The sequence below is a fragment of the Clostridium sp. LXY-7 genome, from assembly GCF_056172015.1.
The window spans coordinates 57672-115342 of sequence record NZ_JBLLJL010000007.1; the positions used below are offsets into that span (position 1 = coordinate 57672).

Annotated in this window: 48 protein-coding genes (2 of these 48 cut by a window edge); 9 read left to right on the forward strand and 39 right to left on the reverse strand. The window is 30.9% G+C overall.

What is annotated here, in order from left to right; translation table 11 throughout:
* The 8 genes from ACI48Q_RS19110 to ACI48Q_RS19145 all read right to left on the reverse strand — a co-directional run.
* Positions 1–113, reverse strand: partial view of an ABC transporter permease subunit gene (locus ACI48Q_RS19110; RefSeq protein WP_474920717.1) — the beginning only. It extends 937 nt beyond the left edge of the window; only the first 113 of its 1050 coding nucleotides appear in the window; the start codon lies at positions 111–113; its stop codon lies off the left edge, out of view.
* Positions 114–125: 12 nt separating this feature from the next.
* Positions 126–1715, reverse strand: coding sequence for a sugar ABC transporter ATP-binding protein (locus tag ACI48Q_RS19115; protein WP_474920718.1), 1590 nt, complete (start codon positions 1713–1715; stop codon positions 126–128).
* A gap of 81 nt (positions 1716–1796) precedes the next feature.
* Positions 1797–2948, reverse strand: a complete 1152-nt coding sequence (locus ACI48Q_RS19120; protein WP_474920719.1) for a DUF3798 domain-containing protein — start codon at positions 2946–2948, stop codon at positions 1797–1799.
* Between the two features lie 454 nt (positions 2949–3402).
* A complete protein-coding gene (locus ACI48Q_RS19125) occupies positions 3403–5490 on the reverse strand; it encodes a family 10 glycosylhydrolase (RefSeq protein WP_474920720.1) in 2088 nt (695 codons plus the stop codon).
* A 105-nt stretch (positions 5491–5595) separates the two neighbouring features.
* Positions 5596–7254, reverse strand: a complete 1659-nt coding sequence (locus ACI48Q_RS19130) for a glutamine--tRNA ligase/YqeY domain fusion protein (protein WP_474920721.1) — start codon at positions 7252–7254, stop codon at positions 5596–5598.
* A 125-nt stretch (positions 7255–7379) separates the two neighbouring features.
* A complete protein-coding gene (locus tag ACI48Q_RS19135) occupies positions 7380–8894 on the reverse strand; it encodes an FAD-dependent oxidoreductase (RefSeq protein ID WP_474920722.1) in 1515 nt (504 codons plus the stop codon).
* A gap of 224 nt (positions 8895–9118) precedes the next feature.
* Complete coding sequence (locus tag ACI48Q_RS19140; RefSeq protein ID WP_474920723.1) at positions 9119–9985, reverse strand: tRNA 2-thiocytidine biosynthesis TtcA family protein; 867 nt, start codon at positions 9983–9985, stop codon at positions 9119–9121.
* A gap of 162 nt (positions 9986–10147) precedes the next feature.
* On the reverse strand, positions 10148–11086 hold the full coding sequence (locus tag ACI48Q_RS19145; RefSeq protein ID WP_474920724.1) for an AEC family transporter: 939 nt from the start codon (positions 11084–11086) through the stop codon (positions 10148–10150).
* Positions 11087–11286: 200 nt separating this feature from the next.
* Between ACI48Q_RS19145 and ACI48Q_RS19150 the strand changes: the two genes are divergently transcribed.
* Positions 11287–14838: a S8 family serine peptidase gene (locus ACI48Q_RS19150; RefSeq protein ID WP_474920725.1), complete on the forward strand. Its 3552-nt coding sequence runs from the start codon at positions 11287–11289 to the stop codon at positions 14836–14838.
* A 171-nt stretch (positions 14839–15009) separates the two neighbouring features.
* Here ACI48Q_RS19150 and ACI48Q_RS19155 read toward each other — a convergent pair whose 3' ends face one another.
* Both ACI48Q_RS19155 and ACI48Q_RS19160 read right to left on the reverse strand, forming a co-directional pair.
* Positions 15010–15867: a 4Fe-4S binding protein gene (locus ACI48Q_RS19155; protein WP_474920726.1), complete on the reverse strand. Its 858-nt coding sequence runs from the start codon at positions 15865–15867 to the stop codon at positions 15010–15012.
* A gap of 306 nt (positions 15868–16173) precedes the next feature.
* The gene (locus tag ACI48Q_RS19160) at positions 16174–17124 is read right to left on the reverse strand and encodes a type I phosphomannose isomerase catalytic subunit (protein ID WP_474920727.1); all 951 of its coding nucleotides are present in this window, start codon (positions 17122–17124) and stop codon (positions 16174–16176) included.
* Positions 17125–17426: 302 nt separating this feature from the next.
* Here ACI48Q_RS19160 and ACI48Q_RS19165 point away from each other — a divergent pair, with 302 nt between their 5' ends.
* Complete coding sequence (locus tag ACI48Q_RS19165; protein ID WP_474920728.1) at positions 17427–18731, forward strand: MATE family efflux transporter; 1305 nt, start codon at positions 17427–17429, stop codon at positions 18729–18731.
* A gap of 146 nt (positions 18732–18877) precedes the next feature.
* Here the strand turns inward: ACI48Q_RS19165 and ACI48Q_RS19170 are convergent, their stop codons facing one another.
* The 3 genes from ACI48Q_RS19170 to ACI48Q_RS19180 all read right to left on the reverse strand — a co-directional run bounded on the left by ACI48Q_RS19170 (position 18878) and on the right by ACI48Q_RS19180 (position 21502).
* Positions 18878–19990, reverse strand: a complete 1113-nt coding sequence (locus tag ACI48Q_RS19170; protein WP_474920828.1) for an amidase domain-containing protein — start codon at positions 19988–19990, stop codon at positions 18878–18880.
* A 31-nt stretch (positions 19991–20021) separates the two neighbouring features.
* Positions 20022–20921: a M15 family metallopeptidase gene (locus tag ACI48Q_RS19175; RefSeq protein WP_474920729.1), complete on the reverse strand. Its 900-nt coding sequence runs from the start codon at positions 20919–20921 to the stop codon at positions 20022–20024.
* A gap of 92 nt (positions 20922–21013) precedes the next feature.
* Entirely contained in the window at positions 21014–21502 is a 489-nt protein-coding gene (locus ACI48Q_RS19180; protein ID WP_474920730.1) for a methylated-DNA--[protein]-cysteine S-methyltransferase, read from the reverse strand.
* Positions 21503–21712: 210 nt separating this feature from the next.
* Between ACI48Q_RS19180 and ACI48Q_RS19185 the strand changes: the two genes are divergently transcribed.
* Positions 21713–23107: an alpha/beta hydrolase gene (locus tag ACI48Q_RS19185; RefSeq protein WP_474920731.1), complete on the forward strand. Its 1395-nt coding sequence runs from the start codon at positions 21713–21715 to the stop codon at positions 23105–23107.
* 129 nt (positions 23108–23236) lie between these two features.
* Here ACI48Q_RS19185 and ACI48Q_RS19190 read toward each other — a convergent pair whose 3' ends face one another.
* The 10 genes from ACI48Q_RS19190 to ACI48Q_RS19235 all read right to left on the reverse strand — a co-directional run bounded on the left by ACI48Q_RS19190 (position 23237) and on the right by ACI48Q_RS19235 (position 34821).
* Positions 23237–23599, reverse strand: coding sequence for a DUF1667 domain-containing protein (locus ACI48Q_RS19190; protein ID WP_474920732.1), 363 nt, complete (start codon positions 23597–23599; stop codon positions 23237–23239).
* A gap of 2 nt (positions 23600–23601) precedes the next feature.
* Positions 23602–24852, reverse strand: coding sequence for an NAD(P)/FAD-dependent oxidoreductase (locus ACI48Q_RS19195; protein ID WP_474920829.1), 1251 nt, complete (start codon positions 24850–24852; stop codon positions 23602–23604).
* Positions 24853–24867: 15 nt separating this feature from the next.
* Positions 24868–26295, reverse strand: a complete 1428-nt coding sequence (locus ACI48Q_RS19200; RefSeq protein ID WP_474920733.1) for an FAD-dependent oxidoreductase — start codon at positions 26293–26295, stop codon at positions 24868–24870.
* A gap of 149 nt (positions 26296–26444) precedes the next feature.
* On the reverse strand, positions 26445–27941 hold the full coding sequence (gene glpK / locus ACI48Q_RS19205) for a glycerol kinase GlpK (protein ID WP_474920734.1): 1497 nt from the start codon (positions 27939–27941) through the stop codon (positions 26445–26447).
* 121 nt (positions 27942–28062) lie between these two features.
* Positions 28063–28620: a glycerol-3-phosphate responsive antiterminator gene (locus ACI48Q_RS19210; RefSeq protein ID WP_474920735.1), complete on the reverse strand. Its 558-nt coding sequence runs from the start codon at positions 28618–28620 to the stop codon at positions 28063–28065.
* A 363-nt stretch (positions 28621–28983) separates the two neighbouring features.
* Positions 28984–29925 carry an ATP-binding cassette domain-containing protein gene (locus ACI48Q_RS19215; RefSeq protein WP_474920736.1) on the reverse strand — a complete coding sequence of 314 codons (942 nt, stop codon included), beginning with the start codon at positions 29923–29925 and terminating at the stop codon, positions 28984–28986.
* Position 29926: 1 nt separating this feature from the next.
* The gene (locus ACI48Q_RS19220; protein ID WP_474920737.1) at positions 29927–30964 is read right to left on the reverse strand and encodes an ABC transporter ATP-binding protein; all 1038 of its coding nucleotides are present in this window, start codon (positions 30962–30964) and stop codon (positions 29927–29929) included.
* 11 nt (positions 30965–30975) lie between these two features.
* The gene (locus ACI48Q_RS19225) at positions 30976–31941 is read right to left on the reverse strand and encodes an ABC transporter permease (RefSeq protein WP_474920738.1); all 966 of its coding nucleotides are present in this window, start codon (positions 31939–31941) and stop codon (positions 30976–30978) included.
* On the reverse strand, positions 31941–32882 hold the full coding sequence (locus tag ACI48Q_RS19230; RefSeq protein WP_474920739.1) for an ABC transporter permease: 942 nt from the start codon (positions 32880–32882) through the stop codon (positions 31941–31943). Before ACI48Q_RS19230 ends, ACI48Q_RS19225 begins: the two co-directional genes overlap by 1 nt.
* A 94-nt stretch (positions 32883–32976) precedes the next feature.
* Positions 32977–34821 carry a peptide ABC transporter substrate-binding protein gene (locus tag ACI48Q_RS19235; protein ID WP_474920740.1) on the reverse strand — a complete coding sequence of 615 codons (1845 nt, stop codon included), beginning with the start codon at positions 34819–34821 and terminating at the stop codon, positions 32977–32979.
* A gap of 545 nt (positions 34822–35366) precedes the next feature.
* Between ACI48Q_RS19235 and ACI48Q_RS19240 the strand changes: the two genes are divergently transcribed.
* Positions 35367–36749 carry a peptidase C39 family protein gene (locus ACI48Q_RS19240; protein ID WP_474920741.1) on the forward strand — a complete coding sequence of 461 codons (1383 nt, stop codon included), beginning with the start codon at positions 35367–35369 and terminating at the stop codon, positions 36747–36749.
* A gap of 147 nt (positions 36750–36896) precedes the next feature.
* Here the strand turns inward: ACI48Q_RS19240 and recQ are convergent, their stop codons facing one another.
* On the reverse strand, positions 36897–39083 hold the full coding sequence (recQ, locus tag ACI48Q_RS19245) for a DNA helicase RecQ (RefSeq protein WP_474920742.1): 2187 nt from the start codon (positions 39081–39083) through the stop codon (positions 36897–36899).
* Between the two features lie 255 nt (positions 39084–39338).
* On the opposite strand from recQ, the gene ACI48Q_RS19250 reads away from it, so the two are divergent.
* Positions 39339–40208: a methionyl aminopeptidase gene (locus ACI48Q_RS19250; RefSeq protein WP_474920743.1), complete on the forward strand. Its 870-nt coding sequence runs from the start codon at positions 39339–39341 to the stop codon at positions 40206–40208.
* Positions 40209–40404: 196 nt separating this feature from the next.
* Here the strand turns inward: ACI48Q_RS19250 and ACI48Q_RS19255 are convergent, their stop codons facing one another.
* The 4 genes from ACI48Q_RS19255 to ACI48Q_RS19270 form a co-directional block, all read right to left on the reverse strand.
* Positions 40405–41271 carry a CAP domain-containing protein gene (locus tag ACI48Q_RS19255; protein ID WP_474920744.1) on the reverse strand — a complete coding sequence of 289 codons (867 nt, stop codon included), beginning with the start codon at positions 41269–41271 and terminating at the stop codon, positions 40405–40407.
* A 479-nt stretch (positions 41272–41750) separates the two neighbouring features.
* Positions 41751–43478, reverse strand: a complete 1728-nt coding sequence (locus ACI48Q_RS19260; RefSeq protein WP_474920745.1) for an oleate hydratase — start codon at positions 43476–43478, stop codon at positions 41751–41753.
* 211 nt (positions 43479–43689) lie between these two features.
* Entirely contained in the window at positions 43690–44553 is an 864-nt protein-coding gene (locus tag ACI48Q_RS19265; RefSeq protein ID WP_474920746.1) for a pentapeptide repeat-containing protein, read from the reverse strand.
* 288 nt (positions 44554–44841) lie between these two features.
* Complete coding sequence (locus ACI48Q_RS19270) at positions 44842–45414, reverse strand: TetR/AcrR family transcriptional regulator (protein ID WP_474920747.1); 573 nt, start codon at positions 45412–45414, stop codon at positions 44842–44844.
* 179 nt (positions 45415–45593) lie between these two features.
* On the opposite strand from ACI48Q_RS19270, the gene ACI48Q_RS19275 reads away from it, so the two are divergent.
* Together ACI48Q_RS19275 and ACI48Q_RS19280 are read left to right on the forward strand one after the other, a co-directional pair.
* Positions 45594–46229 (forward strand): flavodoxin family protein, encoded by a 636-nt coding sequence (locus ACI48Q_RS19275; protein ID WP_474920748.1) that lies wholly within the window; start codon positions 45594–45596, stop codon positions 46227–46229.
* Positions 46230–46351: 122 nt separating this feature from the next.
* Positions 46352–47569 carry an MFS transporter gene (locus ACI48Q_RS19280; protein ID WP_474920749.1) on the forward strand — a complete coding sequence of 406 codons (1218 nt, stop codon included), beginning with the start codon at positions 46352–46354 and terminating at the stop codon, positions 47567–47569.
* Between the two features lie 284 nt (positions 47570–47853).
* On the opposite strand, the gene ACI48Q_RS19285 is transcribed toward ACI48Q_RS19280, so the two are convergent.
* The 11 genes from ACI48Q_RS19285 to ACI48Q_RS19335 all read right to left on the reverse strand — a co-directional run bounded on the left by ACI48Q_RS19285 (position 47854) and on the right by ACI48Q_RS19335 (position 56489).
* Positions 47854–48666 (reverse strand): reverse transcriptase domain-containing protein, encoded by an 813-nt coding sequence (locus ACI48Q_RS19285; RefSeq protein WP_474920750.1) that lies wholly within the window; start codon positions 48664–48666, stop codon positions 47854–47856.
* A 420-nt stretch (positions 48667–49086) separates the two neighbouring features.
* Positions 49087–49737, reverse strand: coding sequence for a CatB-related O-acetyltransferase (locus tag ACI48Q_RS19290; protein WP_474920751.1), 651 nt, complete (start codon positions 49735–49737; stop codon positions 49087–49089).
* A gap of 373 nt (positions 49738–50110) precedes the next feature.
* Positions 50111–50590 carry a 23S rRNA (pseudouridine(1915)-N(3))-methyltransferase RlmH gene (rlmH, locus tag ACI48Q_RS19295; protein ID WP_474920752.1) on the reverse strand — a complete coding sequence of 160 codons (480 nt, stop codon included), beginning with the start codon at positions 50588–50590 and terminating at the stop codon, positions 50111–50113.
* A gap of 120 nt (positions 50591–50710) precedes the next feature.
* Complete coding sequence (locus ACI48Q_RS19300) at positions 50711–51340, reverse strand: hypothetical protein (protein WP_474920753.1); 630 nt, start codon at positions 51338–51340, stop codon at positions 50711–50713.
* 2 nt (positions 51341–51342) lie between these two features.
* The gene (locus ACI48Q_RS19305) at positions 51343–51720 is read right to left on the reverse strand and encodes a hypothetical protein (protein WP_474920754.1); all 378 of its coding nucleotides are present in this window, start codon (positions 51718–51720) and stop codon (positions 51343–51345) included.
* A gap of 3 nt (positions 51721–51723) precedes the next feature.
* Entirely contained in the window at positions 51724–52275 is a 552-nt protein-coding gene (locus ACI48Q_RS19310; RefSeq protein WP_474920755.1) for an RNA polymerase sigma factor, read from the reverse strand.
* Positions 52276–52469: 194 nt separating this feature from the next.
* Complete coding sequence (locus ACI48Q_RS19315; protein ID WP_474920756.1) at positions 52470–53111, reverse strand: lactate utilization protein; 642 nt, start codon at positions 53109–53111, stop codon at positions 52470–52472.
* A gap of 111 nt (positions 53112–53222) precedes the next feature.
* Positions 53223–53720: an SEC-C metal-binding domain-containing protein gene (locus tag ACI48Q_RS19320; RefSeq protein ID WP_474920757.1), complete on the reverse strand. Its 498-nt coding sequence runs from the start codon at positions 53718–53720 to the stop codon at positions 53223–53225.
* A gap of 86 nt (positions 53721–53806) precedes the next feature.
* Positions 53807–54394 carry a GerMN domain-containing protein gene (locus ACI48Q_RS19325; protein ID WP_474920758.1) on the reverse strand — a complete coding sequence of 196 codons (588 nt, stop codon included), beginning with the start codon at positions 54392–54394 and terminating at the stop codon, positions 53807–53809.
* A gap of 19 nt (positions 54395–54413) precedes the next feature.
* Positions 54414–55199: an MBL fold metallo-hydrolase gene (locus tag ACI48Q_RS19330; protein WP_474920759.1), complete on the reverse strand. Its 786-nt coding sequence runs from the start codon at positions 55197–55199 to the stop codon at positions 54414–54416.
* Positions 55200–55226: 27 nt separating this feature from the next.
* Complete coding sequence (locus ACI48Q_RS19335) at positions 55227–56489, reverse strand: UDP-N-acetylglucosamine 1-carboxyvinyltransferase (RefSeq protein WP_474920760.1); 1263 nt, start codon at positions 56487–56489, stop codon at positions 55227–55229.
* Between the two features lie 302 nt (positions 56490–56791).
* Here ACI48Q_RS19335 and ACI48Q_RS19340 point away from each other — a divergent pair, with 302 nt between their 5' ends.
* A complete protein-coding gene (locus ACI48Q_RS19340; RefSeq protein WP_474920761.1) occupies positions 56792–57340 on the forward strand; it encodes a hypothetical protein in 549 nt (182 codons plus the stop codon).
* A gap of 31 nt (positions 57341–57371) precedes the next feature.
* Positions 57372–57671, forward strand: the 5' portion of a protein-coding gene (locus ACI48Q_RS19345; protein WP_474920762.1) for a dUTP diphosphatase. The gene runs 195 nt beyond the window's last position; only the first 300 of its 495 coding nucleotides appear in the window; the start codon lies at positions 57372–57374; its stop codon lies off the right edge, out of view.

The following is a 57671-nucleotide window of genomic DNA, read 5'->3' on the forward strand; positions in this document are numbered from 1 at the left end:
GGTAATGATAATTTAAGAGGAATTGCTAGTATACACAATATAATGAAAAATCCACCTATAATTACCCTAGGTAATCCTACTTTATCAATAAAATGTTTTATTTTATCATTCATATCTCATCACTCCTATTCCCCACTAGTATTTATGCCTGACATGAGCAATCCAAAATCAGCATCTTTGCCATCTGGTTTTAATATTCCAGCGATCTTACCCTCTGTTATTATTGCGATTCTATCACATATACTTCTAAGCTCTGCTAGTTCACTTGAAGTTATGATTATGGTCATACCCTTTTCTTTATTTAACTTCACCAATGTATCTAATACTAATTTCTTAGCCCCTATATCTATTCCTCTAGTAGGCTCTGACACAAATAATATCTTAGGGTTTAAGGTTAACGCTCTAGCTATGCATACCTTTTGTTGATTTCCTCCACTAAGCCTTCTTGTTAATTGAGTAGGGCCTGTACATCTTATATCAAGAGCTTTTATCATTGTATTTGCATACTCTCTAATACCCTTAGCATCTTCCATTTTTATAGGGCCAAACTTCTTTAGAAATCCATTGTTGAGTTTCATTTCGGTTACTACAATATTAAGTTCTATAGAATTGTCTAAAAGAAGACCTATTCCTTTTCTATCCTCCGACACAAATGCCAATCCATTCTTTAGAGCCCATTCAACTGAGTTTAGATTAACCTTCTTCTCTTTAATGGTAACATCTCCCATAGCTGAGTATAACCCCATAATACCATTGGCTATTCCAATCTTACCTTGACCAGCTAACCCTCCAATTCCTAAAATTTCACCTTCCATTACATCTAAATTTACACCCTTAACTCTCTCTCCAGGCATGTCAACTACTAAATCTTTTATCTTCATTATCACTTTACTGTTTTCTAATTTGTTGGCCTCTTCAGCTTTTCTTATTATTTCCAGCTTTCTTCCTACCATCAGTTCTGCTAATTCTATAACATTGGTAGAACTTTTTTCTAAGGTTTTAACTAATTCCCCATCTCTCAAAATCGTAATATTATTAGCTACAGTCATAACCTCATCTAACCTATGAGTTATAAATATTATTGCTATTCCGCTATCAGCTATGGTTTTCATTGCAGTCATTAAAGTTTCTGCCTCACTCTCAGTAAGCACAGCGGTAGGTTCGTCAAAAACTAATAGTTTTACATTCTTTTTATCTATTTCTCTAGCTATTTCAACAAACTGCATATATCCTACTGGAAGTGATGATACATAAGAAAGTTCATCTATTCCTATTCCTATAGTTTTTAAAGCTTTTTGGGCATCTGAATTCATTGTTTTATAATCTAGGTTTTTTAAGTTTTTGCCGAATACCTTACTTATTACAGTATCTTTTGTAATTTCTCTATTTATTTTTATATTTTCAGCTACAGTAAATCCTGGTATTAGCATGAATTCTTGATGCACCATTCCGATTCCTAAATCCATAGCATCCTTAGGAGACTTAATTTGAATTTTTTTATCATTAAGACTTACTTCTCCCTCAAAGCCTCCAGTTGAATGTATTACAGGCATACCAAATAAAATATTCATCAATGTAGATTTCCCTGCCCCATTTTCTCCTAATAGAGCGTGTATTTCACCGGGTTTTATTCTTAAATCAACACCTTTTAATACGTAATTTCCAAAATACTCTTTTTGTATTTTTTCCATTTTAAGTACATATTGTTCCCCCATGTTCTTTTACCCCTCCTAATGTCATATATGTTAAAATAAAAGTCTTCAGGGGAATACACCCTCTGAAGACTTATTCTACCTTTAGAAATCTATATAATCTGATAATATTAAGTAGTAATTGTCATAAGTCTTACTAGTTTTTTCGTCTTTATATTGAGTAACAGTCATTTCTGCCTTTGCTACATCTTTCATTATTTTCTCTATAGCTGCTGTATCATTTTTACCATTAGTCTTACCTTCAATTACCTCCATAGCATATTTAGTTCCAGCTTCAACTAAAAGCATATTTATAGGTACTGGCCAAGTTGCAAATTTACCTGTACCACCTTTTTCAGCTATTTTAGCTTTAATTTGCTCCACTACATATGGTACATCGCCCTTCTTGTCATCAGGAATTTGTATTCCTAATGCTCCTGGATAAGCATGATATGGAGATGGACAACATTGTTGTGGCATCATAGCTCCTTCAGTTAAAGCTGCTTTTATAAGTGGCTCTTGCATAGAGCAGTTAGTTGAGAAAAATGCTGTATCTTTTCCAAACTCTTTAACTTTTCTTGGAACATCCTCTAATATAAATTGTTGTGCTCCTGGAACTCCAGCATCTCCTGTTGGGTCTGGTGCTGTTGCATCAACAAATTTTATTCCTTCTTTTTCAGCTGTAGCCTTTAACAAATCTCTTCTCTTAGCTAACATTTCATAAGACATATGTCTTGGGAATGAATAGTGAACAAAAGTTTTTGCACCTTGCTTTTTAGCTTGGTTTATTATGGTTGTACCCATTCCTAATTCATCAGCAGCTAATACTACATCTGCTTTTCCTGCTATCATTGCTGGGTCTTCTCCTGGAACTCCTGCTATGAATAACATATCTGGATTAGTTTCTCTAACCTTATCTATTGCAGCTGATGCTCCTGGAACTGCTTGAACAAATACTATAGCTTTAACATCAGGGTCTGCTGCTAGTGTTAATGTATTTGCTATAGTAGTTTCTGTTTCTTTCATAAAATTATCTGGGTAAGTTTGAAGTATTATCTTGTCGCCAAACTCTTTTTTCATACTTTCTGCTGCTCTGTACTCTTCTTCACCTTGAGATACTGTTCCTGTTATAATTCCTATTTTATAATCTTTTTCTTTTCCGTCTCCGCCCCCTGTTGTTGGGTCTTTCGGACCACATGCAACTAATCCTAAAGCTATAATTCCTGCTAATGTGCTCGCTAATAATTTTTTACCCATTGACTCTCCCCCTTATTCTTTGCTCATTAAAATATATTTATATTAAGTAAATAATATTACTTAATTGAAATATCTCTATTTGAAGTTATGTCTTCTAAATTATTTCAAATAACAATTCTTTTTTACACTATCAAACATATCTTTTTTGAATAATCGACATAATTTTTATTTATTTATTTAAATATTCTGAATATTTATAAGTTATATTTTAATAAAATATAACTTATAAATACAATATTTTTAATTCAAATTTATTTAAATTAAAATAATTACCCATTTTGATAATTGTTTGTTATAATTTTACTCGTTATCTCCATTGTTGTCAATATGTAAATAATATTTGAATAAAGTTTGAATGAATTACATAATTAAATTTCCTTTATTTTATTGAATATATAGACAAAGACCTACCTCAATTAGAAATCTATCTAATTAAAGTAAGTCTTTGCTATGATTATTCTATTGCATTTAGAACTTCTTTGATTATTGCTGGATTTACACCTCCACCAACCTCATATAATTGTTTGCTAGTCTTTAAGTTTAATATACTTCTTTGATTTTCCTTAAGAGATGAATCTAAAAGAATAACTGGAGATTTTAATTTTGCTCCTAATGGTCCTGATGTAAGAGCATCTGCTAATACAATACCTTTAGTTGCAATCATAGTTTCTTGATTTTCATCCTTATAAAAATTCTTTATAACTTCAGCATTTGTTTCATATCTATTTATACCTGCTACTCTATTTCCTAAAACATTAGATTTTGTTACTGAATTTACTTGCTCCATTACACTGTTATAGAGAATTCCGTCACCACCAATAAAATATGCAGTGTCTAAGTCCTTACTTCTAAGCCATTCGAAAGTTTCATTATCTATACTATTTTTTTCTGTAAGTATTATAGGCATCTTTTCTTCTCCCGCTTTTGATGCAATTGATAGAGCATCAGCTTCACCATATCCATAACAAATATAAGCTTTATTTACTGCAACTAACTGCTCTAATTTTTGAGCTATGGCAAGAGATGTTTCATATCTATTTTTCCCTCCATATCTAGATATTTCAATATTGCTATTCATAGCTTTTAATTCATCTTCTATGCTAGTTGATATTACTCCATCTCCACCAATAAAAATCACATTAGATGGATTTAATCTTTGTATTTCACTTTTAGTATGATCATCTAATTTGTTCTTTTCTGTAAGTAATATAGGTGCATCATAAGCTGCTGCTAGAGGAGTAGCTGTAATTCCATCTGAATTAGCATATCCGTTTACTAAAACTACAGTTTTTGCTCCATTTTCCCATCCTGTTTTACTTATCTTTGATGAAGTTTCATATCTGTTAATACCAATTAACTGCTTATGTTCAACCGTACTAGGTACCTCAATGGGTTCTGAGTATAAAGATTTTAAATCCGCATGTAATATGCTATCACTTTGTATATTTTTAGCTGAATAGTACATACTTCCTTTAATTTCCTTGTACTGTCTATTCAGATTAACTTGAGTGGTTATTTGTCTAGCTACCTTCTGATTAGATACACCTTGTCCAATATATAGCTTTACATTGGTTCCACTAACTTGTTTTGACCACCAATCTACTAGAGTTGCGTAATCTGCTAGAGGATGTCCAATTTCCCAGTATACTTGGGGTGCTATATAATCTATCCATCCATTTTTCACCCAAGCTACCGAATCTGCATAATCACTATAATAGCTCTCTTTTCCATTTGTGTTTGATCCATTGGAGTCATTCTTTTTATTTTTCCATATTGCAAAAGGACTGATTCCAAATTCTACATTAGGTTTAATGCTCTTAATATTTTGATAAACTTCTTTAACTAAAATATTTACATTATTTCTTCTCCAATCATCCTTCTTCATTCCATTACCATATAGCTTATAGGAATTATCATCATTAAAACTACCCTTATAAAAATAGTCATCAAAATGAACTCCATCTATATCATAATTTCTAACTACTTCATTTACAGTATCTACTAGATACTTCCTAACTGCTGGATTGCCTGGATCATAATATAGATTTGTTCCATCAGATACAACCCAACTTGGATTTTTTCTCGCTGGATTATCTGGCGACAACTTATTTAAATCCGTACCTTCCTTTCCAGTAGTTAATCTATATGGATTAAACCAAGCATGAAATTCCATCCCTCTTTTATGAGTCTCTTCAATCATAAATTGAAGTGGGTCATAGCCTGGATCTTTTCCCTGAGTTCCTGTAAGGAATTCTGACCAAGGGTTAATATTTGATTTATATAATGCATCAGACTTAGGTCTTACTTGAACTATTACTGAATTCATACCTGCTGATTTAAGTGTGTCAATTAAACTTACAAATTCTTGTTTTTGCTTATTAGGATTATTGGTGGTATTTGGCCAATCAAGATTCCAAACAGTAGCAATCCATGCGGCTCTCATTTCGCCATTAATCCTACTCTGGTTTTGTGCTGAGACTTTCATTGGTACCATAGTAATCATTACTACCATAGCAATTAAAAATGATATTATTTTTTTCATACCTTCCCCCTTAGTTTTTTAATATATTTTATAAGCGTTCACTAAAAAAGTTAAGTCTATCCTGAAATCATTAATTTACTAAATGATTTTAGGATAGACTTTTTATTATAATTTAAATGAACTCTTTAATGAAACTATTCTATTAAAAACAGATTTTTCCTCTGTAGAACATTTTGAATCCACGTTGAAATATCCATGCCTAAAGAATTGAAAAACATTTCCCTTTTTAACATTTTTCATATCTGGTTCAACGAACCCTTGTAAAACCTCTAAAGAATTAGGATTTATACATTCTAAGAAAGTTTTATTCTCATCCTGCTGGTCATCTAGAATAAGAGGTTCATAAAGTCTAAACTCTGCCGGAATAGCAGCTTTTCCATCTACCCAATGTATAGTTCCTTTAACCTTTCTTCCAGTAAATCCAGTTCCACTCTTAGTTTCAGGATCATAGGTGCAATGTATCTCTACAACTTTTCCATTCTCATCTTTTATAAAATCGTTACATTTTATAAAGTATGCTCCCTTAAGCCTTACCTCATTTCCTGGAAATAATCTAAAATATTTCTTAGGAGGCTCTTCCATAAAATCTTCTTCTTCAATATATATCTCCCTTGAGAAAGGTATCATTCTATTTCCCATAGATGGATCATCTGGATTGTTCTCAATCTCTAACATCTCTACCTTATCCTCTGGATAGTTTGTTATAACTACTTTTAATGGTCTTAATACTCCCATAGTTCTTGGAGCCTTTGGATTTAGATTTTCTCTAATAAAGTGCTGCAACATTTGCTCATCTACAGTACTATCATTTTTAGCTACTCCTATTTCCCTACAGAAGTTACGAATAGCCTCAGGTGTATACCCTCTTCTTCTAAGTCCTGCTATAGTTGGCATTCTAGGATCATCCCATCCATCAACTACACCTTCATCCACTAATGCTTTAAGTTTTCTTTTGCTCATTACAGTATTAGTTATGTTAAGTCTTGCAAACTCAATTTGCTGTGGTTTATCTTTCATTTCGCAAGCTTCTATAACCCAGTCATAAAGTGGTCTATGATCTTCAAACTCCAAAGTACATATTGAATGTGTTATACCTTCAATAGCATCCTCTAATGGATGTGCAAAATCGTACATCGGATAAACACACCATTTATCTCCTGTATTATGATGAATAGAATGAGATATACGATAAATTACTGGATCTCTCATATTTATATTTGGAGAAGACATGTCGATTTTTGCTCTTAGTACCTTTTCTCCATCTTTAAATTCGCCATTTTTCATACGACTAAATAAATCTAAATTTTCTTCAGCTGTTCTATTCCTATATGGACTCTCTTTCCCTGGCTCAGTTAATGTACCTCTATGATTTTTTATATCTTCTGCAGATAAGTCACATACAAAAGCTAACCCTTTTTTTATTAAAAGAGTTGCACTATTATACATTTCTTCAAAGTAATCTGAAGCAAAATATAAATCATCCCATTGAAATCCTAACCATGTTATATCTTCTTTTATAGATTCTACATATTCAGTATCTTCCTTCGTTGGATTAGTATCATCAAATCTTAAATTAGTTTTTCCTTTAAACTCATCTGCTAGTTCAAAATTTAAAACTATAGACTTTGCATGACCTATATGTAAATACCCATTTGGCTCTGGTGGGAAACGAGTAATTATATCTTTATGTTTGCCACTCTGCAAATCATCTACTACTATTCTTTTTATGAAATTAGAAGATGAGTTATTTAAAATCTCTCCCATAATATTCACTTCCTTTAAAACTATTATAAATAAATATTACTCATATTAAATTTAAATATATCATAAAATTTGATATTTTTCCATTGACAATACATAATTTATTTACTGTTTAGATATCTTATCATTTATAATTGAATAATTTCTATTAATTTTAATGGCTCTTTAGTAGGAGCCTCTATAATTTTCCCATCTATTGTAAATCTAGAACCATGACATGGACAATCCCATGTTTTATCTATTTTATTGAAAGTCAATTCGCAGCCCAAGTGAGGACATACTACATCTACAATATAACATTTTCCATTTTTATCTTTATATACTCCAGCTTTTTCTCCTTTATAACTTATAACATCTCCACTATCTTTTTCTATATCTTCTATAGTTTTATCCGCATTATCAATTCTTGCATCTATAAAATTAGATGAGAATGTAATAACATTTTTAGTTATAGGGTTTATGGAAGATATAGTTTCAAATCTTTGAGCTGAAAATACATCTTTGTATATATTCTCTTTTCCCAATATATCATCACATATTATAGAGGCTCCTATAGTTCCATTAGTAATTCCCCATTTATTAAGTCCTGTAATCACATATATATCTTCAGTGTCCTTTCCATAGTTTCCTATATAAGGTATTCCATCCAAAGTCATTATATCTTCCGTTTCCCATTGATATTTAATACTAATATCATTCCCAAAGCACATTCTCCCAAAATCTGATAGATTATTATATGGATTATATTTTATATTTTCTTCTCCCGTCCTATTTTCTTCTCCTGCAATTAGTAAATATTCCTCAGTTCCTATTTTGGCAGTTCTTATAGATTTTTTTGGTTTTTCTACAGTTATACTCATTTCATTTACAGTATCAATCTTATTTCCTTTAATAGCTATAATATATGAAGTGCTCCCATGTGATTTTACAAAATAAAGTCCATATTTATTGAATATTGGTCCATGGGTTGCTACTACTATCTTTTTACAGTTTATAAAACCTTCATCTGTCATTACCTTATACCCAAGACTTGTTTTTTTCACACCTACAACTCTTGAATTTTCATAAATACATTTATCTCCCGCATTTAAGACGCTTCCCAAACCTAATAGATATTTTCTCGGATTAAACATAGCTTGCCCATTAAATATGATTCCACCTTTTATATCAAACGGCAAAGAGGATTTATCAGTGTACCTTGAAGGTAATGCTATGGATTCAGTTATTTTAACCTCGTCATAGATACTCTCTAAATTTTCATCAAATAGAGTGTATACCAAAGAATCTCTTATCTCTAAATCACATTGTATATTATTATCTCTAACTATATCTTTAATAATCTGTATACCTTTTTCATTTCCCTGGCCATATTTAAATGCGAACTCTTTTCCATATATAGTTTTTATATTTTGATAACATAAGCTATGTAATGAAGTTATCTTTCCAGTGTTTTTACCACTAGTGCCGTATGCAATTTTATTTCCTTCTAGAAGTCTTACGTTTATTCCTTTCTTTTTTAGAAGATAAGCTGTAGTTAGTCCTGAAATTCCTCCTCCTATTACTACTACTTCAGCACTCTCTTCTCCTTCAAGTTTTTCATATTGCGTCCTTTCAGCTTTCTCTATCCATAAACCTTTTTTCATAAAATTCTCTCCTTATTAATATTGAATAAGATGATTTAAATTAATAATATATAAATTTAAATAAATTCTAATATCCTTATATTGTGCACATAATTATTTCATCAACATAAAAACATATATACCTTATTATTATCTAAGGCCTATGGAAAAATTCCTTTCAATGGCTTCTTCTTGAAAATATAGATAAAATAAAAAAGCAACGCTATCATGCATTGCTTTTTTTCTTACTCTTCATCATAAAAGTCAAGGAAAGAATAGTTTACTCCATCCTTCTGCCATCCTAGGATAGCTTCCATATTTACATTATGAGCAGCTCTAAATATAGACTTATCTACATCATTAAACTCAGTTTTTAGATTTTTTATAAGCTCTTTTATTTCATATCTTTTATTTCCTATTTTTTTAGCTGCTACCATACATGCACAGTTTAACGGCCATATTCCACTGCTTTGAGTAAATTTTTGAATATATTGCTCCTCCACATAATATAGTGGACGAATAAGTTCTAGACCTTCAAAGTTCGTAGCTTTTAATTTTGGAAGCATGGTTTTAAAATTTCCTGCATAAAGCACATTTAACATAGTTGTTTCAATTACATCATTAAAATGATGACCTAATGCCATTTTATTACATCCCAACTCCTGTGCCTTTGAATAAAGTGCTCCTCTTCTCATCCTAGCACACATATAACAAGGATAATCCTTTGCTATTCCATCTATAATATCAAATATCTTTGACTCAAAAATATGTATCGGTATATTTAGATAATTACAGTTATCTATTAAAAGTTCCTTAATCTGTGTATGATATCCAGGATCCATAGCTATAAATTCAAGTTCAAAATTCATCTGACCATGCCTTTTAAGCTCCTGAAATAGCTTCGCCATTATAAGACTATCTTTTCCTCCTGAAATAGCTACAGCTATCTTATCCCCTTCTTCAATTAATTTATAATCCTTAATGGCCTTAACAAACTTAGACCATATATTCTTTCTATACTTTTTAATTAAACTTCTCTCTATTTCTTCAAGTGGTTTTCTTTCATTAAATGGAACTAATATTTCACAACCATTACCTGCAACTCCACTCATTATTATCACCTCTTTAAATTACTTCAAAATATTATAACACTTTTTCAAATAAATTGCGAAGCAATTTATTTAAGGAAATGTAACCATAAGTTTCACTTATATAACGAACAAAGTTAGTTTTTCTATTAGCTAGCGAAGCGATTCACTGGCGAAGCCACTTCTCTATTTCATAAAATTAAACATTATCATATACAACGGCATAACAATCAAACTTATCGCCGTTGTTACTACAAAAAATATAGTGGCTTCTTCATAGTCTCCTCCATAGGCCTTTATTACTATAGCTGCTTGAGTCATAACCGGCATGGCTGCTTCTAATATAAATACCTTCTTCATTAGTAATGGCATAGATATTTTACTTATCATCATAAACATGATCATTGGTGCAATTAAAAATCTCCCTAAACATACCAATAATATCTGCTTATTTAATTTTATCTTTTTTAAATCTAAAGAAGTTAATGTTATACCCACAAAGAGTATAGATAATGGTGTAGTTAAGTTTCCAATATATGTACAACTATCTAATATAAATTTAGGTATATTTATATTTAACATAATTGTAGTGATGGTTATAAGAAATGCAACTATAGGAGGTGTTATAATATTTTTTAATCCTTCTAAAGAAAATATCCTATTTATAACTTCACTATCTCTCTTAATGCCATATACACCTATAGTCCAAAAAAATATTGTGTTAGCTATGTAAAATAGAAGCACATATTGTGTACTTTCAGGCCCAAAAATAGCATTGTTCATTGGTAATCCTATGAATATAGAGTTAGATAACCCAAACATAACTCCAAAAATACCTCTTTTATTTTTTTGTAATTTAATTAACTTAGATACTAATATTCCTATACCATAGCATATTATCATTGTCCCAAAAGCCAATATTATAACTATATAAGATTTATAGAAAGTATCTTTAGTAAAATTAGCTGTTAAATTTGACACCATAAATGCAGGCAGAGATATTTTAGTAACTATTCTTGAAAAAAGTTTTCCCGTCTCTTCTGTAAACCACCCTTTAATTGTTAATACATATCCTAGTGCCATAATTAAAAATATTGTCATAACCCCATTCATTGTACTTATCATTTTATACCCCCACATTATATATCTAATTTTATCATATATCCCATATATATCCCATATATACCTTGTGAAAAATTAACTATCACTAAAGCTCATAGATGTCTCGTAGTTATCCTGTAACAATTTTTTCTTGTTTGAATATTATGGTAAAAAACTATGCTTTGAGTTAGAAAATATACTTAAAGGGGTGAGGTAATTATTTTATGGCTGCAAATGAATTTATTAATCTTCTATCTACAATACCTGAATTTCTGCAACAAAGACTAATATCACTATCGGAAAAGTCTCTTATCTCTCCAGGCATTATAGAATTTGTTGTTTTATATGGTGATAATAGGAACCTTGTTGAAGAATCAGCAAAAAATCTTGATGTTCAGTTTACTGATTTAGGATTCGGCTTTGGAATTATATCTCTTAATATTTCAGAAATATCTAAATTAAGCCAAATTCAAGGAATAGATTATCTTGAACTTCCCAAAATAGTCTACACTACAGATATAAGTTCTAATACCTCTAGTTGTGTAACTGAAGCTTGGAATATTTATAATCTAACTGGGAAAGGTGTTTTAGTTGGTTTTATAGACAGCGGTATTGATTATACACATCCAGCTTTCATGGATGAAAACGGAAATACCAGAATTGAATATATTTATGATTTATCCACTGGTGGAACTGTTTATAATAAAGCTCAGATTCAAGAGGCTATTAATAGTACCTCCCCACTTACCATTGTATCTTCTACAGATGTATCTGGACATGGCACTCATGTAGCTGGTATCGCTTGCGGGGGAGGGCAAATTAGCAGACCCTTCTATGGACCTGCCTTCGAAAGTTCTATTGCTATGGTAAAAATCATAGCTGGTGGCTCAGTCAATACGTCTAGAGATACTTTAATAATGAGAGGAATTAGATTTTTACTAGAAAAAAGTGATGAATTAAAACAACCTCTTGTAATAAATATAAGTCTTAGCACTAATGATGGAGCTCATAATGGAACAAGTTTATTTGAGCAATATATAAATGTTATAAATACTGTGGAAAATGTGACCATAGTGATTTCTGCTGGTAATGAAGGAAATGCGGCTCACCATGTTGGCGGTATACTTAATGGAACCTTAACTATTCCATTTAATGTATCTCCAGCAGAAAGAGGTTTAATCATCCAAATTTATAAAGGTTTATTAAGTAATATTGATATTGAAATAAGAAATCCTTCAGGTATGAGTAGCGGTTCAATACCCATTGAACAAGGTTATTTTAGTGGTTCACTAGGTCTAAATAGATATTCTGTTTTTTATTCTGGTCCTACCCCACTGGACATCAATGGAGAAATAATTGTAAGTTTAATTAATGCTAGGACAGACTTTATACAACAAGGTCAGTGGAATTTAGTCATTACTCTTACTAATGATGAAGAAAGTAATTTCGATATGTGGCTACCTATATCAGAGGGAATTAATATAAATACACGCTTTTTGAACCCTACAGTGGAAAATACTCTAGGAATTCCCGCTACTGTTGCAAGTGTAATTTCAGTAGGTAGTTATAATAATCTTACCAATACCATTTCTCCCTTTTCTGGAAGAGGTTCTAGTGATTTCTGCATAAAAAAACCAGATTTAATAGCACCTGGGGAAAACATTCTATCTGCAGCTCCTGGAGGTGGAATTGATTCTAGAAGCGGAACTTCTATGGCAGCCCCTGAAGTAACAGGAATTTGTGCATTACTTTTACAATGGGGAATTGTAAATGGAAATAATATATTTTTGTATGGTGATACACTTAAATATTATCTACTAAGAGGAGCTACACGTGATTTACCTATACGAAGATATCCTAATAATACTTGGGGCTTTGGAAAAGTATGCTTAAGCAATGCATTGAGACTATTGTTAGGAACTCGTAGCATGAATGAAGCAACATTAAATCCTCCCAATTGTCCTAACATAATAGATGCTTTTAATGACCCTACTATTAATGTTTTCGTTATTCGTTATAAGGGTGATTTTGACAGCATCTTTACTAACATTGACTATGCTTGTGGTATACGTATAAATGAAATTTATGGATTAGCATCTCTTGCTATAGCAGATTTACCTAGATTTACAAGAGATACCTCAAATAATGTTGATATCATAACACCTGTTCCATATACCCTTGAGCAAATTTCTCCTGTAGATGCCGGTAATATAACACCCATTCAAAAAAATCCTTATCTAAACCTAACAGGTAGTGGTGTAATAGTGGCATTGATTGATACAGGAATCGATTACTTGAATGAAGAATTTATTTATGAAGATGGAAGAAGTAAAGTAATCGAGATATGGGACCAAACTATACCAAGTACTTCAGTTCCCTCTCAAGTTCCTTTTGGCTCAATATATACTAATACTCAAATAAATGAAGCAATCAGCTTAAAAAGAGCTAATGGGGACCCCTATTCTATAGTTCCTAGTATAGACACTGTAGGTCATGGAACAGAAATGGCCGGAATAATAGGTGCCAGAGGATATAATAATGAAATTACTACTGTAGCACCTGATTGTGATTTTTTAGTTATAAAATTAATCCCCGCCAAATCAGAGTTGCTTTTTAGTGATGCTAATGTACGTGGAGGTGTATATGATGATGCAGTACTTGTTGCAGCATTGTCTTATATTGAAAGGAAATTTTTAGAACTAGGTAAACCTCTAGTGGTTTACTTACCACTAGGAACTAGTCTTGGTGCTCATAATGGGACTAATATAATAGAACGATATATAGACCAGCTTTGTTATAAAAATGGTCTCGCTGTATGCACTGGCACAGGAAATGAAGGATTATCTGAAACTCATTATCTTGGTACTCTTAGCTTCGAAGGAGAAAAAAAAGAGGCCCTACTAGAAATTCCTCCAAATCAAAACCAGCTTATTGTTGAAGTATGGGGAAATTTTGGTGATGAATTGATAGTAAGTGTAACTTCACCTTCTGGTCAAACCATTGTTGCTTACACCTTAGAACCTAGAATTGCACAACAATATAAGTTCATATTTGAAGATACAGATATGACTCTAATATATTACTTGCCTGATACTCTAAGTGGGAATCAACTAACTTTTTTATTATTTCAAAATTTAAAACCAGGGATTTGGAGTATCACTGTACAAGGAAATGTAGTGATTGATGGTAATTTTAATATTTGGTTACCTCAAAAATCACTACTTGTAAATGGCACTAGATTCTTGAATCCAGCTCCTGAAACAACTCTTACAGTACCTTCTACAACTGAATCATCAATAGTAACTTCTTACTATAATCAAAATGACAATTCCATTGTTGCTGAATCGGGAAAAGGCTTTACAGTTACTAATAAAATTGTTCCTCAAATTACCACAGGCGGAATAAATGTGAGAACTATAGGGCTAAATAATAGAGTTGTAACTGTCAGTGGAAGTAGTACTGCCACCGCTGTAATTTCAGGTGTTGCTGCATTATTTCTTCAGTGGGGTATTGTTAATGGTAATCAGAGGTCTATGTATTGCGCTATGATTAGAACTTACCTAATACAAGGAGCAAGACAAATACGAGGGATAGTATATCCAAATATAGAGTGGGGGTATGGTCAACTGGATTTATTAGAAAGCTTTAATAGTCTAGCTGGTAAATCACGCTCTACTACTTACCAATATATAGATGATAGATATGTTGAATTTAAAGATGATGGCATGCTTTATAGGATTCCTAGGAACCTGTATGATTATATTAAACAAGTTTAAAAAAACTTTTAATTCTATTATATTTTTGTACTATATATAGTAATAACGCTATTTTATATTAATTCAACATATTATAAATATATGTTTTAATAAAATATTAAAATAGGACTTTCTATTCTTACTATGAATATAAAGTCCTATTTCAACTTAATTTTAAAGCAGAGCATTTATCTATATCTCTGATAATATTGCTCCTATTACTGTCTCCTCACCTAATCTATCCATAACATGAGATATTCTCTCTAACGGCTGTCCATGTTCCCTATAGTATTTTAATATTACATCTACTGCGTTAAATATCTCATCTTCATTAAATATTCTTCCTATGTTTGTCCCAAATCTATATTCTCTTCCAAATCTTCCACCTATATGGACTTGAGCTCCTTTTTTCTTAACTGTGAATCCACCAGTCTTACATACTCTAACGCAATTTCCACAGTTAACACATTTATCTTGATTAAACACTACCTTTTTATTAATTACCTCTAGTGCCTTTTGTCTACAAGCTTTAATACACATACCACAGCCTACACATTTATCATTATTAAGTTTTGGTACAGTTAATCCTATAATCCCTATATCATTTAGGTTTGCTTTGGAACAGTTATTAGCACATCCAGCTACTGCAATCTTACATTTTGAAGGTGTATCTTGTCCAAATTCTTTTTCTGATAATTTGTTGCATATACCTTGTGTATCTATATTCCCATGTAGACATATACTTCCCTTACATGCAACTAATGGTCTTATCTTCTTTCCAGTTCCTCCATGATTTAAGTTTAAGGCTTTTGCCTCTTCCTTTAAAGCTTCTATATTGTTCCCCTTAATCCATGGTACTTCAACTGATAATCTCGTAGTAAATCCTATGTATCCTCGGCCATATTTTTTGGCAATATGCGCCACTGAATTTATCTCTTCTGAAGTCATATTTCCAGCTTTAGATATAAATCTCACAGAAAAGTATTCCTTATCATTTTGAAGTAAAAAACCTTCACCTTTTAACTCTGCAATTTTATCACTGCTATACATTATTAAACACCCCTTTTTATAATGAAAAATTTAAAATAAAGTGGATTGCACTTTATTTAGTTAACTGCAACCATGTTAAAGATAAATACGCCGAAGGCATAGAGAAGTGCAACTTACAGTTTCAGTGAAGTGCTTTGCTTTGCTCACTAGTGAAGGAGGCTCTTGGCGTACTTCACTGCAGTTAGCTACACTTCTCTATTATCTAACGAAGCGTTTCACTACAGCTTGCTGTAATTCACTAGCAAACAGAATGAACGCTTAGCTACAACCTCCGATTACACTTAACTAAATAAATTGTTTCACAATTTATTTATATGTCTTCATAAGTTTCATATTCCCACTAAGTTTATACCATCCTAAACTTGCAGGTATTAGAATGCTTTCATAAGCTACTATATTTTCTTCTTCTAACATTTTAGTTTCATCATTAATAAAGATTATTTTTCCTTCACCTTCTATACAAGTAAATATAGAAAATTTATCTTTAAAGCTAAATTCCTCATATTGACCACATATATTATATATATCTAAATTAATAGCTTTATCTCTTACGCATTTTTGTATTTCTTCCTTATCTGGAGCTATTATTTTTTTTGGCTTTAAATCAAAATCTATAACATCTAAAGCTTTATCCATATGAATTTCTCTTCCCCTATTGTAATCATACACTCTATAAGTAGTATCACTATTCTGTTGTATCTCTGCTAGTACTATTCCTTTTCCTATTGCATGTACTAACCCAGATTCTATAAAGTACATCTCACCTTTTTTTACCTTTATTTTATTCATATGTTTTTCTACAGTTCCATCTACACAACTTCTTTTAAATTCTTCTTTATCGCACCTCTTAGTTCCTACTATTATTTCAGAATCTTCTTCAGCATCTATAATATACCACGCCTCTACCTTACCATTATCCCCTTCTTTTCCCTGAGCATATTCATCTCCTGGATGCACCTGTACAGAAAGGTTTTCCTTTGAATTAATAATTTTCAACAATAATGGAAAGTCGCTGTGCACAAAATTTTTTTTATAAAATTTTTCTCCAATAATTTCTTTTCCGTTAACTTTTATTAAATCAATTAATGTAAGACCTTTATATTTACCATTTTCAATTATACTCATACCATTTTTATGACAGGCCACATCCCAACTCTCTCCTATGTTTCCATCGGGTAAATTTGTTCTATATTTTTCTAATTCTCTTCCACCCCAAATTTTATCATAGTATAAATTTTCAAATTTTAATGGATACATAAATTCCTCTCCAAACAACATTATTTTTAATCTCTTACTACACTATATTATTATGACTAACTCTTTAAATTTGTAACAATACTTCCTAAAGTTTATATTTATATTAAACCTCAAAAAAGATCTAAATTTCTTGTTTTATTTTGAACGTCTAACAAACATTATACTATAAACTACTTTTCCTAACAATTTTAACTTATCCTTTATTATCTAACAATATACCTCCTAATTATTAAGATATAAAGAAATAATTGACTCTATACAAGGTATAGACCTTAAAATTAGTTTATAGGGGGATTGATATTATGTTTAAGAAGTTTATTAGTTACGCTGTTCCATCTGCAATTGGAATGCTAATTACTTCTTTATATATGGTAGTTGATGGTATATTTGTTGCTCAAGGTGTGGGTGAAATAGGGGTAGCCGCAGTAACAATCGTATTTCCATTAACTACTGCATTCGTATCGGTTAGCTTGATTTTTGGTATAGGTGCAGCTAATTTAATATCTATCAATTTTGGAAAAGGGAACAAAGATAAAGCAAATAGCATTTTTAGACAGTCCATATATTCACTTTTAATAATTGGAGTGCTTTTCTGCTTTTTAGGACTTTTATTTTCTGATAAAATTGTTACCTTTTTAGGTGCATCTTCTGAAATTAAACCAGCTGCTTTGGAATATTTTAATTATTATATCCTATTTTCCATACCATCACTGTTAGCAATGGCTTTGAGTATACTTATAAGAAATGATGGTTCAGCAAATTTATCCATGATTTCTATGGTTCTAGGCGCATTAACTAATATACTTCTTGATTACGTATTTGTATTTCCATTAGGAATGGGTCTTAAAGGCGCAGCTATCGCCACTGGTTTAGGTCAATTAGTATCCGTGTTAGTATGTATGCTTCACTTCTTTAAAAAGAGTTCAAACTTATCTCTCGGTAAAAGTGCTTTCAGTTATATAGACCTCAAGGAAATATTTCATATAGGATTTCCGTCTTTCTTTGTCGAGATATGCTATTCAATTGTTATGTATTTTATGAATCTAGCTATTATAGATAGTCTTGGCGGCTTCGGAGTTACTGCTTATGGAGTTGTAAACTATTTAACTAATTTATCCTACATGGTACTACTTGGAATAGGTCAGGCAATTCAGCCATTAATAAGCTACCATTATGGCACTGAAGAATTTGATAAATGCAAAGGATACTTTAAGATAGCTTTTTTCACATCTTTAGCAGTATCTACATTCTTAGTATTAATCTGTATACCTTTTGGATATTCTTTTATAGCTATATTTACATCTTCTCCAGAGATTGCAAAGCTATCTTATAAAATTTTAATGTATTCAAATTTAGCTTTTGTTGGTGTGGGTCTTAATATAGTGATTATTACTTATTATCAATCTATTTGTATCCCTAAATATGGTAATATACTTTGCCTTTTAAGGGGTATAATATTAATTAAGTTATTTTTAATTATATTACCGCCAATTATGGGTGACACTGGCATTTGGACAGCTATGATATTCTCTGAAGGAATTACTGCTTTAGCATCTATAGCTTTTACTAAAAGAACTGAGGAAAAGCTTCTCTCTAATTTAACTTAAACAAATAGCCTAGAATTTTATTCTAGGCTATTTGTAAATATTCCTTATTTGTAACTCTCTCCTTATATTCAAATTGTTCAATATCTTTATATGTAAAAAGACTTATCACTTAAGCTATGATAAGCCTTTCATTAAATCTTAAATTTCTAAAGATGTACTCTTATTAACCAAAATTTTATATTTTTATCACTCCAACCCAAATCCCAAGGTACATTATTTCTATCTGCATTATGACATGTAACTAAAGAGTATCCTCTACTGTCTGCTCCTGTTACCATGGAAATATGGGTTATATCACCTTTTTTCTCATATGCAACAAAATCTCCTGGAAGCAACTTATATGAAGCCTTATATACTTTTTCATAGGAACCATAAGCTATAACCGATGCTCTTCCACTGTTTAACATATATTGTTTGAACTTATCTGCATTCACCCATGGGCCTGTGGCTTCTCCTTTACTATAATTCCAACCTGAGGTCTTTTTAAACTTACCACCTTCATGTAGTATTTGAGATGCAAAGTTTGCACAGTCACCACCATCCGGATTGAAATTTTTATAAGCTTTATTATATTTATATCCATATTTCTCTTCACTTGCTGCTCCACAATAAGCATTAGCATATTCAATAGCACCTAATCTTCTTTCATTCAGACTTGAAAAGTCTCTTGGTTCGCTAGCGGTTATAAATTTTTTTATGTCGTCTACCTTAAGTTTTTCTAGATTTAAAGAATCTGCAAAAGGGTCCTTATACCATTCTTTAGTTATAAGAAAGTATCCATCTTTATTGGAGAGACTTAGCACATGATATGTTCCTATTCTACTAATATTCTCTATATCAGGTTGATTTTCATATACATACTTATACTCCGTTGAACACATTAAATTTACACTATATCCATTTTCTTTCTTTTTAATACTCCTAATTACTATTTTAGGTACTATCTGCTTAAATTCAACACCTTGCCTTTGCTCCCAATTTTGAATATATTTCATCTTCATCTTTTCATGTTCAAATGCCCATACACCATATTTAGTAGACATGTCATATAGAGAAGATATACATTCCTCTTCTCCTGTAACTAGTGCATTATTTCTCTTAATAAAGATCTGCTGAATAAAATTATTCAGTTGGTCCTTTTCCTCATCTGTAATTGGCTCTGCTAGTACATTTTCATAAAAAAATGTAATTATCAATACCACTAAAATAAAGCAGATGAAAATATTTGTTCGTTTTTTAGCTATTTTAACCACTTTCATCATCAAAGCTTCTCCTTCTAAAGTAATTCTCTTATTTAAATGCATCTTCAATTACCTTTATATAATATTCTACCTTTGTGTCCATAGGCACACCTTCAAACCATTTTTCTTCTGACTCCTGATCTTTTGAAAAATATCTAGCTTTAATTATAATTTCTGGTCTATATTCGAAATGTAGTATATCAAAATGCCCCCATTTTCCTCCCCATATAAAATTATTTTTTTCAAACACATCTACTAATTCCTTAGGATACCAAAGCATCCTTTTTTCTCCTCCTTCTCTTTTAGACCATTTCCAATAATCATTAGGATTGCTCTTTAAATCTATAGCTATTCCATATGCGTGTGGACTTAATCTGCCTGTTCCTGATATAGTTCTATAATTGAAAGTTCCATTTACAGGATTAATTAAAGTAGCTATTTTATCATTATTTTTAGATAAACTCTTCAGTTCCTCCATTACTAGCTTTAAACTATTAGCTGCACAATTATTTTTATTAAATAAATAACTTCTATATGGAGCATTAACTCCTATTAAATTTGAATTTACCTTTCGCTCTGAACCTCCATATACTTCATTTAATAAATCATAAATTCTTGTTCTACCAGGATCCATACTAACTTCCATTAACTTATCTATAGGCTTTAATGGATATATTACCTCCAACATATCCTGTATATCACCGTTAGAATTTTTTTCTTCACTGCCCTTTGATCTCTTATCATCATACAAAATGACCTTTCCTGAAGATGTAACTATGTATACTAATCCATTATCTTTAACTTTAACTCCTGTTATATGCTCAGGATAAGCCATCATCATAGTCAGTAAATCTTGCTTCATTATGGTTTCATAATCCTTAGCTAATACCTCATTACTTATACTAATTAAAATTATACTCAGTATACAAACACAAATTAATTTCTTCATATTTCCCTCCAAAATAATAAAAGCCTAAAGATAAACTTTAGACTTAGTTTGTGTTAATATACTTTCATTTATTACTGTTAAGATATAGAAATTTATTTATATTTATTTTCAATATCTATAAGTATTTTTTGAATATTAGTGTGGTTTCCTGCATATCCCACTAATTTTCCACTATGTCCTATTACTCTATGACAAGGAATGATAATTGGTATTTTATTTGATCTATTCGCTTGTCCTACAGCTCTTACAGCCTTAGGATTTTCTATAGCCCTCGCAATATCTCCATAGGTTTTCACTTCACCATAAGGTATATCTATAAGTGATGACCATACTTTTTTTCTGAAATCTGTCCCTTCTATAGATAGTCTTAAATCAAATTTTTTTCTCTTTCCTTGAAAATATTCTTTAAGTTGCATCGTTGCTTCTTTACATTTTAATTCACTCTTTTCAATATAATTTATGTTCTCATTTTTAAATTTATCCCATGAATGCTCAAATAATTCTACTTTTTTTATTCCTACCTCGTCTAAAATCACATAAATTTTTCCTATAGGTGAATCAATCCAATCATACCAATACATTTTTTCTCTCCATAACATAATTATTTAATAATATTTATATATTATTATAATTAAATTTTATCTTAACTTTTATACTATTTACAATAAATATATATATAATTAAGATATTAACAATTATCCTATTTACATTTTCAATAGCAAAGAATATAATATAAATAATATTTAGCTAATTAGCTAAATATCTATTTATATTTTGAGGGGATGTATACTATGAGAAAAATCAGAAATTTAATAGCTATAGCTCTGGTTTGCACTATGATATTGAGCTTTGCTGCTTGTGGAAATAAAAAAGATGACACAAATAATAGTAATCAATCTTCAATTACCTTAGAATTAAGCGATGATGTAACAGAAAATGCAAAAACCTTTATGGAATTTTTAAAAGATGAAAAGAATGATGAAATCTATGCTATGACCTCTAAAGTCTTTAAAGATAAAGTAGATAGCAAAACTCTTGCAACTCAAAATGAAGCTATCTCTAAACAACTAGGGAAAATAAAAGAATATAATAATTTTAGAGTTAAAGAAAAAGATGGATTTAAATATGTTTTAGCCTATACATTATTTGAAAAAGGAGAATATGATTTAAAAATAGTTTTCAATAATGATAATAAATCTGTAGAAGGGTATTTTTTAGAGGCTCCTGATAAAAGCGATCAAGTCCAAACTCCAGTAGACAATGAGATTTTTAAAAGTGAAGAAATTATCTTTGGCAGTGATCCTTATAAAGCAAAGGGTACCTTATTACTTCCTAAAAATGTTTCTAATCCTCCAGTGGTAGTATTAGTTCAAGGTTCCGGTCCTAGTGATAGAGATGAAACTATAAATGGTGTCAATAAACCTTTCAAAGATATAGCTGAAGGTCTATCTAAGGAAGGAATAGCTGTACTTAGATATGATAAAAGAACCTATGTTTACGGAAAAGATTTAACTGAAGAACAAATTCAACGCGTTACACCTGATTTTGAAACTATTGATGATGCTATATCAGGTGTTAAATACCTAAAAACTAGAAATGATATAGATAAATCAAATATATTTGTCCTTGGCCATAGTTTGGGTGGATATCTTCTTCCGGCTATAAGCAATAGTGGAGAAGCTTTTAAAGGTGCTATTTCCCTAGCTGGTACTATAGATGGTTCCTTCGAGGACCTAATGAAATACCAGTATAATTATTTAGCTAATATAGATGGTACTGTCAATGATGATGAAAAAGCAGCTATCTCACAAATGGAAGCTCAAGTTGCCCTTGTGAAAAAACTTAAAAATGGTGAAACTGTTAATGAAAAGCTTATTCTAGGTATGGGTCAAGAATATTGGAAATACCTAAATAATTATAACCAATTAAAAGAGCTTCACAATATGAATAAACCAACTTTAATACTTCAAGGTGAAAGAGATTATCAAGTGCCTATGAGTCATTTCAGGACCTTTGAAGCTGCTTTAAAGGATAAGAGTAATATCTCATTTAAAAGTTACAGTGATTTAAACCATTTATTTATGAGTGGTACTGGTGCTCCAAATCCTGAAGAATATGCTACACCTTCTAATGTAAATGAAGATGTTATAAAAGATATTGCTACCTTTATAAAGGGCGAAAAATAATATGCTCATATTATAAACTAAAACTCTACAATGAGATAAATCTTCATTGTAGAGTTTTAGTTTTATCATTAAATTTTATAGAGTAATATATTATTATAAATATTCATTCTAGGATTTAAAATATTATAGCTAAAGGTTTAACTTTTTCTCTAAATTTCTCGTAGCTACTACATCTACACCTGTATCCAGTATATTTTCTGCTATAACTTGCCCTATTTTTATAGGAGCCTTTATTTCTATTTTATTTAATATTTCTATACATTTAAAGTTAAGGTGCTTCGGTATGGCTTCTTTAGTCTTTACAGGTAGCACTGATAATTCTCCATTTTGTACCTTAACTGTAGTAGTAATTACTCTAACTGGATTAATTATTTCATTTATTCCATACTCTTCTCCTCTTTTACATGCATTTCCTGTAACACTTTTAGTGTCTATATCCACCTTTAGATGACATCCCATAGGGCAACATATACAAATTAATTCTTTTTCCATTATTATTCACCTTCCTCTAAGGAAATAGTTACTGTATCATTTATTTTCTGAAGCTGAGACTTAGTGAGAATAATTCTTTCCATTTCAGACGGTGCTAAATGTTTTCTTTTAAATCTTCCAATCTCTACTTCCCCACACCTAACAACTAACACCTTGTTGTGGTATATATTATTAACTCTCATGAAAATAGTTAGCTTATCTTCAACATTCTCTATATTTAACTTTTGAGGTACTGTGTAATTAATATTTTTTCCATTGATTATGTCTACATAGGTTCCTCTTTCCACTTTATTTTGTATATATTTAGCTGCTGATCTACCTGCATGCTTAGATTCTTCTGTTACAAAATCTACTAAATCATGTACGTGAACTACATTTCCACAAGCAAAAATCCCTTCTATAGAGGTTTCCATATTTTCATTTACTATAAGTCCATTAGTTCTTAAATCTTGCTTTATCCCAGTTTTAATAGAGAGTTCATTCTCAGGTATTAAACCTACAGATAATAACAAGGTATCACATTTAAACTCTATCTCTGTACCATTAATAGGTTTTCTACTCTCATCAACCTTGGCTATAATAACCTTTTGTAGCCTTCCATGTCCAACTATATCTATTACAGTATGGGATAGATATAATGGTATGTCATAATCTTCTAAACATTGAACTATATTTCTATTTAGTCCATTAGAGTAGGGCATAAGCTCTACTACAGCCTTAACTTTAGCTCCCTCTAAGGTCATTCTTCTTGCCATTATAAGCCCAATATCCCCTGAACCTAAAATAACTACTTCTTTCCCTGGCATATATCCTTCCATGTTTATATACCTTTGAGCTGCTCCTGCTGTAAATACTCCTGATGGTCTATCCCCTGGAATATTTATAGCTCCTCTTGTTCTTTCTCTACATCCCATAGCTAGTATTATAGATTTTGATTCTAAAATAATATATCCCTCATCAGAATTGATTGCATGAACAGTTTTATCTTCACTTATATCTAGTACCATAGTATTAAGCTTTACCTCTACTTTGGTACTATTTATCATATCAACAAATCTTTGAGCATATTCTGGACCTGTAAGCTCCTCTTTAAAGGTATGGAGTCCAAAGCCATTATGAATACACTGATTTAATATTCCTCCAAGTTCTCTATCTCTTTCTATAATTAATATTTTTTCAATTCCAGAGTTATAAGCTTCATATGCAGCAGCTAACCCAGCTGGACCACCACCAATTACTATTAAATCATACATGTTCACAAATTCCTCCTATTTCGCTTTTCCTACTAAAATGTAGGAATCATCCTTTTCCTGAACTACATCTTCCATTTTCATATTAAGCTCTCTCGCAATTATCTCTTGAACTCTTGGACCACAGAATCCTCCTTGACATCTTCCCATACCTGGTCTACATCTTCTTTTTACTCCATCTAAAGTAACTGTTCCAAAGGCTCTTTTTATGCTATCTACTATTTCACCTTCAGTTATACTCTCACACCTACATATTATTTTTCCATATCTACTATCTTTTTTTATAAGCTCTGCCTTTTCTTCTAAAGATAATTCTATAAAGTTAGTTTTATTTCTATATGGATTAAAATTATCTTTATGTTCTAATACTAGATCTGAGTTTCCTAATATATCAACTACATCTAAAGCTATAGCTGGTGCTGAAGATAATCCAGGAGACTTCATTCCAGCTACGTCTATAAAGCCTTTTACTTCTTTATCTTCTCCTACTATAAAATCACCACCATCTGGTATAGCTCGAAGACCTGCAAAACTTCTTATGCTCTCTCTAAAGTTAATCTTCTTTGTAGTAGTCATTGCTAGATCTCTAATATATTCTAAACCTTCTGAGGTGGTGCCTAAGAATTCTTTGTCATCTACATTCTCAGCATCTGGTCCAATAATCAAGTTGCCATGTACTGTTGGAGTAACCAAAACCCCTTTTCCAAATTTCGATGGACATTGAAACACAGTATGGCTAACTACTTGCCCCTGACTTTTATCCATTACAAAATATTGTCCTCTTCTAGGAGTTATTTTAAAATTTTCTTCACAAATCATATTGTGTATATTATCAGCATAGACTCCTGCAGCATTTACAACAAACCTGCTTTCTATAATTTCACCTTTAGATGTAGTAAGTTTAAAATTATCTTCTTTTTCAATGTTCACTATTTCAGAGGATAATCTAACTTCTCCACCATTTGTAACTCCATTTTCTATCAATGCAATTGTATATTCAAAAGGTCCTATTATTCCCCCTGTTGGAGCATATAATGCACCAACTACTTCTTCACTCAAATTTGGTTCTTTTTTAAGAACTTCCTCCCTATTTAAAACTTTTAAGTTCTTTACTCCAACTTTTACACCATTATCATATAGTTTTTTAATAGTCTCCATATTTTCTTCATTGAAACCTATAACTAAGGATCCATTTCTTTTAAAGGGAACATTTAATTCTTCACAAAGCTCCTCAAACATTTCATTTCCTTTAACATTATACTTTGCCATTAATGTTCCCTCTTTTGGATCATAACCTGCATGGATAATAGCTGAATTAGCCTTTGTGGTTCCCATAGAAACATCGTTCTCTTTATCTATTACAACTACTTTTAAGTTATATTTTGTTAATTCTCTAAAAATTGAAGCTCCAATAATCCCTGCCCCTATTATTGCTACATCATACATACTTATTCCTCCCAGTAGCGCAAAAAAGTCAAGCAGAAATAAGCTATAGTACCTAGCTCATTTGCGCTTGACTCTAATTCTCTTCGCACTTTTTATTTAATTTCTTAATATTATTATATTCCTTTGTTAAAGGATTGTCCATAAAATTATTAATCTTCTTCCCATCTCTTAACTCTTTCTACTGCTTTTTTCCAACCTAAATATAGTTTATTTTGCATATTTTCATCTAAATTAGGTTCAAAACTTCTACTCTCAAACCACTTTTCTGCAATTTCACTTTTACTGCTCCAAAAACCTACAGCAAGCCCAGCAAGATAGGCTGCACCTAAAGCTGTAGTTTCAGATATAATTGGCTTGGACACTTTTATTCCAATGATATCTGACTGAAACTGCATTAAAAAATTATTTCTACTAGCTCCTCCATCAACTTTTAAGTTTATAATATCACATCCAACATCTTCAATCATAGCCTCTAATACATCCCTTGACTGATATGCAATAGATTCTAATGCTGCTCTTATAATATGATTTTTATTAGCACCTCTGGTAAGTCCAAAAATTCCTCCTCTTGCATACATATCCCAATGGGGTGCTCCAAGCCCAACAAAGGCTGGAACTATATAAACTCCGCCATTATCCTTAACTAACCCCGCATAACGTTCTGTATCTGCAGCATCATTAATTAGTTCTAGTTCATCTCTTAGCCATTGAATAACTGCCCCTCCAACAAATACTGACCCCTCAAGTGCATATTGAACTTTTCCTTCTATTCCTACTGCAATCGTAGTTAAAAGTCCATTTTTACTTTTTATCATTTCATCTCCTGTATTCATAAGTAAAAAACAACCTGTACCATATGTATTTTTTGCACATCCTTTTTCAAAACAAGTTTGACCAAATAATGCGGCTTGTTGATCTCCTGCTATTCCTGCAATAGGTACTCTCACTCCACCTGTAGCTCCTAAGTTTGCATATCCATATATCTCTGAAGAGTTTTTAACTTCTGGAAGCATTGATTTTGGAATACCTAATCTATTTAATATCTTGTCATCCCACTTTAATTCCTTTATATTATAAAGCATAGTTCTTGAAGCATTTGTATAATCTGTTACATAGACCTTACCATTAGTTAATTTCCATACTAACCATGTATCTACAGTACCAAACAATAATTGACCCTTCTCTGCCTTTTCTCTAGCCCCTTCTACATTATCTAAAATCCATTTTATTTTGGTACCTGAAAAATAAGCATCAATTACGAGTCCAGTATTATCCTTTATGTAATCCTCCCAGCCTTCTGACTTTAACTCATCGCATATCTGCGCTGTTCTTCTGCATTGCCATACTATAGCATTATATATTGGTATTCCTGTTTCCTTATCCCATACAATAGTGGTTTCTCTTTGATTAGTTATTCCTATAGCAGCCACCTTTTCCTGGGTAATATTTGATTTTGCCATTACCTCCTGTAGTACAGCATACTGACTGCTCCATATCTCCATTGGATCATGTTCAATCCATCCCTCTTTAGGGTATATTTGAGTAAATTCTTTTTGGCTAACTCCTAATATATTCTGCTCCTTATCAAATATTATGGCTCTTGAACTTGTAGTTCCTTGGTCTAATGCTATTATATACTTTGTCATTTTCCCATCCCCTTCATAAGTACTTTTTTATTGAATTTAAGATACTATGTTTAAATATAACAAAAGCTACATAAGACTAGTTACCTAGTCTTATGTAGCTTATTTCTCTAATTCTCTTTATCTACATATTCCAAATATTCTTTTTTGTTGTCGACACACAGGTAGCTCCTGAATTTAATGCCATTATTACTTCTTCTTTGCTTTCTATTAAACCTCCTACAACTATAGGTTTAAATAGTTCTTTAGATAGTTTAGTTATTACTTTTGGAATAATTCCTGGTAATATTTCTATAGCATCACATTCTTTGATCAAATGCTTTTGTGCATTATTCATGGATAAAGTATCAAAAATAAATACCCTTTGTATTGCAATAAAGTTATATACCTTTGCTAACTTCACAACCTGAGGTTTAGTGCTTATTATACCTTTAAAGCTAGTTTCTTGCTTTAAATAATTTATAGCTATTTCTTTATTTGTAAGTCCATCTACTAAATCTATATGTATTATTCCTATCTTATTATTATTAGAAATTTTGCTACTAATTTCTTTTATATTAAGCAAGTTTCCAAATAGTACAAAGATAATATGAATTTCTGAATTTATAGCTTCCTCCAGTTCCTTAAAATCTTTAACTGCTGCTATAACAGGGTTATCCTCTAACAAATGAATAACATCCATCCTTTATTTCCCCTTATTTCAATATTAAAAATATTTTTATTACCATTATTACATTTTTGATTTATTTAGTCAAACAATTTAAATAAGTTTTTTAGTGGTTTATATAAGAAAATATGTAAAAAACACTGAACTGTTTCATAAAATAAAGGTAAATAAAATTTCAGGGAAGTGTCATTATATTACAGGTGTTTTTAATATATCAAATTTGCCATATATTTGGCTTTACTCAGTCAAACACGTTCTTTACCTGTGACATTAGACACCACTTCCCTGGCTTAAAAGGAGGATTTTCCGCTAACAAAGTTAGGATTTATCTACAACTTATAATTGTATTTTCTTAAATGAAGCACATGCTATAGCCTTTTATTTTTCTAATACTTTCCTATATTCTTCAATTTCTTTTTCACTTCCTAGAACAAAATGTTCTGGCTCTACTTCCACCCAATAAGGTATATTCTTATCATAATCATGGCAATCTGGATCATAAATTTCTAAGGTTTTATTTCTCTCTACTCTTGGATCTGGAACTGGTATTGCAGATAATAATGCCCTAGTATAAGGATGAAGTGGATGGGCAAAAAGCTTCTCTGTTTCTGCCAGCTCTACTATTCTTCCCTTATGAATTACTGCCAATCTATCTGTTATAAATCGTACTACTGCTAAATCATGGGCAACAAATAAATACGTTAATCCTTTTTCTTTTTGTAACTGAGAAAGTAGGTTCAGTACCTGGGCACGTATAGATACATCTAATGCTGAAATAGGCTCATCTGCAATAATTAGTTCCGGATCCATTACTAAAGCTCTTGCTATGCCTATACGCTGACGTTGTCCACCTGAAAATTCATGAGGAAATCTGCTAGCGAATTCAGGTAAAAGTCCAACATCTAAAAGTGCCTTTTCAACCCTTGCCTTTCTATCTGCTTCATCTTTATAATTTTTTATATTATACATTCCTTCTGAAACTATATAATCAACCTTAGCTCTTTCATTTAAAGATGCCATCGGGTCTTGGAATATCATTTGAATTTTCTTAGTTATCTCTTTATCTAAATGAGAATTAATTTTGCCGTTAATTTTTTCCCCCTTAAAAAATATATCTCCAGAGCTAGTTTCATTAATTCTAATAATAGCTCTACCTATAGTTGTCTTTCCTGAACCTGATTCTCCTACAAGTCCAAAAGTTTCTCCCTTGTATATGTTAAAACTAACATTATTTACAGCAACAAAAGGATTTCTTTTTTCTCCGAACTTTACACATATATCCTTTACTTCTAAAAGGACTTCTTTTTTCTTTTTACTCATATTACTCACTCCTCCATAGCTGTCTCATAGTTTGTATAGCTTTCGGGGGTTCCACCTTAGGTGCCCTTGGATCTAATAACCAAGTTTTTGCTTTATGAGTTGGACTCACATCAAAGTAAGGTGGTTTTTCTACGAAATCTACTTTCAATGCTTGAGGATTACGTGGTGCAAAAGCATCTCCCTTAATTTCATTAAATAGATTTGGAGGAGTTCCCTTGATTGAATATAATGATTCTCCTTTCACTCCTAGCTGAGGCAGTGAAGACAGTAATGCCCAAGTATATGGATGCTGTGGATTATAAAACACTTCTTCTGCAGTTCCAATTTCAACCACGTCACCTGCATACATAACAGCTATTCTATCTGCTACCTTTGCAACAACACCTAAGTCGTGTGTTATATATATAATAGTTAGTTTGTACTTTTCTTGTAATTTTTGTAATAACTTAAGTATTTGAGCCTGTATTGTTACATCTAACGCTGTAGTTGGTTCATCGCAGATAAGAATTTTAGGATTACAAGCTACACCTATAGCAATCACCACTCTCTGTCTCATCCCACCAGAAAATTCATGTGGATATTGATTATATCTTTGTTCTGGATTATGAATACCGACATCCTTTAAGATATCTATTACTACAGCTTTAGCTTCTTCACCTTTTAGTCCTTGGTGGAGTTCAACAGATTCTTGAACCTGTTTGCCTACAGTTTTTAATGGATTTAAGGAAGTCATCGGATCTTGAAATACCATAGCTATTTCTTTTCCTCTAATTTTAATCCAATCTTCTTCTTTTTTAAATTTAGCAATGTCATAATTACTATATTTAATGCTTCCTGAATCTATCCATCCATTCCCATCTAATAATCCCATAAATGACTTTGTGAATACAGATTTTCCTGAACCTGACTCTCCCACTATGGCTAAACTTTCTCCTTGTATTAAATCTATAGAAATACCTCTAATAGCCGTTAATGTCTTACCTCTAAGACTAAATTTTATTACTAAATCCTCAACTGAAAGAATAATATCATTTTCCATCTCTACACCTCCTAAACGTGATTGCGTGGATCTGCTGCATCTGCAAAAGAGTTACCCAACATATAGAAAGATATAGTAACTATAGATATAACTATTGCGGGGAAAATAAGCTGGTAACGTAAAGATGGCGACATCATTATCATTCTTCCTTCATTTATTAAGTTTCCTAATGAAGGTATATTCAAAGGCAATCCAAGTCCTATATAGGTCAAGAATACTTCATATCCAATAGCACTTGGTATAGCTAATGCTATCCTAAGCATAATTACTGATACCAAATAAGGTAACAAGTTTTTTAATATAACTCTAGAAGTAGGCGTTCCTAAACATCTTGATGCCAAATTATATTCTCTATCACGAATTACTATTATTTGATTACGTATAAATCTAGCCATTCCAACCCAACCCGTAATACACATAGCAAATATTAAAGTAAATAAGCTCGGTCTCATGATATATGCCAGTAATGTTAATAATATTACTACAGGAATATTGTCAATTAAATTATAAATTTGAGTTATAATCTTATCTAAACTCTTAACATATCCCCATAATGCTCCTACGATAATCCCTATTATGGCTTCAAATAATCCTGCCATTACTCCAATGAATAGTGATGTACGTGTTCCACTCCATATTCTAGACCATAAATCTTGTCCTATAGAGTTTGTACCAAACCAAAATTCTGAATTAGGCTTTACATTTCTATATTGCATGTTAGTTGCTTCATCGATGTATATCTTTGTAGGAAGTTTTTGATTTGGTAAATAGGGTTGAATTATTGTAAATACTACTATTGATACCATTAATATAAGTAGAAATACAGCTACCTTATTCTTTAAAAACACCTTCCAAGTTGATTGCCAATAAGAATAGTTTGAATATCCAGTACGTTCTGCATTAACCTCATCATAATCAGCTAATTGAAATAGAGCATCATCTATGGCCTCTATATCTTTATTAAACTTTATACTCATTATCTAGCACCTTCCTTTCGATTAAGCTTAATACGAGGATCAACTATAGCCATTCCTATATCGCCCAAAAATAAACCTATTATACTTAATGCTGAAAAAATTAAAACAAGTGCTTGAACTAATGGATTATCCTGCCTTGAAATAGCATCTATTAATAATCCGCCCATGCCAGGTATTGAGTATAATGATTCTATATAAAATGATCCCATTATCGTTAATAATATAGATGAAGGGAAATATTGAACCATAGGAATAATTGCATTTCTCATAACATGTTTAAACATAATTTCTGTATTTTTCATTCCTTTAGCTCTAGCTAGTCTTATATAATCTTTATTTAATTCATCTACCATATATCTACGCATCCACATAGCATAACCTGCAATACTACCTAGTGACATTGATATTACTGGTAAAATCCAACTTGCTGGTTTATCCTTACTGAATAATATTGGAAAATTAAATGCTCCTGTAGCATATAGTTGTATAAATAAAAAGTATACCGCTGCAGGTACAGCATTTATAAATACTATGTAACCCGTCCCTATTTTATCCCAAAATTTTCCTTTACTCTTAGCCATCATTACTCCTAATGGCAATCCACACAAAAGAGAAATTGCTATTGCTCCTAGTCCAAAACATAGAGAGTATGGTATTTTATCCTTAATAATTTCTGATACTGGAACCTGTGGACGATACTTTATAGAAGTTCCTAAATCTCCATGGGCTAAATCACTGTAAAATCTACCAAGTTGTATATGCATTGGATCTCTAAGTCCCATATTGGTGAGCATGGTTTCTCTTTGAGTCTCACTTAATTTATCATAATTATTAAAATATCCTTCTTCTGGCATTAACCTCATAAGCATAAATACTACAGTAATTACTAGGAATAATGTAAATGCAGATTGTAATAATTTTTTACCCAAGTACCTTAACACTATATCAGCTCCCTTATTTATCTTACTTTAATGATTTAATAAGCAAGAGCTATATCTATAACTCTTGCTCAAAATCACAATATCTATTTAATACTTATTTACTTGCAGCCTTTAGAGCTTCTGCACGCTCTTTATTCCATTCTTCAAGTTTTTGATTATAAGTTTCAGTATTCATTGGCTTATCCAAGATTTTCTGACCTTTATACTTACTATCAGAAACTCCGAAAGGAGCATATTGAGATGTAAATGGATCTACTCTAGATGCTATATATCCTCCATTAAAAACTCCTATTCCAAATGGAATAATGAAGGCCTCATTAATTAGGAAGGCTTCAGCATTTGCAAATCCTGTATAACGTTTCTCAAGATCAAGAACTTGAGTTTTTGCTGCATCTACCATATTTTCATATTTATTTTTTCCGTTAGCTTCTGCATAACCAGTTGCTAACTCCGGCTTATTATACGTTCCACCAGATATAAATGGATCCGTATAGGTTTGAGGATCTGCATAGTCAGGGCCCCAATTACACTCCATCATGGCGTAGTTACCAGCACGTCTTGTTTCTTTTAAGAAACCTGTTGGTTGATGAGGTAATAAAACTATATCTATATAGTCTGCTCCTAGTGCTTTTTCCATCTGCTGCTCTATAACTTGCGCACGATTTGTCCACTCAGTAATGCCTGTTTGATAAGGCATCAAAACCTTTACTGGGAAGGTAGCTTTTCCTTTTAATTCTTCCATAGCCTCAGCTTTATAATCTAAAGCTGACTTAGTATCGAAACTATCTCTATTAGCTATTTCTTTTAAATCTCCAAGTTGAGTATAATCTGTTCCCTCTAAGTTAACAAAATCCTTTGGAGTAACAGTGTTAGAAATAAGTCTTTCTGGTCCATAAGGCTCCGCAGTTACCATAGCAGCCTTTCTATCTAGTGCATGAAATAACGATTGTCTGAAATTAGCGTTATTAACAACAACTTTCCAATTTTCTGGCTCATATTCTGGTGCAAACTTTGGATCAAAGTTAAGTGCATAGAAATATGCGTAGAATCCTGGTTTAGTCGGTCTAATTTGTTCCTTTTTCTCAGCATTACCCATCCATTCATCTAATGAAGATGATGGTATTCCACTATATGATATTTCTCCACGTAGAAATAATTCAGGTGATAATGTTGTAGCTTCTTTATTGTAGTTATAAGTTAATTTCTTTATAAATACTTGGTCTTTATCCCAATATTGATCATTAGCTGCAAATACTCTTTTACTTTGTGGCTCATAAGTCTCTAATATATATGCTCCATTATAAAGCAAATTTGTATTATCTGTACCAAACCTATCTCCAGCTGCCTGCAAAAACTCACCATTAACTGGCATGAAGCAAACATATGTTACCATTGATAGGAAATATGGTGTTGGTTGATTTAATGTATACTCTACTGTATATTGATCTTTAGCTTTAATTCCAACTTGTTCAAAATCAGTAATTTCTTTATTATAGTATGCTTCTGCATTTTTAAGAACACTATAAGCAATTTGTGCAGTTTCTGAATTGTTATCAGAATTTAAAACATATTTCATTCCATCCACGAAATCTTGAGCTACAACTTCTGCATATTCAGACTTATCATTTTTTAACCACTTTACCCCTTTACGTAGGTTAAAAGTCCATGTCAATCCATCAGGTGATACATTCCAGGATTCTGCTAAGCCTGGTTGAACCACACCGTATTTGTCATATTCCACTAAACAATCAACTAAGTTTGCAACTGCCTCAAATTCATCTGTACTTGCTGTCACTAGATAGTTCAGTGTTGTATACTCCCCTGAATAAACACGTGTATACTCTTGTACAGCTTCAGTTTTTGAATCTTTGCCGCATCCAGTTAATAATAGTCCTAATGTAAAAATCGGTACCATTATTAAAGATAAAAGCTTTTTCATAATAATCCTCCTTAAACACACATATATTAATATCCTTAATTAGCATTAACATGCTAATGAGAATCCTGTATTATTGCATCAAAATGCAACTTTATAATCATATTATGCAAAATTATTCTAAATATAGAGTCCTTATGAAAATTTTATGAATATTAAGAATATTTTAACTAGCGCAAGTTTATTTTGTATAACTTGTTACTATTTTGGTATATAATCTTTATTTTTAAATTTTTTGTAACTAGATAATTAATTATATTTATTATAGTACAACCAGTTATAGAATGTAAATACATAAATTGGTTTTAATCAAATTAATTATTTTTTCACTTAATTGAAATTCATAAGCTCTTATATTTAATATTTTTTTGTATTATAATAATTATTATAATTACTATTTAGGTAAAAATTGCATATTTATTCACATGAATTGAAATTAACTTCATATACTTTTATCTCTATTACAATTATATTTATCAGTATTCTGATTATGAATTAACTATATATTTGATAATCAAAAATTTTTTCCGAAATGGAGGATAATTAATATGATCAACGATAATTTAATACTTAATAACTCATATGAAGATTTCAAAGAAGGTTCCTTCAAAAACACAGAATTTTCAGAGTATAATTCCGGAATAGCTCTTCTGCTTAATGATATCGGTTATGAAAATACAGGTACCTATATTTCAAAAATTATAAACACTCCTGAATTTGAATATGGTGTTCTTTCTTGGAATGCACTTACTCCTCGTAATACAAAAATTCAACTCTATGGAAAAGTTTTAGTTGACAATGTTTGGAGTAGTTGGCTTTCCTGGGGTACTTGGACTACAACTGGAGATAGATATAGTCTTGCCCCCCATGAATCCTGTGATAATATAGCTTCTGTTAGTACAGACACTTTAATGGTTAAAGGGGATAACAAGGTTGCAACTGCCTTCCAATACAAAATACATTTGATTTCTGAAGATAATGAAAGTAGTCCTGTAATTAAACTTGTATCCTTTAGTATTAGAAATACCTTACCAAATAAAACTATTATAAAGGTATATGATAATGAAGTTGGTGCTAAGAATTTAGATGCTCAGAATAAAATCCTTTCCGTTTATAATTATTCACAAATGACTAAAGATCCAAAAATAGCAGGTGTTATGTGTAGTGCTACAAGTTCCTCTATGGTACTAAAATATCATGGTGTTGATATTGCTCCTGAAGAAGTGGCTTGGAATGTCTATGATTCTGTATATGAAGGCTTTGGAAATTGGCCCTTTAATACCGCTTTTATCTCAACCTTTGGATTAACTGCATATATTGACTACTTCAACTCAGTTGATGATTTAAAGAGAGAAATCTTAAATGGAAACCCTGTAATTGTTAGTGTACGATATAAACATCCTAACTGTGATAAGGATCTTCCTATAATTACAAATGCGCCTTGTAATTACACTTTTGGACATATTATTGTTGTTAAAGGTTTTACAAAGGAAGATGGAAAAGATTATATTGTAGTAAATGATCCTGCTGCAAGGGATGAGAGTGGAGTTTCTTTAAAATATGATATAGATGAATTCATTAATGCTTGGGGTTCTAAGATTGCCTACGTAGTCCATAATGATCATAAAGTTAGCTCTCTAGTTAAAAGAATACCTGTAAATATGAAACCAACAGGTAACACAAAGATGATAGATTGTAAAATGTATAATGAATATAACATTTTTCATTATAATAAATTCATTGATGTCTCTAATAAAAATGCCCTAACTATAATGTATAAAACGTCTTCAGCCGATATATTTAATAAATACATTGAACCAACAGAAAGTTCTTCTATTTTAATCCCCAGTGTTGACTTTAGTGAGGATATATTTAACTTTAGATTCATATGTAAAAATTCAAAGATTTATTTTTGCACCTGTGAATTTTAATCATTCTTAATTCATTGGCTTTGGTTTAAACGATTATTGATTTTAGAACTATATTAAAACAAATCCAATTCATTAAATAATTTGCATTCTATTTTGAAATAGGCTACCTCAAAATAATTAAAAAATTATTTTAAGATAGCCTATTTATTACATATTTATGGTTTTCTTTAAAACTACCGCTTTTATTGCATCATAAGATATACCATTAGGAAGCTTTTCCTTTATTGGTTTTAACTTTCCACATCCTACTTCTTCTATAACCTCTAGTATTAATCTTTCTTCTTCTTCAGTAAAAATATTATCAAATTTCATATTGAAATCAAGTTCATTCCCTTCACTTACATACTGTTGGATATGTGAAAACACAGTAGTTATGGCTAATTCTCTTGCTGAAGCAACCTCTTGTAAATCTCCAGTAGCTTTAAGCATATCTATAGTTTGTAAATGTGATTTCTTCTTTTCTACATTATTATTACTTAATTTGGACTTTCTATCTCTACTCGAACTTTCTGTTGTTTTTTGTATAGAAGTATTTGAGTTTTTAAAGCTCCATTGTACTTCAATACTATTCTCATCTACGTATTTATTAATTTCACTTAAAAACACATCCCCATATTTCTCAAGTTTAACTTCACCAACTCCGCTTATATCTAAAAACTGCTCCCTATTTACTGGCATTCTTGTACTTAGTTCTTTCAAGGTATTGTCTCCAAATACAACATAAGGAGGTACCCTTTCCTCCGTAGCTATAGAAGCTCTAAGAGACCTTAATGATTCAAATAAGTCATTGCTCTTAAATACATTAGTAACTTGTCTAGCTTCTTTAAACAATATTTTTTCATTTCCCTTAAGTATGTCTATAGACTTATTATTAATCCTTGCCACAGGATATTCTCCTATATAATCTAAATATCCATGGGAGATTAAAGTATTTATAAACTCTTTTAATTCCTCTTTAGAGTAATCTTTCATTATTCCATAAGTAGACAAGTTATTAAAACTTAACTCTTTTATCTTTTTATTTTCTGACCCTCTTAACACATCTACTAATACTCCTATACCGAAAGGTCTTTGCATCTTATAAACACAGGATAATACCTTTTGAGCATCAATCGTTTTATCTATAACTTCCCCTTCTTTATTGCAATTACTACAATTGTTACAATCCTCTTCAAGATTCTCGCCAAAGTAATTTAAAATGTACTTTCTATAACAATCATTTGAATAAATCATATCTGTCATAGTTTTAAGCTTTGATAACTCATTTAGCTTTCTCTCAGGATTTATAGTCCCAATATCTATGATGTATTTTTGTGTCTGAACATCTCCCGGAGAAAATAACATTATACATTCACTATCTTCCCCATCTCTCCCTGCTCTTCCAATCTCCTGATAGTAACTCTCTATATTTTTAGGCATATTGTAGTGTATAACATATCTTATATTCGGTTTGTCAATTCCCATACCAAAGGCATTGGTAGCTACCATCACATCAATTTTATCATAAACAAAATTCTCTTGATTTATTTTTCTCTCTTCGTCGCTTAACCCAGCATGATATCTAGCTACAGATATATTATTCCCCTGTAGAATTTCGTAGATAGCATCAACTTCTTTCCTCGTTGCTGCATATACTATTCCTCCCACATCTTTATTCTCATTTATGAAATTCATCAAATATTGCTTCTTATTTACGCCCTTTTCAATCACTAGTTTTAGATTACTTCTATCAAATCCCGATATAAATACTTTAGAACTTCTTAAATCTAATAATTTAACTATATCATCCTTAACTTCTTCAGTAGCAGTGGCTGTAAAAGCAGACACTACTGGTCTATGCTTTAATATGCTTATAAATCTACTAATGTACTTATAGCTACTTCTAAACTCATGTCCCCATTGAGAAACACAGTGTGCTTCATCTACAGCTACCTGCGATATATGTATATTAGAAATTAGATTTATAAAATCTGATGCCTCCAATCTCTCTGGCGCTACATATAAAAGCTTTATCTCTCCTGCTTCAACTTTTTGAAATATATGTCGAATTTCTATATTACTTAAAGATGAATTGATATATGCAGCTTGAATCCCAATATTATTAATGGCATCAACCTGATCCTTCATTAAAGATATTAATGGAGAAATAACTACAGTGATACCTTCAAATATTATAGCTGGTATCTGATAGCAAATTGATTTCCCTCCACCTGTTGGCATTATTGCAACCACATCATTACCACTTAATATCTCATCTATTATTTTTTCTTGGCCTCTTCTGAAAGAACTATAGCCATAGTAATTATTTAATACTTCTAGTGCTTTATTTGACATATCAAACCTCTCTTAAAATCTATTGTAAAAAGCAGTCTTCTCTGACTGCTTTTTTAAATATTGTCCATATTAACACAATTATATCACATGATTTATACTTTTCTTGAAAATAATTTATTGATTTTATATTTATTAAAATTATATAAATACATTAATATAATAAACACTTTTAAATTTATAGCTATAGAAGTATAATAAATCATAGTTTGAAAAAAATAAAATATTACAAAGTATATAAAATTAGGAGAGATCAATATGAATTTAAATAGAAATGATTTATGCTGGTGTGGGAGTGGCTTAAAATACAAAAAATGTCATAGTAACTTTGATGAGAAATTAGAACATTTAAATATGCAAGGTCTTCAGGTTCCACCAAGAAATATTATTAAAAATCAGGACCAACTTGAAGGTATAAGAAATAGTTCCAAAATTAATAATGCAGTTCTTGATTTAGTAGCTGAAAATATAAAAGAAGGCATGAGCACCGAAGAGATTGACAAATTAGTTCACAATTACACTGTGTCACAAGGTGCAATTCCTGCAACACTTAATTTTGAAGGATACCCTAAAAGTGTATGTACTTCAATAAATGATGAGGTATGCCATGGTATTCCTAGTGAGAATATAATTCTTAGGAATGGAGACATCATAAATGTAGATGTGTCAACTATATTAAATGGGTACTATTCAGATGCTTCAAGGATGTTTATGATTGGTGAAGTCAGTGAAGAAGCAAGAAAGTTAGTGGAAGTTTCAAGGGAGTGCCTATATAAAGGTATAGAAGCAGTAAAGCCTTGGGGATTCTTAGATGATATAGGTGCAGCCATTCAAGAGCATGCTGAGAAACATGGATACTCAGTGGTAAAAGATTTTGGCGGACATGGTATTGGGCTTGAATTCCACGAAGACCCTTTTGTAGCCCACTACGGTAAAAGAGGAGAAGGAATGATTTTAGTTCCTGGTATGGTATTTACCATTGAACCTATGATAAATATAGGGTCCTCTGAAATAGTAATAGATGCCGATGATGACTGGACAGTGTTCACAGAGGACGGCTCATTATCTTCACAGTGGGAACATACAATACTAGTAACAGAAGATGGCATAGAGATACTCAGTAAGTAGTTTAATTCAAATGCAAAATTTATTATAAAATTTCTTATAGAGAAGACTTTCTATATAAACTTTAATTACAGTTCTTTGATAAAATTAAAATAATACTTACTTCATATGAACTAAAAACCCCATTAACTGGATACAACTAAAGACGTTGTACACTTCAATTAATGGGGCAATTTTTTATTCTTTATTTCTTAACAACTTATTTGTAGAACTCTTGAGTTGCATAAACCTTGTCTCCTATTTTATAAACTCCTACACCAATATCAGTAAAGTTAGTTGATAAAATATTTTGTCTATGTCCCTGTGAATTCATCCAGTTAGTCATAAATTGATTTGCTAATTCATTTGGATCAGACATTCCACCTATATAGGCAATGTTTTCTCCCCAAGCTCTATAACTAACTCCATCCTTTTCCATTTGAGCTGTTATAAGATTTCCCTCTGGGTTCTTATGATCAAAGTATCCTCTATCTCCCATATCCTGAGATTTTATTCTAGCATACTTTTCCATAGTACCATTATGTACTAATGCTGATACTCCAGCTTTAGCTCTTTCTTCATTTACTTTTTGTAGTATCATAGATTCTACCTGAGCCATGAATTTATCACTTTCACTTGGTTTTTCTGGCGTTTCCGTAGCTGGTGGTGTTTCTACTACAGGAGGTGTTTCCACAACTGGTGGTGTTTCTACATCTGGAGCGTTATTCTCCGTTTCTTCTCCCACAGTTCCTCCATTATCACATTGATTATCTTCAGGTTTAACTTCATTATCCGGGCAATTTTCAGGTTTATTACTATCTACCTTACCTTGAGTACACTGTTTAAGATTATTTAAAATATCTTGGATATTTTCAGATCCAACATTATTAAATGACCCTACTTTATTACTCATTTTATTACCCTGAGATTTTAATGATTTGGAAAGCTTGTCCATGTTTTGATTAACAGCAATATTTTGTTTAGCACAATCTTGTCCCACATTAGATACTCCCGAAGCATAGGCTGTAGTTCCTACACCCCCTAATAATGTAGCTAGTAATGACATTGCAATTAGTTTCTTTTTCATCTGTACCACTCCTTTTATTTTTTCGAATCCTTAATTGAATTCAATATTTTATTAGTTAAAGTACTTTTTACTTTCCCTAATGCCGTCACATAAATTTATATCATAATTTTCTCACCTTTATTAGGTTAAATGATTTCTATAAATTGATATATACCACTCTAAAAGAATCATAATCCTTATATGTAAATAAAATACTTATGTTAATTTGATGCTATTACTTGCTTCCACATCATTTGCCAATATATTCATTGGCTATAATTACTAGGTATAATTTAAAACTATTTTGCTTCATATATTACTTTTTAACTTTATAAATAATATTTTAACTATTTTACTAGCAAATTTTTAACTAAAGAAATAAATCCTAAGATAACAATTATTTTCTCTCACTATTAATCTAAAATAAATTAGAGGAGGGATTTTCCCTCCTCTAATTTTATATTAATTTTCTAGACTATATTAAAATATAGTCATTCTTTTTATCTATAAGATGTTTTTAACGCCTCTTTTAAAATCCTTGGTTGCTTTTTATAAGGAGTTACTGGACATATCTTTTTATTTTTTACATTAAATAGAGTATATATAGCAATTCTTGCTGCACGTACAGAATATTCTTCAGTAAATACCATGTCTTCTGGAATTTCAACAAACTGGCTAATCATAGCAAAGTTTGTTGAACCTTTTGGTACAACTTGTGGACGATCAGTCATCTTACGGGGTTGGAACTGTGCATCTATATAAGGCATCATATATGGAATGACGTTTACTACAGTTTCCATGATTTCATCAATCTGATCTTCCATGTGCAAATGATGTAGAAGTTCTATTAATAATTCTTCACCAGTACAATCACGCATTGGTTTCTTCACATAGTCACCAATTTTATCTGTATATAATCCATAACCCCAGAAAATAGTAGTATCTAGTGGTTGATTTTTAAAGTGAGGCTGAGCTGCAACAACAATACTCATTAACCAACTAGAATCTTTAAATGTCATTAAAGCTCCACTACCAGGAATATTAGTAGAGTATTTTTCAATTAGTTTTAGAAGTTTATTACCTTTACAAGTTACAGTGAAGCTTTCCCAGTTAGTTTCTTCTGGATGTCCAAAGAATGGCTCTGGATCACCTAGCCCTGGTTTCTTTTTAGCCACTTTTCTCCAAAGTTCACTAGAGATTGGTTTCTCTGGATTATACTCTGCTGGTGTATACATATCACCTAGAGTTGCGCTATCAGTCATACATCCATTTGTCATAATGCAAACATCTCCAGAATTTAATGTAATAACTCTTTCAGCTTCATTTTCTTCTAGATGTATAGTAGTTACTGTAATACCTTCTCCTGATTTAAAATCTAAATCAGTTACTGTTGCATTGATACTAAAATCAACATTAAAACTATCTAGATAAGCTTTTAATGGAAGGATAACAGACTCATATTGATTGTAAGCTGTACGTGTAACACCCTCCAATGTTTCAATACGAGAAAATTCAAAAATCATACGTTCCATATAGCGTTTAAATTCAAATAAACTAGACCATTTTTGGAACGCAAATGTTGTCTGCCACATATACCAGAAGTTAGTTTCAAAGAAATGTGGAGTATTACTAAACCATTCTTGAATAGTCATATTGTCTAACTTTTCTTCTGGAGTAATCATTAATTTACCAAGTGCCATACGATCAGCATTATTAAAGCCCATGCTAGTTACATCTTGAATAACCCCATATTTATCCACTAAACGTGCTTGTGCATGAGTTGGATGTAAGTGATCGAAATTTAGAATTTCTTCAGTAACACTTTTATTTGGTAAATCTAAAGATGGAATATTTGAAAATAACTCCCAAAAATTCTCATAAGTTTCTTCATTTAACATTCTACCGCCACGGCATACAAATCCATTTTTTACATCACCCGCACCATCATTACTACCACCAAGAATTTTCATTCCTTCGATAATATGAATGTTCTCTCCTTTGAAGTTACAGTCCCTTATAAGATAAGCTGCACCAGCTAAAGAAGCTAAGCCACCTCCAACAAAATAGACTTGTGTATCTTCATTATTTTCATATGTAATTGAGCTTGTTAATGTGTTTGCTTTATTTTTAAGTTTCTTTGCACCTATAGAGGCTACAGTTACTACTCCAGCTATTGCACCTAATGCAATCAATGGATTTATACTACTTTTCTTTGTTTTTTTACTCATATAACCATCCTCAACTTTCTGTTTAAATTTCTATTTAAATTTCTTACTTTCTATCATAGTTTAAAGCAGATCAATTGTAATTATACAATCTTGAGTATCTGTCTAAATTTTATGATATTTTCACTTGTAGTGTTCCCTATTTCTCTTTTAAATTCCAATGAAAAAACACTTATTCCTCAATTGAATAAGTGCTTAAACATTTAATATATTATTATTTATCCCAATAGACAGGACGAACTAATGACATTGGCAACCTTGTATCAGAGTCTCCCTTAGCGGCATTAATCTGAGATTGCGTAATAAATATACTATTTGTAAGGTTAGCTCCTCTTATATCAGCATCTCTCAAATCAGCTCCAATAAGGTCTGCTCCACTTAAGTCAACCCCTCTAAGGTCTGCTGCAATAAGAAATGCTCCTCTCAAGTCTTCTCCTGTTAGATTGATTTTTCTAAGATCTGAACCAATAAAATTTAACCTTCCAGCAATTGTCTTCTTACGTTTCAAAGTAGTCTTTTGTCCTCTACGAGCTTTAGTTTGCACAAGTTCACTAGTTTTAAAAAGTAGAGCATTAACATTACTTCTGTGTGCTACTAAGTCCAGCTCTATGAGAGAATCAGCATCTAGATTAGTAAGCCGTACCGTTTCACTTATCATGTAACTAATTTCCTCTTGGATAATACTATCATATTGTATCCTAAATGCTTCTGTTAGGTACCATAACATTTCATGAAGTTGCCTCATAACCAAAAATACATCAAACATTTGCTTTGCAGTTTTTGGGTTTCTTCTCCAATCGTGTCCATCATATGTAACTTGAGCAACTTTTTGGCCTGCTCCAAAGCAGTCATAAGCAGTACATCCTTTAAGACCCTTTTGCCTAAGATTTTTGTGAACGGTACATCTAAAATCAGATTGTAAATTTATACAAGGGTTACCGGCATCCTTGTCCGTTGGAAAACCTTCAGAAGCAGAAAAATACAATGCAACACAGCAAAATCCGAAACACTTTTGACAGTCAACTCTTAGATCATCATGTAATTCTTTATCATATTTAGCTCCATTTTTATATGTCATATTTAACCTCTCTTAAACTATTCATAATTTTAACACCTAAATTATATCATAGGTATCACATTAAATTCCTGTATATATTAATATGATCTTTTCATTCACCACTTGTAAACTCTCTACTTATAATAAATTTATCTTACCTTACTTATTTGTGATATGATTCTTCGTATCAGTAGCAAGTGATAGCACTTCTTTAATTGCTCAAAACATTTAAAGTTCTTCTATCCGCTCATAAGTGGACTCAATTTTCTTCTTCTTAATATTTCATTAAGTTACCATTAATATTAACTTCTATTTTATACCTTTAAATACATAATATATTAGATTTTTTATAAAAGCCTCGTCTATCATATCCCCTGTTATTAATAATCTATAGAATAATGGGCCAAAAATTAAATCCATAACTAATTCTATATCCAAATCTTCCTTTAGTTCTCCTCTTGAAATTCCACGTTCTAAAATAAATCGTGAATCAAGTCTACGGGGCTTAAAATATATTGTGCGATAGGCTTCAGCTATCTTTTGATCAAATTGACCTTCTGCTATTATCTCATTAATTACCTTACCCTCTCGACTAATTAGAAATTTTGCTAAATTATTTACTTGAATTATCATATCATTAATAGTTGATCCTGTATCAGGTATTGGAAGCCTCACAACAGCAGCATCAAAAAAGGCGTCCATAACAACAGCAGCTTTGTTGTGCCACCATTTGTAAATAGTAGCTTTACTAACACCAGCTCTTTCAGCAATCTTCTCAATTGTAACACCTCCAAAACCATTTTCAAGCAATAGCTCATATGCAGCGGAAAGAATGGCCTCCTTAGTTTTTTCGCTACGCGGACGTCCCAATTTTTTCTCCATTATAATTACCTCCATTATATTTAATTTGTAATAATAGACTTAATAAACTATACGTATATTATACTATACATTTTTTTGTTTTGAAAATAAAAAAACTATTTACAATACTAAACGTTTAGTATATTATATATTTATAAACTAAACGTTCAGTATCATCAAATATATAGGAGGAAAAATCAATGAAAGTTGCAGTTTTTAACGGAAGTCCCAATAAAGAGGGTAATACTTATCATGGAATAAAAATAGTTGTTGACGAACTCGAAAAAGAAGGAATAAAAACAGAAATAATTCACGTGGGGAATAAATCTATTAGAGGATGTATTGCTTGTGGATATTGTACAAAAAATAAAAATGGAAAATGTGCTATTACTACTGATCCAGTTAATGATTGGGTCGAAAAAATGAAAAATGCCGACGGAATAATCTTAGGATCACCAGTACACTATTCAGCAATTGCTGGAACAATGAAGTCATTTTTAGATAGAGCTTTTCGTGTGGCAGAAGCCAATGATAGTATGTTAAGACATAAGGTTGGAGTGGCAGTAGTAGCAGTAAGACGTACAGGTGGAATTCCAACCTTCGATCAGTTAAATAATTACATTAATCATTCTGAAATGCTTATCCCTACTTCAAACTATTGGAACATAATTAATGGAAGATTACCAGGTGAGGCAATGCAGGACGAAGAAGGAATACAAATAATGAGGATATTAGGTAAGAATATGGCTTGGCTTATGAGACTTGTTGAAAATGGACAAGGAATTATCAAAAATCCAGAAATGGAAGAAAAGATTTTTACTAATTTTATTCGATAAATTTTTATTTTTCCTATCCATTAGATAATTTTTGCTACCATTTAGAATAGATTTTTTATCACTTATAATAATACATTTATTCAATTAAATGTATTATTATAATCTAAGGAAGTGCTTTATAAATGTATCAATCAGATAATGAGGTTATAAAAACAAATCCATCAATAAGTAATCTTGAAGATAAACCCATATTGACTAATTTATTAATTTTAGTTATGTCCATAGCTTGTGGACTTACTGTTGCAAATTTATATTATATCCAGCCCCTCTTAGCTGATATAGCAAAAACCTTTCATGTCAACCAATTAAGCATAAGTTTTGCAGCTATTCTTACACAAATAGGTTATGCAATTGGAATGATATTTATCTTGCCTTTGGGAGATATAAAAGAAAAGAGAAAATTAATAGTAATAATGCTTTTATGCTCAATAATCTCCCTAATGAGTATGTTCTTCTCTTCAAATATATATGTTCTGATAATTTCTTCCTTTGCTGTTGGACTTACTTCTATTATTCCTCAACTTATTATCCCTTTAGCAGCACAACTATCAAATCCGCAGCAAAGAGGGCAAACTATTGGTACAATAATGAGTGGCTTATTAATTGGAATATTACTTTCCCGTACAATCAGCGGCATCTTAGGCAGCTACTTTGGCTGGAGAGCAGTTTATCTAATTGCAGCGATTATGATGCTTACTCTCATGCTTATTCTTAGGAAGTTGATACCCTTATGCGAACCTATATCAGACATTAAATATACTCAACTATTAAAATCAATGATACACTTAGTAAAAACTGAACCAATTTTAAAAGAAGTCTCTATTAATGGTGCTTTAATGTTTTCAGCTTTTAGTGCCTTTTGGACATCCCTCATATTTTTACTTGAAAGTTCTCATTACAATATGGGAGCTGAAGCAGCAGGTTTATTTGGATTAGTCGGCATTAGTGGTGCTCTTGCTGCCCCAATAGTTGGAAAAATAGCTGACAAAAGAGGTTCAAGATTTACTATAGGTATATGTATAATCATAGTTACAATTGCCTATTTATTCTTCTCTCTATTTGGCTTTAAAATTTGGGGACTTATTTTAGGAATTATTCTTCTAGATTTAGGAGTACAATCCTGTAATGTTTCTAATCAGGCAAGAATACATTCCTTAAACGAAAAAACACGTAATAGACTTAATACTATTTATATGGTCAACTTTTTTCTTGGAGGAGCATTAGGTTCCTTTTTAGGTCCATATAGCTATTCTCATTTTGGGTGGTATGGAGTTTGCACTTTTGGATTAGCAACTCAAATCATAGCGATTATTCTACACAAGGCTAGAAAAAATGCATAAGATATACTTTTATAAATTTAAGTTTTAAATGAAGATTGCTCACTTTGCTCCTACCTGAAGCAATCTCCAAGGAATATCTTATATAATTGTAGATGATAAAAATATACTAAACAAAACTATTAAACTTACTATTGAAAAACTAGCAAGCAATGAGTTATTAAATAAAAGATTTCATCACTATATTCAATCTTATCATAATGAAGGAATTGACACTGTTTTACGAGGAGCACCTTGTCTTATTTTAGTAACTGCTGATGTAAATCTTACACGATGAAAAGAAAATTCTATTTTTCATTAGCATATCTGGAATTATACTTCATATACATTTTGAATTTATCCAAATCAAAGCTTCGCCTTTGACTTCTACGGTTTAACCACTTAAATAGTGCCTTCTTTATTTCCAGACAAAACCGACTTATCATATATGAATTATCCGTAATTCCATAGTATTGATAATGTCCATTAATCTTTTGCTTTGTTAAATCAAATATATCTCTTATATGAAGCTTGTTCCTAACCGATTTAACCCATTGATTAAATTCCTTTACCTTTGATCTGAATTTCTTTTTACTTGTTTTTCGCTTAACTCTAAACTTTCCATTTCTACTTTTACCACAATAATGAGTGAATCCTAGAAAATTGAATGTTTCTGCTCTTTTGTATCCCATCTTCTTTCTGTTTTCTTCTGCAAATCTTTCAAACAATATTAACTTAGATTTACTCTTTTCGATTTCAAGATTAAATTTTCTGAGTCTATGTAGAAGGAGCCTACAGAAATTTCTGGCTTCGCCTTCGTATTGAAAACAGCATACAAAATCATAAGCATATCTTACAATTTCAGCTTCACCTTTAAAATCTCTCTTTATTACTTTCTCAAACCATAAATCTAGTGCATAATGCAAATATATATTTGCTAGAGTTGGTGAAATTATTGAGCCTTGTGGAGTACCTAGTTCCGTTGCTTCCGCAACACCATTTCCAATTATATTGTTTAGTCTTTTAATTGCAGTACGACAGTTGTTATTCGGTCTGAATCCATATGGAAATTCCATAAAATCTGCTTCATATATAGCTTGCGGTATTTTATTTAGTCCCATTTGCACTATTTTATCTATAAATAGTTACCTATTTATATCCATGACTCGCTACTGAATGATTTGACTTCATCTTTTCAGAATGGATTTCCACCATTTAAATTACACAACCTTGCTCAGACGCACCGGTTCTCCGTATCAATTGAAAGTGAGGTTTTTACATTAAATTCTAGTAGAACATTAAGTGTAGTAGTTGTATGATTATTTCTGTTACAATCTTATTAAAATATATTCTGATGAATCATAAACTAAAGAATCACCCTGACCGCCATCAGAGTGATTCTAATAGTATAAAGTTTGCTAATACTTAATTTAATAACTTTTTCGCTATTACTCTTTTAAAATGTCATAGTTCTTCTATTTATATCATTTATTGTTTTATAATTATATTCTTACATCCCACTTTGATAAAGTAAATATACATTATTTTATATTGATTTCATAGTATTTATACAATTTATTTATATCTGAACTAGACAATATACCCATGCTATTTTTAATATGACTTTCTTCCCAATTCCACCATTTCATTTCAAGTAACATATCTATCTTATCTTTATTAAATCTTTCTTTTATATGTTTTGCAGGATTTCCCCCTACAACAGTATAAGGATCCACATCTTTTGTAACTACTGATCTAGATGCAATTATTGCACCATCTCCAATTGTAATTCCTGGCATAATCATTGCTTCTGTACCAATCCATACGTCATTACCTATAATTGTATCTCCTTTGGGCTTATATGAATCTAGCAACTTATCTTTAAATGGGTATACAGTTATCCAGTTCGGGTTATGATTGTTATTTCCTCCCATCATAAATATTACCCCGCTAGCAATACAACAATACTTACCTATTTTTATTCTATCTAAAGTCCATCCATAGTCTTCTATAGGATTATACATTTCTTTAGATTTTTCATCGCCCCATATATATCTTACACATATATTTTCAAAATCTCCACCTGCGTAATATCCTGAATAATAAGTGTATTCTCCAACTTCAATTAAGGGATTTTTTATTGTATCCTTTAAATATTTTATCTCTGTCCAATGATTAAATGTATTATTCATCTTGTCCTCCTAAATTTAATCTTTTAAATATCCCTTAACTTAATTCACACTGCCACATTCCTTAACTTTCTAATTCTCTTTACCATTCTAAGATACTTCCTTAAATTTTATTATTTCTTATATGTAAGTGAATCCGTGTCAATATTTTAGACATAAATAATTAAAGTACGCTCTATTTTTTTTCATATTTACCTAAGATTATAAACCAAATACTTCTATGTATTCTTTTCATATTATACCATCCTTATGAACGAATATGTATTCATATAACAAAAGATATTACCATAATGTTATGATAATACTTTTTCATGTATTTCAATGGTTGAAACACTCATACCTTACTACTATAATCTTACTTTAGTAAAAACCTCATTTATTTATGGTACGGTTCATTCTTCATTATTCTAAATGCTCTATACACTTGTTCAAGAAGCATTACCCTAAATAATTGATGTGGGAATGTCATTTTAGAAAAACAAAGCTTATAATTAGCTCTTTTTATAATCTGCTCTGATAAACCTAAGCTTCCACCTATTATAAAAACTAAATTTGAATTTCCCATAACTCCGCAGTTATCTATAAAGTTTGCAAATTCTTCTGAAGTTAAGTGCTTTCCTTTTAAATCCATAGCTATTACATATGAATTTTCCTTAATTTTTGATAAAATCAAGGCTCCTTCTTTTTCTTTTATTTGAATTTCCTCTTTTTCTGAAGCATTATCTGGAGTCTTTTCGTCCGGCAGCTCTATTATATCAAGCTTACAGTATCTTGAAAGCCTCTTTGAATATTCATCTATAGCATCTCTTAAATATTTTTCTTTTATTTTTCCTACTGAAATTAATGTTATATTCATTTTCCCTCCTAATGTTCCTTGACACCTTTAATTATTAATCTGAATGTGTTATATAAATTATTATAATCTAAAATAAAAGTACCATCCACTTACAAAATGAATGATACTTTCTTAATATATTTAATTATCTTCTTTTGAAGGCTCTTTACACTCTTCAATAATTGTTTCAGTTATATTTCTTTCATACTCTTGGAAATCTTCATCACTAAAATCTCTATCTATTTTCTCTCCACTCTTTATTAATTTATATCCTCCCCATAGTAATAAAGATGCAACTATAAGGTAATTAATTAAAGAGGTAATAAACCAGTGACGTGTATCAACAAATACTATTGAAAATATTGGCATGATTATATTGTTTAATATAATTAATCCGCTTACTATAAGCAATCCATATCCCACTAGCTTCCTATCAATTTTATAGTTAAAACTACCTTTATAAATCCAATTTATAATTTCTAAATTTTCATCTTTGTTAGAATATCCTTGGGCACACTTTTCAGTTGCATCAAATATACCATAAAACCAGAGTATTGGTAGTATAAAGCAAATAGCTCCTAAATTTAATAATGTAGATATACCTATTATTCCTAAGAACACACTCATAAGTTGTACTCCCTGCTTTAGTAACCCTAAGTACATATGTCCTGCACCTGGCATAAAAGAAAGAACAAAGCTCCAAAACTTACTTTTATTTCTTATATTTCTACCATAGCCATTGTCATAGTTATAATATTTATTTTCTTCCATCCTTATTCCTCCATAAAATTATTTATTCTCAACTCGTTAAATATACGAATCCCTTTTTCAACTTTATCATAAGCCATATAGGAACCTTCTAATATATTATTAAAAATTCCTAATCCGTAAAATAGCAATGTAAAGGTAGCTGCTATAGCATATATCCTGACTTTTTCTCTATGTTTCTTCTTTTCATTCTCTCTAATACTCTTTATCACTGATTTGGACACTGATTGAGGTATTTTAACTTGTTGCTTTTCAATTATATTAATATACTTATCCATGCATAGATTACAGATATACATATGTTCTTGTATCTTTTCCTTTACTGTATCCTCTATATGATTTTCTACAAACTTATTGAGCATTTCTTCATTAAAACAATCCATAAATCATAGCACCCCACTTTCATTAATCTTATCAAATAGTATTTTTCTTGCTCTATATAACCTAGTTTCTACTGTCTTTATACTAATATTTTCTTCTATCGCCATCTCATTATAGCTCTTACCTTTAAAATAATGAGATATGACTGTACTTCTATAGGGTTCATTAAGAGAGTTAACTAAAGTTATAACCTGTTGCTTTTTCTCTCTATCCAAAATTAATTTTTCAAAGCCTTCACTCTTAAATTCTTCTTGTGAGTAGTCTTCAAAATCAGCTATAAACTCCCTAGTTCTTACTGCACTCCGTTTATAATCAATACTTTTGTTAGTGGCTATTCTACATATATAGTTTTTCAAATTGTTCCCATGTACTTGAGGTAGTGCTTTATATAATGATATAAAGGTATCTTGAGTTAAATCTTGTGATTTGAAACTATCTCCAACAATATTTAAACATATTGTGTACACCAAATTTTCATATTTTTTCACTATATATGTAAATGCATTGACATCTCCGTTCAATACTTTTTTTATAATTAACTCATCAATACAAATCACCCCAAACTTTTTAACACTTTCACTATATATATACGAATATCGTCCTCTTTACCCTTCAGTTTTTTTAATAAATTTAAAAATTAAAAAAGACCTAAAAAGTTTAAGAATAATCTTATACCTTTAGATCTTTTAAATAAAGTACTATATACCTTATTTATTTAACGCTTCAAGTGTCCTTGAAGCCATATCTACAATTAATATCCTAACTCTTCATTTAAAAATATTACATGTATCCTACCTCTATTTGATTGTCTTTTTATTACTGTATATTCATTGCATATTCTATCTATGCTACTACAATTTACACAATTACCTATTTGGGTGCAAGGTGTATTCTTGTTTAATCTCTTACAGTTAGCCGGAGCTGAAATTCTTTCATTTCTTATTATAGCTTCATCAATATTCTTTACTATTTTATTTATACCTACAATAACTATGACTTTTTCTGGACCATAAAGCATAGCAGCTACTCTATTTCCATTTCCATCTACATTATATAATTCTCCCTTTTCTGTTATTGCATTAGTACTTGTAAAATAGGCATCCGCAGAAAATGATTTTATAAAAATTTTTTTTATATCTGCTGCTGCTAATCCTTCCTCATATCTATCTAAAAAATTAAATTTTTCACTTCTTAAATAATCTATAACTCCTGTTTCAAATAAAGTCATGGAACCTCCACAACTAACTATTGCACCATCCTCAACTAGCTCATCTATCTTATTAATTAAGTCTTCCTTAGAGTTTACAAAATATCCATCCATATTATTTTTATTTAATTGCTCTATTATCTTATTTATTTTTGTTTCCTTAAGCCATTTTATATTTTTATCCATAAATCTTCCCCCTGTATATTTATACTTATATGTTAAATTATATCATATGATATGTAAAAAGACCTCATTGTTCCTTTAAATAGGTCAATGAGGTCTTATTTATAATTTTTATTATTTACCGCAACATTTCTTGTATTTTTTACCACTTCCACAAGGACAAGCGTCATTTCTTCCAACCTTATTCTCATTTACAACAGTTTTAGAATCTCTCCAAGCTTTTTGAATTTCTTTTCTTTTTTCTGGTGAGAATATTCTATCCCATTGTGGTAATGAATAAAGGTAATCTGCTTTTGAATCTAACATATTAAAATATAATTTTTCATAATCAATTTTAATTTGTACTTCTGAATTTTCATCCATAGATTCTAAATCCAACTCTTTTTCAACACTTTCATTAATCCCATCTAGAAATCCCATAAAATGTATTTCTGATACAGCAAATTCTTTAGCTAATTCACTAATTTTACCTTCAATAACTCCATTAGATATAGCTAAGGCTTTAGTGTAGACTTCCTTTTCTACTATAGCATATTCTTTCCAGAATGCTGGTTCTCCATTTTCTTTAACATATTCTATCACATAGTTAGTCCAGTCATTATATAAACCCATTTTCTTTTCTCCTTTTTATATACGAAAATTTTATTAGTTTTTATTTCATTTATTATAATAAGAAAATAATGTTGTTTCAATGTTTTTTATTTCTGTATCTTTAAACTATTTATCTCTTCTTTTCCAAAAGGCTTAATTATACTATAATTTCCACCTAAAGTTTCTATATTTTTATTTTCAACAGTAATCATTACCTTAGTTACCGTCGATAACTGATCTAAGGAAGACACTATAGCCTTTAACACTGTTTCCTCTTGAGATGGAGTCATATTAAACTCTGCAACAGAGTTCAAATTTATATGTGCAATGCCATCTTTAATAGAAAAGCTTAATAATCTAACATCCTTTGGAAATAACGGTTTACTTTCACTTACCAACGCGGGACCTTTTAAAAGCTCCTGCATTATGAATTCACCTATTAATTGGTCACTACTTGTAACTCTTGTCTCTTTAACTACCTCAGATTTTTCATTACTTTTTGGTCCACCAAAATACAATGAAATCTCTATAGCTTCATTTTTTTCTTCTGCTGTATAAGAACTTTGTATTTTTTCCGTATTCACTATACTTGGTTTGTCTTTCTTTTCAAAAATACCTAATTTCCAAATAACAAATATAGCCACTATAAGTAAACATATAACTATTAATATGTTTATAAAAGCCTTCCTTTTCATGGCCTACCTCCTAATTTAATTATAATTCTACCAGTACACTATGTTTATCTCTATTACACATTGTAAGTGTTATATCCTTATGTATATCTACTGAGTTTTCTCTTAATAAATTAGCAACTGTTTCATAAGCCAATTGAGGATAGTTGTTTGTTTTGCTTAAATGACCTAAATAAATTGTTTTATGATTTTCATCTAAAATATCTAAAATTGCTTTTCCACAATCATCATTAGAGAGATGACCTTCATTGCTTAATATTCTTCTTTTAAGAGGATATGGATATGGTCCAAACTTTAGCATTTCCACATCATGATTACTCTCTAAAAGGATTATATTCGAATTCTTCAATGCATCTTTAACTTCTATGGAAAAATGTCCTAGGTCCGTAGCAATACAAGCTGACTTTCCTTTATGATATATTTTGTATCCTCTAGGTGCTGCTGCATCATGAGATATAGGAAAATTTTCAATAATTAAATCTGCTACTTCATTAAATCTACTTTCAATAAATTTCATATTATGTTCTTTTAATTTTCCTAATTTACCTATCATAGCTCCCCATGTATCACTATTTGCATATATCGGCACATTGTATTTTCTTGAAAATACTCCTACGCCCTTTATATGATCTGAATGCTCATGGGTTACAAAAATAGCATTTATATTGTCAGGGCTAACCCCTACTGCATTTAATTCACCTTCAATAGCCTTGCCTGGCATTCCTGCATCTATTAATATATTGCCACTTTCTCCAGTTACCAATATACTATTACCACTACTACCACTGAATAATGGACAAAATTTCATATAACTCCCCCTCAATATATACTTAAGTTAATCTATAACTCTTTCTATATTTGCACCTAGAGTTTTAAATTTATTCTCGATATGAGGATATCCTCTATCTATATGTTCAATTCCTTCTACTACAGTTGTACCTTGTGCTATAAGCCCAGCTATAACCATAGCTGCACCGGCTCTTAAATCTGTAGCTTTGACATGAGCTCCAGTTAGGTTCTCTACTCCGTCAATTATTGCAACTCTTCCCTCTACCTTTATATTTGCACCCATTTTCTTAAGTTCATCTACATGTTTGAATCTACTTTCCCAAATACTCTCATTTATTATACTTCTTCCTCTTGCAACAGTTAAAAGTGAATTCATTGGTTGCTGAACATCTGTAGGAAATCCTGGATAAGGTAAGGTTTTAATGTTTACACCTTTTAATTTTCCATTAGATTTCACAGTTATTGCATCGTCATGTTCAATTACTTCTGCTCCCATTTCTAACAATTTGGCTGAAATAGATTCAAGATGTTTTGGTATAACATTATTTACTACTACCTCACCTCCACAAGCTGCTGCTGCAATCATAAAAGTTCCTGCTTCTATTTGGTCAGGAATAACTGAATAATCACATCCATGTAGTTTTTCTACACCGGTTATTTTTATTAAGTCAGTACCTGCACCTTTAATATTAGCTCCCATACTATTTAAAAAATTTGCTACATCAACTACATGTGGTTCCTTAGCTGAGTTTTCAAGCATGGTAATTCCTTCTGCCAAAGTAGCTGCAATCATTACATTTATAGTTGCACCCACACTAACTACATCAAAATATATACTTGTTCCTACTAGCCTAGGGGCCTCTATATTTACAGCTCCATGCTCAATAGTAACTTTAGCACCAAGAGCCTCAAAGCCCTTTATATGCTGATCTATAGGTCTAATCCCTATAGGGCATCCCCCTGGTAGTTCTACTCTTGCTTTTTTAAATCTAGAAAGTAGCGCACCTAAAAAATAATAAGATGCTCTCATTCTTCTTACATCTTCTATATTGGCATTGGTTGTTGTGATAGTCTTACTATCGATTGTAATGCTGTTTGAATTTATATCTCTCTTTATCTTACATCCTAAATATTTTAAAATTTTCTCTATACAATTGACGTCCTCAATATTAGGGATATTGTCTATTACTGACACTCCCTCACTTGCAAGAATTGCTGCTGGTAAAATTGCCACCGCCGCATTCTTAGCTCCATTTATATTTATTTCACCTACTAAAGTATTGCCTCCATTTATAACCAATCTATCCATACTGGTATCATCCTCACTATTTTTATCTATGTTAACTTATCAATTAATTCCATCAAATAAAATATCACAATCTTAATTATACCATATAGTGTATATATTTTAATACAAAAAATCAAATATAACCAGCTTTTTATGCTTGTATATTTTTCCAATACAAATTTCTCTAGCATATATCTCATATTTTACACTAAATTATATTGAATTATAATAACTCCTACAATTTTAATGCTATTAGAATAATTTGTATTATGATATAATGTTTATTATTGAAAATAATACTATTTTAATTATGGAGGAGAAAAATGAAGTACAATGTAGTTGCTCTATTAGATGAAAATTCTTCTAGCGAATTTCTATCTATACAGAAAAATTTGAGTAGAAAATATAAATTATATAAAAATATTTCTAATCTCTATATACCACTTGGAACTGTGTATAATGTAGAATTCGAAAAGCTAGATGAAGTTATTACTAAAATAATTTCACCTTATAAAAGATTTAAAATAGGTGTAGGTAATAATTTAGTTATAAATGATAACACAAATACAGTAAGTCTAAGTGTTGAAGATAAAGGCTATATTAATAAAATAACTAGAAATATATTTGATACATTGGATTTACATGGAGTCAACATTAAAGATTGTTCTTATTCTACTTCATTTAAAATGCCTCTTTCTAATGCAAATAACAACATTAGAAAGGCTTTAAGTAATGATACCTTAACTATTGACTCCTCAAAAAGTAAAGATGATATAATCAGTTTTGGTAAAATTGACAAAATTGAAATCTGGAAACAGATTAATAATAAAAAAGAGGTTCTTATTAAATCCTATGTTTTAAAGGATTATTAATTATAACCCCACGGATGAAAGGGTGATTAATATGGATTTACAAAAGTTGTTTTCACTACAAAGGGAATTAGACCACCATATTGAAACTAAACATAATTTACAAGGTGTATCCTTAATTAATAAAAAGATATTAGCCTTAGTTGTAGAGTTAGGGGAACTAGCTAATGAGACCAGATGTTTTAAATTTTGGAGTAATAAAGGTGCGGCCCCTAAGAACGTAATCTTAGAAGAATATGTAGATTGTCTTCACTTTATACTAAGTATTGGTATTACTAGTGGATTTACTAATATATCTCCAAACTTTAATGTATGTGTTAGTGATGATATTGAT

Bases quoted from the DNA above. Each gene is read 5' to 3' on its own strand.
- ACI48Q_RS19115 (WP_474920718.1), bottom strand. From the start codon at position 1,715: ATGGGGGAACAATATGTACTTAAAATGGAAAAAATACAAAAAGAGTAT.
- ACI48Q_RS19120 (WP_474920719.1), bottom strand. From the start codon at position 2,948: ATGGGTAAAAAATTATTAGCGAGCACATTAGCAGGAATTATAGCTTTA.
- ACI48Q_RS19125 (WP_474920720.1), bottom strand. From the start codon at position 5,490: ATGAAAAAAATAATATCATTTTTAATTGCTATGGTAGTAATGATTACT.
- ACI48Q_RS19130 (WP_474920721.1), bottom strand. From the start codon at position 7,254: ATGGGAGAGATTTTAAATAACTCATCTTCTAATTTCATAAAAAGAATA.
- ACI48Q_RS19135 (WP_474920722.1), bottom strand. From the start codon at position 8,894: ATGAAAAAAGGTTTATGGATAGAGAAAGCTGAAAGGACGCAATATGAA.
- ACI48Q_RS19140 (WP_474920723.1), bottom strand. From the start codon at position 9,985: ATGAGTGGAGTTGCAGGTAATGGTTGTGAAATATTAGTTCCATTTAAT.
- ACI48Q_RS19145 (WP_474920724.1), bottom strand. From the start codon at position 11,086: ATGATAAGTACAATGAATGGGGTTATGACAATATTTTTAATTATGGCA.
- ACI48Q_RS19150 (WP_474920725.1), top strand. From the start codon at position 11,287: ATGGCTGCAAATGAATTTATTAATCTTCTATCTACAATACCTGAATTT.
- ACI48Q_RS19155 (WP_474920726.1), bottom strand. From the start codon at position 15,867: ATGTATAGCAGTGATAAAATTGCAGAGTTAAAAGGTGAAGGTTTTTTA.
- ACI48Q_RS19160 (WP_474920727.1), bottom strand. From the start codon at position 17,124: ATGTATCCATTAAAATTTGAAAATTTATACTATGATAAAATTTGGGGT.
- ACI48Q_RS19165 (WP_474920728.1), top strand. From the start codon at position 17,427: ATGTTTAAGAAGTTTATTAGTTACGCTGTTCCATCTGCAATTGGAATG.
- ACI48Q_RS19170 (WP_474920828.1), bottom strand. From the start codon at position 19,990: ATGAAAGTGGTTAAAATAGCTAAAAAACGAACAAATATTTTCATCTGC.
- ACI48Q_RS19175 (WP_474920729.1), bottom strand. From the start codon at position 20,921: ATGAAGAAATTAATTTGTGTTTGTATACTGAGTATAATTTTAATTAGT.
- ACI48Q_RS19180 (WP_474920730.1), bottom strand. From the start codon at position 21,502: ATGTATTGGTATGATTGGATTGATTCACCTATAGGAAAAATTTATGTG.
- ACI48Q_RS19185 (WP_474920731.1), top strand. From the start codon at position 21,713: ATGAGAAAAATCAGAAATTTAATAGCTATAGCTCTGGTTTGCACTATG.
- ACI48Q_RS19190 (WP_474920732.1), bottom strand. From the start codon at position 23,599: ATGGAAAAAGAATTAATTTGTATATGTTGCCCTATGGGATGTCATCTA.
- ACI48Q_RS19195 (WP_474920829.1), bottom strand. From the start codon at position 24,852: ATGTATGATTTAATAGTAATTGGTGGTGGTCCAGCTGGGTTAGCTGCT.
- ACI48Q_RS19200 (WP_474920733.1), bottom strand. From the start codon at position 26,295: ATGTATGATGTAGCAATAATAGGGGCAGGGATTATTGGAGCTTCAATT.
- glpK (WP_474920734.1), bottom strand. From the start codon at position 27,941: ATGACAAAGTATATAATAGCATTAGACCAAGGAACTACAAGTTCAAGA.
- ACI48Q_RS19210 (WP_474920735.1), bottom strand. From the start codon at position 28,620: ATGGATGTTATTCATTTGTTAGAGGATAACCCTGTTATAGCAGCAGTT.
- ACI48Q_RS19215 (WP_474920736.1), bottom strand. From the start codon at position 29,925: ATGAGTAAAAAGAAAAAAGAAGTCCTTTTAGAAGTAAAGGATATATGT.
- ACI48Q_RS19220 (WP_474920737.1), bottom strand. From the start codon at position 30,964: ATGGAAAATGATATTATTCTTTCAGTTGAGGATTTAGTAATAAAATTT.
- ACI48Q_RS19225 (WP_474920738.1), bottom strand. From the start codon at position 31,941: ATGAGTATAAAGTTTAATAAAGATATAGAGGCCATAGATGATGCTCTA.
- ACI48Q_RS19235 (WP_474920740.1), bottom strand. From the start codon at position 34,821: ATGAAAAAGCTTTTATCTTTAATAATGGTACCGATTTTTACATTAGGA.
- ACI48Q_RS19240 (WP_474920741.1), top strand. From the start codon at position 35,367: ATGATCAACGATAATTTAATACTTAATAACTCATATGAAGATTTCAAA.
- recQ (WP_474920742.1), bottom strand. From the start codon at position 39,083: ATGTCAAATAAAGCACTAGAAGTATTAAATAATTACTATGGCTATAGT.
- ACI48Q_RS19250 (WP_474920743.1), top strand. From the start codon at position 39,339: ATGAATTTAAATAGAAATGATTTATGCTGGTGTGGGAGTGGCTTAAAA.
- ACI48Q_RS19255 (WP_474920744.1), bottom strand. From the start codon at position 41,271: ATGAAAAAGAAACTAATTGCAATGTCATTACTAGCTACATTATTAGGG.
- ACI48Q_RS19260 (WP_474920745.1), bottom strand. From the start codon at position 43,478: ATGAGTAAAAAAACAAAGAAAAGTAGTATAAATCCATTGATTGCATTA.
- ACI48Q_RS19265 (WP_474920746.1), bottom strand. From the start codon at position 44,553: ATGACATATAAAAATGGAGCTAAATATGATAAAGAATTACATGATGAT.
- ACI48Q_RS19270 (WP_474920747.1), bottom strand. From the start codon at position 45,414: ATGGAGAAAAAATTGGGACGTCCGCGTAGCGAAAAAACTAAGGAGGCC.
- ACI48Q_RS19275 (WP_474920748.1), top strand. From the start codon at position 45,594: ATGAAAGTTGCAGTTTTTAACGGAAGTCCCAATAAAGAGGGTAATACT.
- ACI48Q_RS19280 (WP_474920749.1), top strand. From the start codon at position 46,352: ATGTATCAATCAGATAATGAGGTTATAAAAACAAATCCATCAATAAGT.
- ACI48Q_RS19285 (WP_474920750.1), bottom strand. From the start codon at position 48,666: ATGGGACTAAATAAAATACCGCAAGCTATATATGAAGCAGATTTTATG.
- ACI48Q_RS19290 (WP_474920751.1), bottom strand. From the start codon at position 49,737: ATGAATAATACATTTAATCATTGGACAGAGATAAAATATTTAAAGGAT.
- rlmH (WP_474920752.1), bottom strand. From the start codon at position 50,590: ATGAATATAACATTAATTTCAGTAGGAAAAATAAAAGAAAAATATTTA.
- ACI48Q_RS19300 (WP_474920753.1), bottom strand. From the start codon at position 51,340: ATGGAAGAAAATAAATATTATAACTATGACAATGGCTATGGTAGAAAT.
- ACI48Q_RS19305 (WP_474920754.1), bottom strand. From the start codon at position 51,720: ATGGATTGTTTTAATGAAGAAATGCTCAATAAGTTTGTAGAAAATCAT.
- ACI48Q_RS19315 (WP_474920756.1), bottom strand. From the start codon at position 53,111: ATGGATAAAAATATAAAATGGCTTAAGGAAACAAAAATAAATAAGATA.
- ACI48Q_RS19320 (WP_474920757.1), bottom strand. From the start codon at position 53,720: ATGGGTTTATATAATGACTGGACTAACTATGTGATAGAATATGTTAAA.
- ACI48Q_RS19325 (WP_474920758.1), bottom strand. From the start codon at position 54,394: ATGAAAAGGAAGGCTTTTATAAACATATTAATAGTTATATGTTTACTT.
- ACI48Q_RS19330 (WP_474920759.1), bottom strand. From the start codon at position 55,199: ATGAAATTTTGTCCATTATTCAGTGGTAGTAGTGGTAATAGTATATTG.
- ACI48Q_RS19335 (WP_474920760.1), bottom strand. From the start codon at position 56,489: ATGGATAGATTGGTTATAAATGGAGGCAATACTTTAGTAGGTGAAATA.
- ACI48Q_RS19340 (WP_474920761.1), top strand. From the start codon at position 56,792: ATGAAGTACAATGTAGTTGCTCTATTAGATGAAAATTCTTCTAGCGAA.